Source organism: Sorangiineae bacterium MSr12523, from assembly GCA_037157775.1.
GTDB classification, from domain to species: Bacteria; Myxococcota_A; Polyangia; order Polyangiales; family Polyangiaceae; genus Pendulispora; species Pendulispora brunnea.
On the sequence record CP089982.1, the window covers coordinates 865,073 to 922,743 of the forward strand.

General features: G+C 64.8%; 46 protein-coding genes (2 of these 46 running past the window's edge). 24 read left to right on the forward strand and 22 right to left on the reverse strand.

Annotated elements, in window-relative coordinates:
* Positions 1 to 1,336, forward strand: partial view of a hypothetical protein gene (locus LZC95_03690; protein WXA95939.1) — the 3' portion only. The gene continues 1,049 nt to the left of window position 1, outside the view; the window shows 1,336 of its 2,385 coding nt (coding positions 1,050-2,385); its start codon lies off the left edge, out of view; its stop codon occupies positions 1,334 to 1,336.
* Positions 1,337 to 1,346: 10 nt separating this feature from the next.
* Here the strand turns inward: LZC95_03690 and LZC95_03695 are convergent, their stop codons facing one another.
* Positions 1,347 to 2,072 (reverse strand): hypothetical protein, encoded by a 726-nt coding sequence (locus LZC95_03695; GenBank protein ID WXA95940.1) that lies wholly within the window; start codon positions 2,070 to 2,072, stop codon positions 1,347 to 1,349.
* 99 nt (positions 2,073 to 2,171) lie between these two features.
* Positions 2,172 to 3,635, reverse strand: coding sequence for a PLP-dependent aminotransferase family protein (locus LZC95_03700; protein WXA95941.1), 1,464 nt, complete (start codon positions 3,633 to 3,635; stop codon positions 2,172 to 2,174).
* A 72-nt stretch (positions 3,636 to 3,707) separates the two neighbouring features.
* Between LZC95_03700 and LZC95_03705 the strand changes: the two genes are divergently transcribed.
* A complete protein-coding gene (locus tag LZC95_03705) occupies positions 3,708 to 4,370 on the forward strand; it encodes a pyridoxamine 5'-phosphate oxidase family protein (protein ID WXA95942.1) in 663 nt (220 codons plus the stop codon).
* Here the strand turns inward: LZC95_03705 and LZC95_03710 are convergent.
* Positions 4,367 to 4,738: a hypothetical protein gene (locus LZC95_03710; GenBank protein ID WXA95943.1), complete on the reverse strand. Its 372-nt coding sequence runs from the start codon at positions 4,736 to 4,738 to the stop codon at positions 4,367 to 4,369. The two genes, LZC95_03705 and LZC95_03710, sit on opposite strands and share 4 nt — an antisense overlap.
* Complete coding sequence (locus tag LZC95_03715; protein ID WXA95944.1) at positions 4,735 to 5,139, reverse strand: Bor family protein; 405 nt, start codon at positions 5,137 to 5,139, stop codon at positions 4,735 to 4,737. Before LZC95_03715 ends, LZC95_03710 begins: the two co-directional genes overlap by 4 nt.
* 147 nt (positions 5,140 to 5,286) lie before the next feature.
* Between LZC95_03715 and LZC95_03720 the strand changes: the two genes are divergently transcribed.
* Entirely contained in the window at positions 5,287 to 6,765 is a 1,479-nt protein-coding gene (locus LZC95_03720; GenBank protein WXA95945.1) for a hypothetical protein, read from the forward strand.
* Between the two features lie 100 nt (positions 6,766 to 6,865).
* Here the strand turns inward: LZC95_03720 and LZC95_03725 are convergent, their stop codons facing one another.
* Genes LZC95_03725 through LZC95_03740 form a run of 4 tightly spaced genes read right to left on the reverse strand, consistent with a single transcriptional unit; the run spans position 6,866 to position 10,953 of the window.
* Positions 6,866 to 8,287, reverse strand: a complete 1,422-nt coding sequence (locus LZC95_03725; GenBank protein WXA95946.1) for an anthranilate synthase component I family protein — start codon at positions 8,285 to 8,287, stop codon at positions 6,866 to 6,868.
* A gap of 12 nt (positions 8,288 to 8,299) precedes the next feature.
* A complete protein-coding gene (locus tag LZC95_03730; protein ID WXA95947.1) occupies positions 8,300 to 9,586 on the reverse strand; it encodes a LeuA family protein in 1,287 nt (428 codons plus the stop codon).
* Positions 9,587 to 9,642: 56 nt separating this feature from the next.
* Positions 9,643 to 10,230: a nucleotide exchange factor GrpE gene (locus LZC95_03735; GenBank protein WXA95948.1), complete on the reverse strand. Its 588-nt coding sequence runs from the start codon at positions 10,228 to 10,230 to the stop codon at positions 9,643 to 9,645.
* 12 nt (positions 10,231 to 10,242) lie between these two features.
* On the reverse strand, positions 10,243 to 10,953 hold the full coding sequence (locus LZC95_03740; protein ID WXA95949.1) for an RNA methyltransferase: 711 nt from the start codon (positions 10,951 to 10,953) through the stop codon (positions 10,243 to 10,245).
* A gap of 76 nt (positions 10,954 to 11,029) precedes the next feature.
* On the opposite strand from LZC95_03740, the gene LZC95_03745 reads away from it, so the two are divergent.
* The 7 genes from LZC95_03745 (at position 11,030) to LZC95_03775 (ending at position 23,611) form a co-directional block, all read left to right on the forward strand.
* Complete coding sequence (locus tag LZC95_03745) at positions 11,030 to 15,493, forward strand: translocation/assembly module TamB (GenBank protein WXA95950.1); 4,464 nt, start codon at positions 11,030 to 11,032, stop codon at positions 15,491 to 15,493.
* Positions 15,426 to 18,863: a BamA/TamA family outer membrane protein gene (locus LZC95_03750; GenBank protein ID WXA95951.1), complete on the forward strand. Its 3,438-nt coding sequence runs from the start codon at positions 15,426 to 15,428 to the stop codon at positions 18,861 to 18,863. Before LZC95_03745 ends, LZC95_03750 begins: the two co-directional genes overlap by 68 nt.
* 177 nt (positions 18,864 to 19,040) lie before the next feature.
* The gene (gene rplM / locus LZC95_03755) at positions 19,041 to 19,487 is read left to right on the forward strand and encodes a 50S ribosomal protein L13 (protein WXA95952.1); all 447 of its coding nucleotides are present in this window, start codon (positions 19,041 to 19,043) and stop codon (positions 19,485 to 19,487) included.
* A gap of 22 nt (positions 19,488 to 19,509) precedes the next feature.
* Entirely contained in the window at positions 19,510 to 19,908 is a 399-nt protein-coding gene (rpsI, locus tag LZC95_03760; GenBank protein ID WXA95953.1) for a 30S ribosomal protein S9, read from the forward strand.
* A 22-nt stretch (positions 19,909 to 19,930) separates the two neighbouring features.
* Positions 19,931 to 20,332 carry a hypothetical protein gene (locus LZC95_03765; protein WXA95954.1) on the forward strand — a complete coding sequence of 134 codons (402 nt, stop codon included), beginning with the start codon at positions 19,931 to 19,933 and terminating at the stop codon, positions 20,330 to 20,332.
* Entirely contained in the window at positions 20,308 to 22,584 is a 2,277-nt protein-coding gene (locus LZC95_03770) for a hypothetical protein (protein WXA95955.1), read from the forward strand. The genes LZC95_03765 and LZC95_03770 overlap by 25 nt, the downstream gene beginning before the upstream one ends.
* Positions 22,585 to 22,621: 37 nt before the next feature.
* On the forward strand, positions 22,622 to 23,611 hold the full coding sequence (locus tag LZC95_03775; GenBank protein WXA95956.1) for a SurA N-terminal domain-containing protein: 990 nt from the start codon (positions 22,622 to 22,624) through the stop codon (positions 23,609 to 23,611).
* On the opposite strand, the gene LZC95_03780 is transcribed toward LZC95_03775, so the two are convergent.
* The gene (locus LZC95_03780) at positions 23,576 to 25,042 is read right to left on the reverse strand and encodes a DHA2 family efflux MFS transporter permease subunit (GenBank protein ID WXA95957.1); all 1,467 of its coding nucleotides are present in this window, start codon (positions 25,040 to 25,042) and stop codon (positions 23,576 to 23,578) included. The genes LZC95_03775 and LZC95_03780 overlap by 36 nt on opposite strands.
* Positions 25,043 to 25,116: 74 nt before the next feature.
* On the opposite strand from LZC95_03780, the gene LZC95_03785 reads away from it, so the two are divergent.
* Positions 25,117 to 25,536 carry a MarR family transcriptional regulator gene (locus tag LZC95_03785; GenBank protein WXA95958.1) on the forward strand — a complete coding sequence of 140 codons (420 nt, stop codon included), beginning with the start codon at positions 25,117 to 25,119 and terminating at the stop codon, positions 25,534 to 25,536.
* A gap of 173 nt (positions 25,537 to 25,709) precedes the next feature.
* Here the strand turns inward: LZC95_03785 and LZC95_03790 are convergent, their stop codons facing one another.
* Positions 25,710 to 26,357 (reverse strand): hypothetical protein, encoded by a 648-nt coding sequence (locus LZC95_03790; protein ID WXA95959.1) that lies wholly within the window; start codon positions 26,355 to 26,357, stop codon positions 25,710 to 25,712.
* Between the two features lie 23 nt (positions 26,358 to 26,380).
* Positions 26,381 to 27,226 (reverse strand): SDR family NAD(P)-dependent oxidoreductase, encoded by an 846-nt coding sequence (locus LZC95_03795; protein ID WXA95960.1) that lies wholly within the window; start codon positions 27,224 to 27,226, stop codon positions 26,381 to 26,383.
* A 36-nt stretch (positions 27,227 to 27,262) separates the two neighbouring features.
* On the opposite strand from LZC95_03795, the gene LZC95_03800 reads away from it, so the two are divergent.
* From LZC95_03800 to LZC95_03810, 3 genes are all read left to right on the forward strand, one after another.
* Positions 27,263 to 28,828 carry a glycoside hydrolase family 1 protein gene (locus tag LZC95_03800; protein ID WXA95961.1) on the forward strand — a complete coding sequence of 522 codons (1,566 nt, stop codon included), beginning with the start codon at positions 27,263 to 27,265 and terminating at the stop codon, positions 28,826 to 28,828.
* Positions 28,829 to 28,934: 106 nt separating this feature from the next.
* Positions 28,935 to 29,267 (forward strand): SCP2 sterol-binding domain-containing protein, encoded by a 333-nt coding sequence (locus LZC95_03805; protein ID WXA95962.1) that lies wholly within the window; start codon positions 28,935 to 28,937, stop codon positions 29,265 to 29,267.
* Between the two features lie 15 nt (positions 29,268 to 29,282).
* The gene (locus LZC95_03810; GenBank protein ID WXA95963.1) at positions 29,283 to 30,449 is read left to right on the forward strand and encodes a CoA transferase; all 1,167 of its coding nucleotides are present in this window, start codon (positions 29,283 to 29,285) and stop codon (positions 30,447 to 30,449) included.
* A 5-nt stretch (positions 30,450 to 30,454) separates the two neighbouring features.
* On the opposite strand, the gene LZC95_03815 is transcribed toward LZC95_03810, so the two are convergent.
* A complete protein-coding gene (locus LZC95_03815) occupies positions 30,455 to 31,816 on the reverse strand; it encodes a hypothetical protein (GenBank protein WXA95964.1) in 1,362 nt (453 codons plus the stop codon).
* A 109-nt stretch (positions 31,817 to 31,925) separates the two neighbouring features.
* On the opposite strand from LZC95_03815, the gene LZC95_03820 reads away from it, so the two are divergent.
* The 3 genes from LZC95_03820 to LZC95_03830 all read left to right on the forward strand — a co-directional run bounded on the left by LZC95_03820 (position 31,926) and on the right by LZC95_03830 (position 34,485).
* The gene (locus LZC95_03820) at positions 31,926 to 32,978 is read left to right on the forward strand and encodes a hypothetical protein (protein ID WXA95965.1); all 1,053 of its coding nucleotides are present in this window, start codon (positions 31,926 to 31,928) and stop codon (positions 32,976 to 32,978) included.
* 286 nt (positions 32,979 to 33,264) lie between these two features.
* Positions 33,265 to 33,648, forward strand: coding sequence for an SMI1/KNR4 family protein (locus tag LZC95_03825; protein ID WXA95966.1), 384 nt, complete (start codon positions 33,265 to 33,267; stop codon positions 33,646 to 33,648).
* A gap of 21 nt (positions 33,649 to 33,669) precedes the next feature.
* The gene (locus LZC95_03830; protein ID WXA95967.1) at positions 33,670 to 34,485 is read left to right on the forward strand and encodes a uracil phosphoribosyltransferase; all 816 of its coding nucleotides are present in this window, start codon (positions 33,670 to 33,672) and stop codon (positions 34,483 to 34,485) included.
* A gap of 656 nt (positions 34,486 to 35,141) precedes the next feature.
* Here the strand turns inward: LZC95_03830 and LZC95_03835 are convergent.
* From LZC95_03835 to LZC95_03845, 3 genes are all read right to left on the reverse strand, one after another.
* On the reverse strand, positions 35,142 to 35,978 hold the full coding sequence (locus tag LZC95_03835) for a class I SAM-dependent methyltransferase (protein WXA95968.1): 837 nt from the start codon (positions 35,976 to 35,978) through the stop codon (positions 35,142 to 35,144).
* A 21-nt stretch (positions 35,979 to 35,999) separates the two neighbouring features.
* Positions 36,000 to 36,611, reverse strand: coding sequence for a TetR family transcriptional regulator (locus LZC95_03840; GenBank protein ID WXA95969.1), 612 nt, complete (start codon positions 36,609 to 36,611; stop codon positions 36,000 to 36,002).
* A gap of 77 nt (positions 36,612 to 36,688) precedes the next feature.
* Positions 36,689 to 37,651, reverse strand: a complete 963-nt coding sequence (locus tag LZC95_03845) for a DUF4388 domain-containing protein (GenBank protein ID WXA95970.1) — start codon at positions 37,649 to 37,651, stop codon at positions 36,689 to 36,691.
* Positions 37,652 to 38,093: 442 nt separating this feature from the next.
* Between LZC95_03845 and LZC95_03850 the strand changes: the two genes are divergently transcribed.
* Both LZC95_03850 and LZC95_03855 read left to right on the forward strand, forming a co-directional pair.
* Complete coding sequence (locus LZC95_03850) at positions 38,094 to 38,954, forward strand: L-erythro-3,5-diaminohexanoate dehydrogenase (protein ID WXA95971.1); 861 nt, start codon at positions 38,094 to 38,096, stop codon at positions 38,952 to 38,954.
* A gap of 12 nt (positions 38,955 to 38,966) precedes the next feature.
* Positions 38,967 to 40,649, forward strand: a complete 1,683-nt coding sequence (locus LZC95_03855; protein ID WXA95972.1) for a formate--tetrahydrofolate ligase — start codon at positions 38,967 to 38,969, stop codon at positions 40,647 to 40,649.
* Here the strand turns inward: LZC95_03855 and LZC95_03860 are convergent.
* The 3 genes from LZC95_03860 to LZC95_03870 form a co-directional block, all read right to left on the reverse strand.
* Positions 40,624 to 44,571: a response regulator gene (locus LZC95_03860; GenBank protein WXA95973.1), complete on the reverse strand. Its 3,948-nt coding sequence runs from the start codon at positions 44,569 to 44,571 to the stop codon at positions 40,624 to 40,626. The two genes, LZC95_03855 and LZC95_03860, sit on opposite strands and share 26 nt — an antisense overlap.
* A 128-nt stretch (positions 44,572 to 44,699) precedes the next feature.
* Positions 44,700 to 45,065, reverse strand: coding sequence for a hypothetical protein (locus LZC95_03865; GenBank protein ID WXA95974.1), 366 nt, complete (start codon positions 45,063 to 45,065; stop codon positions 44,700 to 44,702).
* On the reverse strand, positions 45,062 to 46,933 hold the full coding sequence (locus LZC95_03870) for a hypothetical protein (protein WXA95975.1): 1,872 nt from the start codon (positions 46,931 to 46,933) through the stop codon (positions 45,062 to 45,064). The genes LZC95_03865 and LZC95_03870 overlap by 4 nt, the downstream gene beginning before the upstream one ends.
* A gap of 76 nt (positions 46,934 to 47,009) precedes the next feature.
* Between LZC95_03870 and LZC95_03875 the strand changes: the two genes are divergently transcribed.
* The 3 genes from LZC95_03875 to LZC95_03885 are packed head-to-tail and all read left to right on the forward strand — an operon-like array spanning position 47,010 to position 49,024.
* Entirely contained in the window at positions 47,010 to 47,717 is a 708-nt protein-coding gene (locus LZC95_03875) for a methyltransferase domain-containing protein (GenBank protein WXA95976.1), read from the forward strand.
* Positions 47,718 to 47,735: 18 nt separating this feature from the next.
* The gene (locus LZC95_03880) at positions 47,736 to 48,074 is read left to right on the forward strand and encodes a histidine triad nucleotide-binding protein (protein WXA95977.1); all 339 of its coding nucleotides are present in this window, start codon (positions 47,736 to 47,738) and stop codon (positions 48,072 to 48,074) included.
* A gap of 59 nt (positions 48,075 to 48,133) precedes the next feature.
* Entirely contained in the window at positions 48,134 to 49,024 is an 891-nt protein-coding gene (locus tag LZC95_03885; GenBank protein ID WXA95978.1) for a PhzF family phenazine biosynthesis protein, read from the forward strand.
* A 1,184-nt stretch (positions 49,025 to 50,208) separates the two neighbouring features.
* On the opposite strand, the gene LZC95_03890 is transcribed toward LZC95_03885, so the two are convergent.
* Positions 50,209 to 52,458, reverse strand: coding sequence for a PQQ-dependent sugar dehydrogenase (locus LZC95_03890; GenBank protein ID WXA95979.1), 2,250 nt, complete (start codon positions 52,456 to 52,458; stop codon positions 50,209 to 50,211).
* Between the two features lie 190 nt (positions 52,459 to 52,648).
* Here LZC95_03890 and LZC95_03895 point away from each other — a divergent pair, with 190 nt between their 5' ends.
* Complete coding sequence (locus LZC95_03895) at positions 52,649 to 54,742, forward strand: carbon starvation protein A (GenBank protein ID WXA95980.1); 2,094 nt, start codon at positions 52,649 to 52,651, stop codon at positions 54,740 to 54,742.
* A 277-nt stretch (positions 54,743 to 55,019) separates the two neighbouring features.
* A complete protein-coding gene (locus LZC95_03900) occupies positions 55,020 to 55,619 on the forward strand; it encodes a helix-turn-helix domain-containing protein (protein ID WXA95981.1) in 600 nt (199 codons plus the stop codon).
* Positions 55,620 to 55,741: 122 nt separating this feature from the next.
* Here the strand turns inward: LZC95_03900 and LZC95_03905 are convergent, their stop codons facing one another.
* From LZC95_03905 to LZC95_03915, 3 genes are all read right to left on the reverse strand, one after another.
* Positions 55,742 to 55,900, reverse strand: coding sequence for a hypothetical protein (locus LZC95_03905; GenBank protein ID WXA95982.1), 159 nt, complete (start codon positions 55,898 to 55,900; stop codon positions 55,742 to 55,744).
* Between the two features lie 86 nt (positions 55,901 to 55,986).
* Positions 55,987 to 57,315, reverse strand: a complete 1,329-nt coding sequence (locus LZC95_03910) for a hypothetical protein (GenBank protein WXA95983.1) — start codon at positions 57,313 to 57,315, stop codon at positions 55,987 to 55,989.
* Positions 57,312 to 57,671: the 3' portion of a sigma-70 family RNA polymerase sigma factor gene (locus LZC95_03915; GenBank protein ID WXA95984.1), read on the reverse strand. 234 nt of this gene lie beyond the right edge of the window; only the last 360 of its 594 coding nucleotides appear in the window; its start codon lies off the right edge, out of view; the stop codon is at positions 57,312 to 57,314. The genes LZC95_03910 and LZC95_03915 overlap by 4 nt, the downstream gene beginning before the upstream one ends.

Consider the following 57,671-nt stretch of genomic DNA (forward strand, 5'->3'; position numbering starts at 1 on the left):
TATTTGGACGCCGGATCAGGGGCAGTCCGCAGGGCTTTTCGAAACTGCCGCGGAGGACAAGAGCCCGCTGAAGACGCTCGCGAAGATCAAGGAGTTCTTCGAGGCGAACAAGAACAAGAATGGCGTCTACGGCGATTGGAGCCACCTCACACCCGAACAGCGCGAAAGGATCCAGCAGTGGTTCTACGACTTCGGCGCGCGGGCCATCGGCTTTGCGGGCGGCGGGCGAGGGGATAGGCAATCGAGCGATCCATCGAAGCCTTACGGCGGGGAGATCGGCGGGGCGAAGCTGCAGGCGCTTCTCTCCAAGGACACGGCGGCGCTCGCGCCTGCGGCGGCGTTCTCGAAGCAGGCCTTCATCGAGCGTGCGCTCGTCGGGTTGTTCCACTGGATGGGCGTCAAACAATGGCAATTGGCGCACACCTACGGGCTGGAGGGCGACCAAAGCTACTTCCACGGAAAGAAGGACGGCTCGAAGTGGATTGGCGAAGGGGATAAGCGCGGTTGGATCTTCACCTGGCCCAGCGTGTTCTATCTCGCGCCGCACATGCTCTATGCGCCGGAGGATACGGCGAAGGGCAAACGCGAATTCTATTTCTCGTGGGAGCCGCGCCTCGTTTCGTATTTCCGTACGAATCAGTGGTACCAACTGCAGATGACGATCAACCCTGGTTGGTCGGGCGCATCGCAAGGGCCGATGGACTGGCCGTACCACCTCGGGTTCACCACGGGGGTCGTCGACGATTTGGAAACGGCGAAGGCTCCGACCTGGGTGTCGGCCGCGCATCTCGCTCGCTTCTTCCAAGTGCGCGCGAAGATTTCGCAATTGGCCAATACGAACATCTCGTTCAATACGCCCGATCCGCAGGAGCCGGACAATCTGTTCAAGAACACCGGCATCCAGAGCCGGGCCGACTTCGTCTACAAGCTGGCGCCGACGGGCATCCTTCACACGGGGCCCGACGATTGGCAGCGCACGCGTTTCCGTCACATGGACGTGCTCCAGGCGGGGCTGCACAAGATGCTCGTGAATACGTCGATTGGGGTCTACAACGACTACTTCGCGAACACCACGGCCGAGCAATGGCGCCGTTGCGACCCCAATGCGCACTTCGGCGGCGAGCAGGAGACGAAGTCGGGATTCCGTTTTTGCCTGGACAAGGAGCGAACGCCGCTCCCCACGGACAAGAATGGGAAGCCTTACCTCGCCGGCGGCTGGGTCGACTGGACCATCGAGCAGTACATCGCCTGGGGCATTCTCGCGGCGAAGCAAATCGGCGCCGACCCGCAGCGCATCGCCACATGGTCCGACTGGCACGACCGCATGTGGCCGTGAGTCGACGACTTTACAGGTGCCCGTCCACCCTGTACTCGGCGAAGTCGGGGGCACATGAAATGGTGTCCCCGGCGTTCACTTTGCTGACTTGGATGTAGAGCCATGTGTCATCGTGGTAGCTCCCCGCATCGTCCTTGATGCGGCAGTATCCCGTCTTGTCGGTGATGCACTCCCAGCTGTCTTTGTCGCTATCGATGTAGAGCTTGTACCGGTCCAAGTAATTGGAGCCGCGGACGCGAAGTTCGAATTCGATATCGTTTTCGCATTGGCCGCCGTTTGCCCGGATCACGTACCAATCGGGGGCGGAGCCCACGTTGCCGTCGTAGCCATCGATGGTGGGGTTGATGTGCTGGCGCACGTCGGTGACGATGACACCGGAGAAGTGCTCGGCGCTGCTCGAGTCGAGGCAGGAGTCGTCGCCCAGGTCGATGGCGTCGCTCTGACGGTGGTTGTTCCACACCGGGTCCACGACTTCACAGCCGTCGGCGGTGTTTCCGTTCACATCGTACGCCTCGCCTTTGCACTCGAAGGTGCAGCGCGAGTTGGTACACGTGACGTTGGTGTTGGGCCTTCCGGCACCTGGGCAATCGGCCACCGACCGGCACGTGGTGTTCACGTCCACGGCGGTGCTGGCGCAATAGTTGGTAGGGTCGCTCGGTCCCGCGGGGCCGCAGGCCGCCGACAGGGCAAGGGCCGCGACAAGAAGGGCGGCCATGGTGATCCGACGTGTGGTCATTCTAAAGCCCGCACCTCGCAAACAACGAGCCAGCGAATTTGTTGCAAAACGAAGACACCGCGTCGAAGGCGCCATCGGCCCAGCCGCGTTCGCCTCCGGCTACAAGGCCTGAGCCAGTCGCCGCACGGCGGTGAGCAGCTCGCGCTCGTTCAACATCGCATAGCCGAATCTCGCATACGGTGCGCGCGCACCGTCGAGGAAGAATTGTCGTCCCGTTTGGAAATGGACGCCCTTTTCGAGCGCGCGCCGCTGCCATCGATCGACGTCGACATCGCCGGCGGCCCTCGTCCAAAGGGCCATGCCGCCCGGCGGTTTGACGTACGAGATGGCGCCGGCGAGGTGTTTGTCGATGGCCTCGCACAGCGCATCGCGGCGCGCTTGGTAAATGCGCCGCATTCGCCGTACGTGGCGCTGGATCTCGCCCTCTTCGAGCAATTCGGCCACGGCGCATTCGAGCACACCGTCGCCTTGCCGATCGATGAGCTCCCGCTCGTAGGCCATTCGCGCGAGCACCGGCTCCGGCGCGATCACGAAGCCGAGTCGCAGTCCTGGTGCCAGGATTTTCGCCAAGGTGCCGATGTAGATCACTTGGCCGTGCGGATCGGCGCTGGCCATGGGCAAGATGGGGCGGCCGTCGTAGTGGAACTCTTGATCGTAGTCGTCCTCCACGATGGCCATGCCGTGTTGGCGCGCGAGTTCGAGCAGCGCGAGACGGCGGGTAGGCGTTAGGACGACGGTGGTCGGATATTGATGGTGCGGCGTGACGTACACGAGGCGAATGCGCGCGCTCGCCGTTTGGCGTTGGAGCTCGTCGACGTCGATGCCATCGCGATCCACCGGGATGGGCACGACGCGGGCGCCGGCGCGCTGGAAGACGGCGTGCGCGAGTTTGTATCCAGGCGATTCGACGGCCACCACGTCCCCCGGTGCGACGAGTGCGCGTGCGACGAGGTCGATGGCCATCTGGCTTCCGCGCGTGATCATGACGTCGTTCTCGCCTGCGGCGATGCCGCGGGCCGTGGAGACCATCGATGCGACGGCCGCGCGCAGCCGCTTCTGACCGCGGCTCTCGCCGGTGTAGTCGAGCAAGTGCACACCGTGATCGCGCGCCACACGGCGATAGGCGCGCGCGAGGAGCTCGACGGGCACCAAGCGCGAATCGGGGGAGCCTCCCCAGAGTTCGAGCGTGCCCGGTGGAGATGCCTCGTCTTGCAGGCGCTCGCGGACCGCTTCCACGGGGAAGCCCGCGCGGCGTGCAACCCCTGGGCTCGGGCGCGCGCGTGTGAGTCGGCGCGGTTCGGCATCGGGGGAGGCTGTGGCCACGAAGGTGGCCGAGCCTCGCCTGGTGCCCACCCATCCCTGCGCCTCGAGCTCCGCGTACGCAGCCGCCACCGTCGTGCGGTGCACGCCCAATGTGTCCGCCAGGGTGCGCGTTCCCGGAAGGGAGTCGCCTTGCTTCAGACGGCCGCGCGCGATGTCGTCGGAGATGGCCTGCGCAATCTGCGCGAACAGCGGCGTGGGGCTCGCCGCATCCAGGGGCACGGAAAAGGTCCAAGATCGCATGGTGGAACTGGTAGGTCCGAATTGTCAAAACCGGACCTACACGAGATACCAGTGATGGCGCATCCTTGGGATATGGAAAATCGAGGCCCACTGGAACGTACCCCGCGGACGACGTTGCATCGCATACCGGATCGGGGCTCCTATGATCGCGATCTTGCGTATTCCATTCTCGACGAGGGCCTTTACGCTTCCGTGGGCATTGCCGTGGAAGGGCAGCCCTTCGTCATTCCCATGGTCTACGGGCGGATGGGCGATCGCCTCATCCTGCACGGCGCCGCGGCGAGCCGTCTCCTCAAGGCAGGCGCCAAGAGCACGCCGATTTGCGTGACGGTGACCCTGGTCGATGGGTTGGTGTTCGCGCGCTCGGGCTTCCACCACTCGATGAACTATCGCTCGGTGATGGTCCTGGGCGAGGCGACCGAGATCACCGATACGGAGGAAAAGCTGCGCGCGCTCGATGTCATCGTCGACCATGCGGTGCCGGGTCGCTCGAAGGAGACGCGCCCGCCGAACCGCAAGGAGCTCGTCGCCACCCGCGTGTTGGCGCTTTCCATCGTCGAGGCCTCCGTGAAAATGCGGACCGGCGGGCCCAAGGACGACGACGAAGATTTGGAGCTCGAGTACTGGGCGGGGCACGTGCCGCTTCGCTTGGTGGCCAGTGAGCCGATTTCCGATGCGGCGCACCCGCCGCGTGCGCCCATGCCCGAGGCGGTGGCGTCGTACCGGCGCCGCTAGAGGCTCACGGGGGGCGCTTCGGGCGGCGGTGGCGTGGGAGCGGGCGGCGGAGGAGGGGAATTCTCCTTGGTGCAGTGAACGGTGACGCTCTGCGCTTGGTAGACGCCGCCCCCGAGAAGTCCAATGAACCAATCGCGCGCGCTGATTTTGGTCTCGATGGTGGCCCAGCGCCCCTGGGTCGGACAGGCGTATTGCAAGGGGTAGGGCGGGTCGATCACCACGACGTCGCCCACGATGGCGCTGTGCATGCGTTCCTCGTAGCCCTGCGCGGCTTGCGCCTGCGTGGGGTGGCCCGAGCGAATCGTGGTGCGGTAGCAGCCGCCGGTCAGGAGCAAGACGCCCAGGGAGAGGAAAGCGACGCGGTTCATTGAGCCTCTTGCGGGTGGGAAGCGTCCGTTCTCGCTTGCTGCTGCGAGGGCTGTGAAGGCTGCGAAGGCTGTGAAGACTGCGTCGGTTGCGAAGGCGCGGCGCAGGTGACGTACACCTTCCGTGGCGAGTAAATGCCAAGGGTGACCAGGCTAACGAGCCACGTGGCGCCGTTCGTGCCCTCTTCGATTTTCCAGGCTTCGCCCTGATGGCAAATCTCGGCGACGTTCACCTCCGCCTCGCCCGCAAGTCCCCAAAAGAAAAAGGAATTCCACTCTTCGTGCTTTTCCGCCCCCGGGGTTAAATTCTTGTTTACGAGGCTCGTGCTGAAACACCCTTGGCTGAGCCAAGCCAGTGCCAGCACCCCCGCCCGCAGCCGTCGATGCTTGATGGAAAGATTCATCGGTTTCCGCCTCATGATATATCGGCCACGCACGACGCGCTGTTGTGTGTGAGTCGTGTGGGGTCGAAGTGATGCACCTGCGCTGAAAACGCATTTGACGCGCGCTTGGAACGCTCGCGCCACCCGTGGCGGGATATGCTCGCGCGCATGGTCCACCGGATGGCGTCGCGGGTCGCAACGTTGGGGGTCTCGGTTCTCGTCGCGTGCAGCGCGGGGTGTTCGGATGGTTCGGGCGATCCGGGCGAAGCCACCGAGGAGGGCCTCGCCGCGCTGCCCGGAGACAATTTGCCATTTGCCTCCGCGATTTTTCGGGCCACACACAATAGCTATTCCGGCAATGTCGACGGCGAGAAAGGTCCGATTGCCACGCAGCTCGATCGCGGGGTGCGGTTCCTCGAGTTCGATATTCACGACAATGGCTACGAGTCGTTGCGCGATTACGGGATAGGGCACGATTCCGTGGGCAACGCGGTGGATCACGCGGGTGGGAATCCCGCGTCGAACGCACTGCGTGATTGGCTCGTTCCGGTGGCATCGTGGTCGAAGAATCATCCGCAGCATGCTCCGCTTTTGGTGATGCTCGATTTGAAAGACGACCTGACGGACAATCCGTCGTTCGCCGCGGGCAACTTGACCGCGCTGAATGCCGAGTTGAAGTCGGCCCTCGGGTCGCAGCTGCTGCTGGCCAAAGACGTTCCCGGTTCCTTGCCGACCATCGGTGCGCTGCGCGGGCGGATTTTGACGCTTCTTTCCGGGCATGCGGGTACGCGCGCGGAGTACAAGCGCGACGTGGGGTACAACCCTGCGGTGGCGCTGAATGGGCGCGGGCAGGTGGTCGAGGTGCACGACTCCGGCAGCGGGACGCTTTGGTACTGGACGGGGGTGTATGGCTCCGACGGCCGTGTGGAGTGGCGGCGGCACGGCCGATACGACACGGGAAAGACGCCGGCCGTGGCGCTGAACGACAACGGGGGGCTCGTCGAGGTGCATCAATCGCAGAGCGCGAACACCCTTTGGTACCACGTGGGGCATCTCGGCTCCGACGGAGAGATTACCTGGTCGGAGAGCCGCAAATACGACACCGGCGTGCTGCCCACGGTGCGATTCGTCGATGCAGCGGGCACACAGGTTCGGGAGATCCATCGCAGTCCGAGCAGCAGCCAAAATTGGGACTGGGACGGGGCGCTCGATACCACGGGCAACAGCGTGGCCTGGAACGACGCGACCCATGGGAAAACGTCGGACGCACGCTACGACGTGACGGTCTCCACGCGTGGGAGTTCACGCGTTTCGGTGTGGACAGGCGCCGATGGTTCGACGCCGTCGAACACGTTGCGCTACGGGACGGATCGCGTGACCGCCGATCGGGTCCGGTATCCACAGTGGGCTTTCGTGGAGTACCAACCCAACGACGCCACCGAGCTGCGTGAGGCTCTGTTCTATGCCGCGCCGGCGACCAACGCCTCGTTCATCACGTCCGCCCGCAATGCCGGCAAGGTCGCCCGCGGCTGGGACTTCGACGACGCGGGCAAGGCCACGAATCCGCTGGCAAACTACCCCGCGACGAACACGCCTTGGGCTGATTGGTATACGAAATTGGTCACCGACGCCGGCGCAGTGGAATAGCCGAAGAAAATTCACAGGGAGACGGGGAGTTTTTTGGACTTCAATTCGGTCATGGTTGCCAACTTGAAACCTAAAATCTCCCCGCCTCCCCGTTCAATCCTCAGGGAGCCTCTACAAGGGCGCGTAAGAGAGAGCGCGCCTTGTTCAGCGTCTCCTTGAATTCGCGTTGCGGATCGGAGTCGATGACGACACCGCCGCCCACTTGGACGTAGGCGCGCGAGCCCTTGCGCAGGATCGTGCGGATCGCGATGTTCAGATCCATATCGCCGGCGAAGGAAAGATAGCCGATCGACCCCGTGTAGAGCCCGCGGGCGGTGGGTTCGAGCTCGGCGATGATCTCCATGGTCCGCACTTTGGGCACCCCGGTGATTGTCCCACCCGGAAAAAGCGCGCCCACCACGTCGAGAAGATCTTTGCCCTCGCAAAGTTCGCCAACCACCTCCGATTCGATGTGCATCACGTGCGCGTAGCGCGTGATTTCCATGAGCTTCGACACGTGAACGCTGCCGTAACGGCAGACGCGCCCGAGGTCGTTGCGCTCGAGATCCACGAGCATGACGTGCTCGGAGAGCTCCTTTTCGCAGGTGCGTAGCTCGTGAAGGAATCGGGCGTTCTCTTCCTCCGCGCCGGTGCGCCGCGTGCCGGCGATGGGTCGGGTAAAGGCTTTGCCGGCATCGACGCGCACGAGGCGCTCGGGGGAAGCGCTGATGATCTCGAAATCGTCGAATTGGAAATAGCTGGCAAAGTGCACCGGGTCGATGCGCGCCAGCGTTTCGTAGAGATCGAGCCCATCGCCGCGGTATTCCGTTTCGAGCCGCTGCGACAGGTTGACCTGATAGGTATCACCCGTGCGGATGTAATCTTGGACACGCCGCACCGCCGCCAAATAGTCATCGTGTGCAAAATTGGACACGTAGTTTGGCTGCCGGCCAGAGGCCGGCGGACCGCCGGCAAGATGCCGGCGCTCCATTGGGCCGCGTTCCACTGCGCGCAGCAGCCCCTCAACCCGTCCTTTGCAGTCCGAATAACAATCGCCCGTCGCGACCGCGTAAATGACGTCTTCCTGGTGGTCGACGACGAAAAACTCATTCACGAAATGAAACGCGATATCCCAAATACCGAGGTCGTCGTTGCGATGGGCGGGCAGCCGCTGGAAATAGCGATTGGCGTCGTATCCGAAGAAGCCCACCGCCCCGCCCATGAAAAGCGGCATCCCCGGCAGCCGTGGCGCCCGCCATTCACGCAAAAGCGCCCGCAACGCCGCCACCGGATCGCCGGAGAACGCCCGCTCGTCGAGCCAATATCGATCTCCTTTGGCCACGAAACGCAAAAACGGCGCGGCGCCCAAAATGGAATATCGACCTTCCGCCGAAACGCGCGTGCTTTCCAGCAAAAAGCGATGCCGCTCCGGCAAAGCCCGCAACAGCTCCACGGGCGTCCGCCCATTTCGCGGCACCGCGACCATCACTGGAACTTGATTGTACCCTGCGCGGACCCAGCCGCCGAACGTCCGCTCGTCCAATCGATGATCCTTCTACGACGATGCGGGCGCGTCCGCGGCCTGCCCATTCACCCGGGCGACCACGCTCAGCACTTCCTCGTCGGTCATGATGTGATCCTGCGCCTTGGCGGCCTTCAAAATCTCCTGCACGAGGATGTCCGTTGCAGGAATCCCCCGCCGCCGCAGCCAATAATTCACGTTCGAGGCCCCGCTCATGAACCCGATGCAGATCTCCTGCGATCGCCCGAACGTCCCCGCCGGAACCCCGCTGTAGATCCGATCCGCGAGCCACGCATCGCCTTTGGCCATCGCCTTGATGATGGCCGCCGCGTGCACGCCCGTCGCCGTGCGAAACGCATCGCGCCCCACCAAGGGGTAATTGATCGGGATATGCCACCCGACGGCCGCCGCCGCGGCCTCCACGTAATCCAGCAACCGGGTCAAATCTTGTTCGCCCAGGAGCCCGAGAAGCTTCATGTTCATCAACAAAAGCTCCATGGGCACGTTGCCCACGCGCTCGCCGATGCCCAGCGCCGTTCCGTGCACGCGATTGGCCCCGTATTCGAGCGCCCAGATCGCGTTCTCCAAGGCAAAGCCGCGGTCGTTGTGGCCGTGCCAGTCGATTCCTACGTCCTTGACGCCCGTGCCTGCGATCACGTCCTTCGTGAACCGAATCAAATTGCGCACGCCGTCCGGCGTGGCGTGACCCACCGTATCGGCCAGGCAGAGACGCGTTGCGCCATGTTCGATGGCGGCCCGGAACAGTGTCGTCAACGTCTCGGGGCGTGAGCGCGTCGTGTCCTCGGTGACGTAGGCCACCTTCAAGCCAGCCTTCACGGCCACGTCGATGGCCTCGGCGCTGCGCTTGGCAATCAGCGCGACGTCCCACTCCTCCGTGTATTGCCGAATCGGGCTCGAACCAATGAAGGCGTACACCTCGACGGGAACGCCCGCGCGTTGCGAGAGCTCGATCATCGGCGTGATGTCGGCCACCACGGTGCGGCCCGCACAGGCCACCTTGATCTTCAGCCCGTTCTGCTCGACCTCCCTGCACATGCGCAGGCAATCGTCGAAGGCGCGCTTGGAGCTTCCGGGCAACCCGATGTCGGCGGAGTCGATGCCGATGTCGTTCATCAGGTTGAGAAGCTCCAGCTTGTGCCCGACGTCGGGGTCGATGACCGACGGGTTTTGCAGCCCGTCGCGAAGCGTCTCGTCGAAAAACGAGACGCCTCCCTGCACGATGCGTCCCCGTCGGTCGACCTCGTTCCAGTCGTACACGAGGTCAGAGATGTTCGCCCCCTCCGTCCGTGCGTCTCCCATCGCCCCTCTACTGTACATCGGGAAACCGGAACGCGCCCCCATGCTTATCGGGGCGTTTATGACGCGCTGTTGTCGTTCCCGTCGGTCGATGCTTTCGCCTTTGCCACGACGACCATCGCAGCCCGGAGCAGTTTGTCGCCCTGGATGTAGCCCGGTTGCACCTCGAAAATAACGGTGCCGCTGGGGTGTTGGTCGGTCTCGACCTGCTGAATGGCCTCGTGCACCGTCGGGTCGAACGGCGAGCCCACCGCGGGCACCTTCTTGATGTCGAGCTTCCCCAAGGTCTGCTCGAACTGCTTCAGAATCATCTGCATGCCGTCGATGACGGCCTTCACGTCCTGGGCGCGCTGGGCGCTCTGCACGCCGCGCTCGAGGTTGTCGAAGACCGGAAGCAGCTCGCGCAGGATGTCCTCGCGGCCTTGTTTTTTCGCATCGTCGGCCTCGCGGCGCGAGCGTTTGCGGAAATTATCGAACTCGGCGGCGGTGCGCATCCACATGTCCTTCAGCCGGGCCGCCTCGAGCTGTGCTTGCGCGAGCGGATCCTCCGCGGGGGCCTCTTCGGCCTCGAGCAGCGCCTCGGCCTCGGTCTCGAGCTCCGGGGAAACGTTGCCATTTTCCGTGCGACTCACATCCTTCTCCGTCATGATGGGGGGTGACTATACCGAAAAACCCGCGTGCGCCAGGTGCTCGTCCGCATGCGATGCGGACAAGTAGAGACCGCGGGCATAGAGACGCAGCCGCGCAGCAGGATCGAGATCCCCCTTGCGGCCGCTGGTGGCCGCCGCCAGTAGGATGGCGGCGGTGACGCTCACGTTAAGACTCTCTACGAAGCCGCGCATCGGGACCCGCACCCGGTGCGTGCACGCGGCCGTCAAGTCGTCGCTGATTCCGTTTCGCTCGTTGCCCAGCACGAGGCCAAATCGCGGGATGTTCGCCAAGTCCGACGGCAAAAGTTCACCGTCAGGGTGCGTGGCAATGAGCTCCAGCCCTGCCTCCTTCGCCGCCGACGCCGCGTCCTGCACCGTGGGATGTGGGACGATGTCGACCCATTTTTCCGCGCCACGCGCCACCGAGGCGGCCGCGAGGAATTTTTCGCGCGACTCGATGACGTGCAACGTCTGAATTCCGAAGGCCTCGCACGTCCGCACCACCGCCGCCCCATTGTGCGGATCGTGCGGCGATTCGAACAGCACCGTGATGCTGGCGAGCCGGTGCGAAATCACCTCCAGGATCCGCTCGCGGCGCCGCTCCTGGACGAAAGGCTCCAACGCGCGCACGACCCCTGCCGGATCGTGCTGCTCGAAGCGTAGAATGCGCTCCGAAACGAGCTCGTCTTTGTTAAGTACGCCTGGGGTTCGCCGCCGCATCGCACGGCTCTTTAGAACGAACTTGGACCAAAATGGGCACAATACGGGTTACTGACTACAGTTGACCTCCTCGCGCATGGACCAAGACGGCACACCGGAGCGGAGTAGCCGGCTTCCTCGCGCCCCGCGGCCCGCCCGCGGAGGCCGCGATTGGGGCCGCTCGGTCTCGCGCGTCTTCTGCGCGATCCTCGCGGTGTTGGCGCTCGTTCCGCCGGTGCTCGTGCTGGCCGTGCGCTCCTCCTTCTTGCAGCGGTGGGCCACATCGCAGCTCGATCAGCTCATTCGCTCCAAGGGCATCGTGGCCGATTACGAGGTCGTGCCCAAGCTGTGGCCGCTGTCCGTCGAGCTGCGCTCGGTGCGGGTCGAGTCGAACGACGGCGGAGAGCCCATGCTCGTCGCCCAGCGCGTGGCGGTGCGGCCCAAGTTTTTCGGCCTTTTGTCCGGCAAATTCGCCATTGAGCAGGTCGACATCGAGGCTCCCAAGGTTCGCATCGTCCTCAAAGACAACACCCTGGTGAACCTGGGCATCGAGCTTCCCAAGTCCGAGAAGAAGGAGAGCACCGGCCCGCTGCATCTGCCCTCGGGTGTCCTGGCCATCACCGACGGTGAGCTCGACCTGGACATCGAGGGCATCCGCGTGAAAGCGCAGGCGCTCGACCTCGACGTCACCTCGGACGACGACCCGCAGGAGGGCACCAGCCTCGAGGTTGCCCTGCGCATGGGCGAGTCGCGCATCTCGCGCAACCGCGTGCTCTCCACGCAGATGACCGCCTACGACGAGGACACGCTCTGCCTCGTCGACGGGCGCGTGCGCGTCGACCCGCACGTCGTCGCCGTCCATCGCCTTCGCGTCTCCGGCGCAGCCGATCTCGATCCCGCCGCCGGCACCGCACCGCCCTGCAAATTGCCCGACACGGACGTGCGCAAGGTGGAGCTCTCCGTGAGCCACACCACCATCCGCCTCCCGGAAAAAGAGGGCGATCTGCCGCATGGCGACGGCCACATCATGGCCCGCGCGCCGCTCGCCATCGGTGCGAAGGCCGGCCCATTTCCCGAGACGGGCGGCTGGATCTCCGTCGATGCCGACGTTCGCTACCTCGAGGGGATGAACCTGCCGGACGTCAACGGCAAGGTCGAAGCGCGCGATCTGCGCATCGGCAAGTACCAGCTGGCCAGCCACGTCGAGAGCGAGGTCGTCGCCAAGCAAGGCGTCATCACCAGCCCGCACACGGCCATCGGCATCGCCGAGGGCGTCGCCACGTTGAGCGACGTGCGCGTGGAGCCGCTCGTGAAGGGCATCCCCATCCACGCCAAGGTGGACGTGAAGGACGCGAGCTTCACCGCGCTCATGCGCGAGCTCGGCGTGAGCCAGCACCCGCACGTCACCTGGGACCTCAAGGAGGTCAAGGTGGCGCACTTCGCTGGCACCATCGATCCTTTGAAGCTCGACGGCGACATGGTCGCGCACACGCCCAACTTCGCCGTCTTCGACGTGGCCGTGGACGATCCCGCCCGTGCCCGCGTCATCGGTGTAAAGGAGGCGCAGCTTCAGGCCCACGTGTCCGTCCGCGCCGACGCGCTTCAATTCAAGGCCGTCAAAGCCACCTTGCCCAAGAGCACCATCGACAACGGCTTCGTCTCCATTGGCTTCGACGAGGCGTTGCGCGTGGAGGTGCCCTCCGTGGTGGCCGACCTCACCGAAATCGGGCCATTGGGATCGATCCCCATCGCCGGCAAGGCCACGGCCAGCGCCATCGTCAGCGGTGCCTTCAACGATCCCCACCTGGAGGCCGACGCCACCATCGAGGACTTCGTCCTGAGCGAGATCCCCTTCGGCAACGTCACCGCGGGGCATGCCACGCTCAAAGGCTTGACCGTCGAGCTTTCCAACGTGAAGGCGACGAAGAACAAGAGCAATTACGAAATGCCCTCGGGCAAGCTCGACTTCGGCGGTGCGGCCAACATGGTCATGGACGCCGTCGTTACGTCGACCGGCTTCAACGCGCGCGACTTCTTCAACCTATTCCAGATGGACGAAGACCCGCGGTTTACCGAAATCGACGGTACGTTCACCACGAACTCCACCATCCACCTCGCGCTGGGCGGCCCCCAAGATCGCTGCAAAGGCGGGTACTTGAACGTGGGCGGGCACGCGCATCTGCGCGACGTGAAGCTCTTTGGCGAGGCCTTCGACGATGGGGACATCGACCTGGGCTACGAATGGGAAGACCGCCTTGCAGGCCTCGATGGGGCACGCATCGACGTGCACGCGGCCACCTTGCGCAAGGTGCGGCCGAACCCTTCGGGCATCGCCGTGGGAACCGTGTTCGGCTCGGCGAAGGTCGATCGCGGCAAGTTGAACGGCAGCGTCGTGGTGCAGGGCATTCCGCTCTCGCGCCTCCAAAGCATGGGCAGCGTCGCATCGGAAATCGACGGCTCGGCGTCGGGGTTCGCCCAAGTGAGCGGCACCATCGACGCGTACAAGGTCGAAGGGAACCTGGACATCACACCGCTGCTGGTGCGCGGCACGCGCCTCGGGGCCTCGCACGTCGACGTGGCCATGATTCAGAAGGAGCCCGCGCCGAAAAAGCCCATCGGCAGCACCGCGTGCGGGGCTCCCATCTACCCGGCCTTCGACAAGGCGACGTACAACCCCGACGTCCTTCAGGGCGAGTACCGCGTGAGCGGCGAATTGTTCAGCGGTCAGGTCAAGGTCGATGACTTGGTGATGACCCGCGAGAAGAACTCGCTCATCACGGGCAAGATCCTCACCAAAGGGCTGGATCTCGGAGCCGTGCTGCGCATTGCGAAGCCACCGGCGGAGGATCTCGAGGCCATCGCGGCGCCGCAAACGCCCACGGTCGGGGAGCTCACCGGCGAGCTGAACATCGTGCGTTACCGACAGGGCGATGCGGCGCACGCGCAGCTGTCGTTCGTGCCCGGCTCGATGTCGCTCGAGAAAGGCTCGCAGAAGGTGAGCATGCGCTCCACCAGCTCCGTCGTGTACGTCAAAGACGACACGTTGGCGGTGCCGCCACTGACGTTCGATCTGCAGGCGGGCAACTCGGGCAATAATGGCAAGGCCCTGCGCGGGACCATCACCGTGCGCGGGGCCGCGTACCATTTCAGCACCTCGCCCGAGCTCGCGTTCAACGCCGAGCTCGTGCCCATCGACCTCGGCGTCCTCGTGGGTGCCGTTCCCAAACTGGAACGCGCGCAGGGCAAACTCGGAGGGTCGCTCTACGTGACGGGGAAGGCGAGCGCGCCCGAGATGGATGGCTCGCTCACCGTGCGCGGTGGGGAATTCATCGTCGAAGGCCTCCCAAGCCCCATCACCGCGGTCGAAATGGACGTGAAGGCCGACGCCTCCGAGGTGCGCATCACCCGAGGTACTGCGCGCTTTTTGGGCGGAACTTTGGCGGTCACCGGCCACCTCCCCATCTCGGGTTTCACCGTTGGCGCCGGCCAGGTCGACGTGCGGGCGCGCAACATGCGCATGACGCCCGCGCAGGGCATCGCGACGGGCTTCGACGCCGACCTCGCGCTGCACGTGAGCCCGCCGAGCAGCGGCGATGCGAAGACGCCGCTCCCGCAGATCACGGGCGACGTGGTGCTCACGTCGGCCGAATACACGCGGCCCATCAGCCTGACCACGGATCTGAGCGCCTTGGGCATGCGGGCCAAGCGCACCGTCGTCGAGAGCTACGATCCCTCGCTCGATGCCCTCACCCTGGATATCCAGGTGAAAAACCGGTCGCCGCTGCGCATCCACAACAATCTGGCCGAGGTCGAGTTCAACATCGACAACCAGGGCCTGCGCGTGACGGGGACCAACCAACGCATCGGGCTGCGGGGCGAGGTACGCGCGCAGCAAGGCGGACGCTTCCGCTTTCGCTCCACGGAGTTCGAGGTTCGGCAGGCCATCATTCGATTCGATGATCCAACGCGCGTCGCGCCGAACATCGACGTAGTAGCCCAGACCGAGTACCGTCGCTACGGCACCTCGACTTCGACGACGGGCGGCGGGGGGAGAGCTGCAGGAATATGGCGGATCACCCTTCACGCGCACGGCGATACGGACAACTTGCGATTGGACCTGACGAGCGACCCTCCGCTTTCGCAGGACGATATCGTGTTGCTCCTGACCGTGGGGATGACGCGCACGGAGGTCGACCAGCTTCAGAGCAGCGCGGCGTTGGGGGCAGGCGTGGCGCTGGAGGCGCTATCGACCGCGACCGGGGCCGACCGTGCGGTGACCAACGCCATCCCGATCATCGACGATTTCCGTTTCGGCAGCGGCTACTCGTCGCGCAGCGGCCGCACCGAGCCCCAGGTGACCATCGGGAAACGCATCACCGACGACGTTCGCGCCACCGTCACCACGGGCCTGTCGGAGGACCGCGAGCTGCGCTCGAACATCGAGTGGCGATTGAGTCAACGAACCAGCGTTCTAGGCTCCTACGACAACGTCAATGACGTATCCTCCCCGGACATTGGGAACTTGGGGCTCGACTTCCGTTGGCGGCTGGAGTTCCAGTAAAGGGCTCGTAGCCCTTTTTCTCCTTCTCGCGACGCTTCTTTTCTCGGCACGCGCTCATTCGGCACCCGCGCCCGAGGGCAAGGGGAGCGTCCAGGTCCTCACGCCCCCGGAGCTGCCGCCGCCGCCGCCCTCGGTGCCGGTGCTTCCCCCGCGCCCCAACGTCGATGCCTGCGTCGGCCGTCCCATCACCGCCGTCGATACGGAGCTGGAAGGCGAGCGCTGGGGCATGATGCATCTGCCCAAGGTCGTCGGCGTCAAGCCCGGGGAGGTCTTCACCGAGGCCGTCGCGCGCCGCGCCCTCTCCGAGCTGCTCGATCGCGGTCAGTTCGCACGCGGCCACGTCACCCTGCAGAGCGAAGGCGCCGGCTGCCGCATGGTCGTCCAAGTCGCCGTGCGCAAGATCATCGAGAACCTGCGCTTTCACACGGGCGGGGTCAAAGTCGATCGCGACGAGCTTCTGCGCGAGGCCGACCTCACCGAGGGCGGCGAGTTCGTCGGCGCCGACCTCGCCGACAAACAGGAGCGCATGGAGGCCCTGCTCGCGCGCCGGGGCTACCCCAAAGCGACCATCGCCCTCGAGGCCCGCACCACGGACGATCCGCTCCGCATCGACGTCACCTTGTCGGTGCGCGATGGCGAGCCACGCGACATCGGGCGTCGCGTTTTCTACGTGTACGACGCCCGGCCCGAGGAGCTCGAGTCCACCAACGGCACCTACCGCGTCAAGGTCGGCGATCGCGCCGACGAGAGCGCGCTCGAGGCCGCCGACAGCCAACTGGAAACGCGCCTCCGCGCCCGCGGCTACCACCAGGCGGATGTCTGGCACGACATCGTCTCGGCCGACGGCATGATCGTCCTGCGCATCCGCGTCCAGGCCGGTAAACTCTATCAGCCGCGCTTCGAGGGCAACGATCACTACGACCAAGATGCCCTCACGGAGGCCCTCGGCCTGACCACCGAGGTGGACCTAAGTCAGATTCATCTTGCGGAAAAGATTCGGGATTTCTACCAGAAGCGCGGCTACCTCGACGTGGAGGTTGCGCTGGAGGAACGCGGCACCGCGCGCGATCAAATCCATTACCTGGTCTTCAAGATCACCGAGCACCCGCGCGTGCGCGTCGTGGCCCGCGCGTACCCGTGCCTGCGCGAGGCCGACGTGCGCCGGCTCAATCAGGGCGGCCCCACCAACGTCTCCGAGATCGGGCGCGAGATCGACAGCTACCTGGAGGAGGAGCTGCCCGGCGCCGACATCCTCAAGAGCCCCGATCCGCGCGGGGTCGATGCGCTCATCAGCCCGCAGCAGCGCGGGGCCGTCGACGTCCCCATCGACCTCGAGCCGGACGGCGTCTACGTCGCCGATACGTACCAGCGCGCCGTCGAGCACGTGCAGGAGCTCTATCGGCACGAAGGCTTTCTCCACGCCCAAGTCGGCCCGGTGCAGATCGTGCGGCGTCGCTGCGATCCGCGCTCGCCCGCGGGCCAATGCATCCCCATCCCGCTGCCGACGGAGAACGGCAAACCCGTCGAGCCCGAGGCCTGCACCTACGACATCACCAACCTGCCGCTTCCCGTGCCGCCGCTCCCGGCGGCCATGAGCTGCGTGCCGGATCCGCTCCACGGCATCGCGTGCGAGCCCCGCGTCACCTTGCGCATTCCGGTGAAGCTCGGGCCGCGCACCACGCTGTACGATTTGTCTTTCACCGGGACGCACGCCATCTCCGAGCGCACCTTGGCGCTCGCCGCGCAGCTTTCGCTCGGCACCCCGGCGAACACCGTGAAGCTGGAGGAGGCGCGCCGCCGCTTGCTCGACGTGTACCGCGAGGAGGGCTACGCCTTCGTCGACATCAAGTACACGCTCGACGAATCGCTGGACCACACGCGTGCGCGCGCCCGTTTCGAGATCACCGAGGGCGAGCAAGTCATCGTTCGGCAGATCGTCATCCAAGGCAACGATTTGACCCGCGAGGGCGTCATCCGGCGGCGCATCGCGCTCCAGGTCGGTGAGCCTTACCGCACCAGCGACATCCGAAAGACCCAAGAGCGCATCGCTACGCTCAATGTCTTCAGCAGCGTGGAGGTCGGCCTTTCCGATCCCTACGTGCCCGCGAAGAACAAGACCGTCATCATCACCGTCGCGGAGGCCATCCCCAAGTACCTGGAGATCCGCCCGGGCTTCTCCACCGGTGAGGGCTTCCGCATCACCACGGAGATCGGCGATCGGAACTTCCTCGGCTCGGCCATCGCCCTCTCGGCGCGCGCGCAGGTGTCGTATCTGCCCGACGCGTTCATCCTCGATGACCAAGTGAAGAAGAATTTCGGGGAGCTTTCCTTCGGCGACCGCATCGCCGGCCGCGTGACGTTGCGCGGCGAGTTCCCCGAAATCGGGCTCGGGCCCCTCTGGCGCTCGAGCGTAGACGGCATCTTCTCGCGCACGCTCCAGCGCGACTTCGTTCTGACGAAATGGGCAGGCATCCCGAGTATTTCCTACAGACCGTTAAGGCCGGTGCTGTTCACTTTCTCTCCGACGGTCGAGCGAAACACCGCCACCGTCTTCAATGACGAGTCGCTCGATGAGTTGCTTCGGAACCTACAGAACACCGGGGGTGCCGATCTCGCACGCCTGCTTCGCGTTCCGGAGGGCACCAGCATCGCCGTGTCGCAGCGCCTCATCATCTCCTGGGACCGCCGCGACAACTCCTTCAACGCGCACACCGGGACGTATTTCGTCAGCGGCATCGAGCACGTCGATTGGGCCCCGCTGGGCACCGTCGACTCGACGGATCCGGCGGCGCGCGAGCGGGCGAGCCAGGACGGCCACTTCCTCCGCTTTGCCGAGACCTTTGCGGGATACATCCCTTTGGGAAAAAAGCTCACCTTCGCTGCCGAGTTGAGGCTTGGCACCAACGTGCAGCTCACGTCCGGATCGCTGACCTACCCGGACCGCCTCTTCTTCATGGGCGGCATCGAGTCGATGCGCGGCTTCGCGCAAGATTCCATGGTTCCCCAAGATTTGGCCGATCGCATCGAGGCGGACTCGAAAAATCCACCCCCGGCTCCACGCGTACCTTTCACCGTGAACAGCATCGCCATCCGCGGTGGCAACCTCATGTTCAATCCGAAGTTCGAGCTGCGCATCCCCATCCGCGGTGCCCTCGAAACCGCACTCTTCACCGACATCGGCAACCTCTGGGTCGATCCGCTTTACCCCTTCGAACAGAAGGAATTCCCGATGCGGGTCTCGGTCGGGACGGGCCTACGGTTTCAAACCCCTGTCGGTCCGCTCGTTTTCGACTACGGTATCAACCTGACCCGCCGCAGACTGCTCAACGAGGACTTCGGCGCGTTCCACTTTGCGATTGGGCTCTTCTGATCGAACCCGCTCCCGCTCCCGAGCTCCTCACTGAGGCTCGGGATCGGGAGGGGGAAGAGGGGCGAAAGGTCAGAAGGACCGCTTGACAAGCACCCCCCATCCTCGTACGTTCCCGCCCCCTCTGGGGCTTGGGGCACCAGCAGGCTTCAAGTTCGCCTAGGAAAGGCTTTTTCAACGATGTCTCAGACGACATTTTCGGCGACCAAGGAACAGGCTCAGGCCGGTCGTTCGTGGTACGTGGTGGATGCAGCGGGCAAGCCCCTCGGGCGCTTGGCCAGTGAGATTGCGCGTGTTCTCCGTGGGAAGCACAAGCCGACCTTCACGCCGCATCAGGATACGGGCGATTTCGTCATCGTCGTCAACGCGGACAAGATTCGCTTGACGGGAAACAAGCTCGACCAGAAGCACTACTACTCGCACTCGGGTATCCCGGGCGGGTTCAGCGCCGAGAGCTACCGGCACCTTCTGGCCCGCAAGCCCGCCTTCCCCATCGAGAAGGCCGTCAAGGGCATGCTCCCGAAGAACGTGCTCGGTCGCGAAATGCTGACCAAGCTCAAGGTCTACGCGACGCCGGATCATCCGCACGCCGCCCAGAAACCGCAGCCCCTCAAGGTCTCGCTGTAAGCAGCGACAAAAGAATTAGAACATGGCCGCCACAGACAACCGCACGTACTCCACCGGCAAGCGCAAGACCGCCATTGCCCGCGTTTGGGTCAAGCCCGGCACGGGCGTGATCACCGTCAACAACACGCCCGCGGATCAGTACTTCGAGCGTGAGACTTCCCGCATGGTCATGCGCCAGTCGCTCGAGCTCATCGAAGCCATCGATCAGTTCGACGTGATGGCCACGGTCAACGGCGGCGGTCACTCGGCCCAGGCCGAGGCGATGCGCCACGGCATCTCCCGCGCCCTCTGCCTGATGGACCCCGAGCGCCGCTCGGTCCTCAAGCGCGCCGGCTTCCTCACGCGCGACGCGCGCAAGAAGGAGCGCAAGAAGTACGGTCAGCCGGGCGCCCGTAAACGCTTCCAGTACAGCAAGCGCTGAAAGACGTTATCGTCGGGGCGGAATGCGGGTTACCTCGCTTTCTTCACCTGGCATCTCGTCATGGCTCCTGTTTGGGGCCGTCGTGGCCGTTGCTGCCTTCGTGGCGGTAACGGCCAAGCCTTTGTCTGGGCCTTTACCCGCCGATGATGAGCTGCGGCGGCAGGCCTTCGAGACGATGGCCCTCGAAGAGAGGGAGATGCGCCGGAACGCCGCCAAAGATTTCCCTGCCGACCTTTGGTCGCAGGACGATGCGTTCCACAACTCGGAGTTCCGCCGCGCGAAGACCCTCGCAGGGGCGAGGAGCCTCCGCGTGCCGGACGTGCTGCTCGCGGTCGACGAAGGCCTGCACCATCGGTGGCCCGCACCCGAGAACGTGACGCTCCGTCCAACGGTCCCACCGTGCCGACCGCGCCCGATTCATTGATCCCGCGCCTGGATGCGGCACTGCGATGGGCGGGCCAGAAGGCTGCGCGCACGCCGTTCCGGCTCTTTTTCTTCGCCTGCATCGCGCTCGCGTGCACTTGGCCGCTCTTGCGCACGGCGGGCTCGTTCAACGCATTCCGCGATTGGTTGCCCTACGAGGAGACCGCGCGCCGCACCGTTCTGAAGTACGGGCAGCTGCCGCTCTGGGATCCGTACTACTGCGGCGGCTTGGATCTCTTGGGCACCCCGCAGAGCCGGTACGTGTCGCCCACGTTCCTGCTCTCGCTCCTCGTGGGGACCTTGCGCGCCGAGGCGCTCGTCCCCTTCGCGATGATCCTCCTTGGGCTCGAGGGAACGTACCGCTATGCGCGTTCGCGCGGGGCATCGCACTTCGGGGCGACGCTCGCCGCGCCGATCTACGCCGCGAGCGGTCTGTTCGCCTTTTCGCCCGCGCTCACGTGGACCAACTTTTTCGGCTTCGAGCTCGTTCCGTGGGCGGTCCTCGGCGTGCGCCGCGCGATGCGCGGAAGCATGGGAGGCGTCGCCATCACGGCCTTCGCCTTTGCCTGGATGATGGGATTCGGCGGCACGTACTCCGTGCCCTTCGCCGCACTTTTCTGCGCGTTCGAGATCATCGACGGGCTCATTGCCTTGCGCCGTGTGCGCGCGCTCAAGCTGGTGGCGCTGGCCGTCGTCCTTTCCCTCGCGCTTTCCGCCGTGCGCCTCTGGCCTCTTCTGCAAACCATGTCGATGGCCCCGCGCATCGTCGGCGGCGCGCAGGGCCTTGCGACCAAAGATCTCCTGCCTGCGCTGTTCGGACAGATCCATCCCGACAACGGCGACTTCGACATCCGTGGCAATTACCTGGTAGGTGGCATGTGCCTCGCCGCCGTGTTCGCAGGGCTGTTGCGGCGAAGGAGCGCCTCTCTCGTGGTCGCGGGGGCGGCGGCCATCTGGCTCGCCCAGGGATTCAGCGTTCCCGTCTCGCTCTTCGCGCTGCTCAAACGGCTCCCGCTCTATTCGGCGCTGCGTTACCCCGAGCGGTTCCTCGTGCTGCTGGCGCTGGCCACCGCGGTGGTGGCCGCGCTGGGCGTCACGCAGCTTCAAGTGCTCGCGCGCCGGCGGCGATGGGTCGTCGGGCTCGTGGGCGTCACGGCGGGGCTGCTTCTCGTCAACCTGCAGCCGCTGGTGATGAACCATCATGTGGCGGCGAACGGCCGCGTGCTCGCACCACCGCCGGTGCGCATGGAGCAGCCGTTCCGGCAAGCGCGCGGCACGCGATGGGGCGTCGCGTACTACGGCCCGATGGGGCTCGGGTGCCTCTCGTGTTACGACGCGTACCCCGTTCCGCAATCGCCGCTTTTGCGCGGCGATCTCGACGCCGAGGAATACCTGGAGGAACCCAACGCCGGCAAAGTGACCCGCACGCGCTGGACGCCGGGTGCCATCTGGCTCCACACCGAAATGCGCAAACCGGGGCGCGTCTTGGTGAACCAAAACTGGCACCCCGGCTGGCGCACCAACGTGGGCACCGTCCAGAGCGCCCAGGGCCTTCTCGCCATCGACGTTCCCGCGGGCAACAGCGACATCGTGCTGCGTTTTCTCCCGCGCTCGGCCATCGGCGGAGCCGCCATCTCGCTCACTGCGCTGGGGATCCTCATTTGGCTCTTACGACGCCGGCGCGACCTCTCCACCCGGGAGTATGCCGCCGCCCTCGTGCTTCCCGTCGTGCCCTTCGCACTGACGCTCTCCTTGGTGCACGAACCCTCCGCACCGTCCGTGCCCCTCAAGACGGCCACCGGCGAGAGCATCCTCGCCGCCGCCCCGCCCCCGGACGCGCGCCGCATCGACGCGCAATTCGCCGGCGGCATCACGCTCGAGGCCTTCAAAATGACGCCGGCCACCCCCGCGGCCGAGTCGGTCGTCACCATGGAGTTCGACTGGAAAGTCTCCCCCGACGTCGAGTCCAAGATGGGCTTCTTCGTCCACGTCGTCCCCTCCTCGGGCAACGACCTGCGCGCCGATCACGTCATGATCTCGGACGCGCTCGAGATTGAAAAGGCACCGCCCGGCAAAACGCTGCGCGACATCGTGCAGCTGACCGTCCCCTACGACGGCGGCGGAAAGACGTGGCGGGTCTACGCCGGCCTCTGGCGCGTTCGCGGCGATGGCAAGCGCATTCCCATCATCCGTACCGGTACGGCGACCGCCAGCGACAACCGGCTCGACCTGGGCTCATTTACCGTGCCTTGAATTTCGACGAGCTGTGCTAGGAGCAGCTAGAACGCGCATGTTGAAACGCTCTTTCCGATGGCTTGCATTTTCCGCCGCTTTGTCAGCGAGCGCGACGTTCGTCTGCGCGAAGAGCGACGCGGCCATCGTCGAGCGCGTCGTGGCCGTCGTGGGCGAGCGCCCCATCCTGCTGACCGACCTGCGCCGCCGGGCCAAGCCCTTCCTCGCGCAGATCTACGCGCAACAGCAGCAAAATCCCACCCAGCGGGCCGCCGCCGAAACCCAGATGTACCGGGACCTTCTCAACCGCATGATCGACGACCGCCTCGAGGAACAGGCGGCCGACAAATCGCGCATCGCGGTCACCACGGACGAGATCGACCGCGGCATGCGGCAGAAGGCGGAAAGCCTCAACCTGCCGCTGAAGGATCTGCTCATCGAGGCGCGCCGCCAAGGTTTGAGCGAGCAAGATTACCGCGAGGAGGTACGCCGCCAGCTCCTCGAGGGAAAGCTGATTCAGTTGCGCGTGCTGCCCCGCGTGCGCGTCAGCGAAGAAGACGCCCGCGCCACCTACGCGCGCTGGGTCAAGGAAATGGGCGAGGAGCGCGTGATCGAGCTGCGCATCCTCGCGCTCCGCGTGCCCGCCAATGCGACCGACGAGCAGTTCAAAGAGCGCGAGGACTTCGCCAAGGAGATCGTCAGGAAGGCCCGTGCCGGTGAGGACTTCTGCAAGCTCATCGCGCAGCACTCCGAGGACGTCACCACGAAGAACACCTGCGGCTCGCGTGGGTCGCAGCCCACGTCCGCCCTTCTTCCCGCGCTCCAGGAAACCGCGAAGAGCCTGAAAGAAGGGGAGACGTCCGACCCCATCGCGTTCGGCTCGGAAGCCATCGTCATCGCGCAGTTGAACAAGGGCCCGCACATCCCGACGTACGAAGACGTCCGCGCCGTAATGCGCGAGCGCGCGATGGGTGAGATCATCGAGCGCCAGCGCAAAATCTGGCTGCAGGACCTACGCCGCGGCCTTTACATCGACGTCCGGCTGTAGCGGTTTCGGCGTCGCCTGCTTGCGCGCCGGCGCCAAGAGAAACGCCGCCGCGAGCAGCCCGAGAACGACACCGCCCGTCGCGACTTGGTAGGCGAAGTGGTAGCCGCCAAGTACCGCGTCGAGCTGCCCCATGTGCATGGTGCGCAGCGTCGCCGTTCGGTGCGAAGCCGCCGTCGCGAGGATGGCGAGATCGATCGCGCCCGCGAGCTGCAAGGAGAGGGTCACCATGGCCGAGCCAAGCCCCGCATCCTTCGCGGGAACGTCGGACATCGCGATGGTCAGCAGCGGCAAGAACGAAGTGCCCGCGCCGAGACCGAGCAGGGCGAACGACACGAGCCTCCACGGCCAATACGACGCATGCGGATCCATGCGCGCGAACGACGCGATCGCGAGCACCACGAGACTCATGCCGCCGAGAAGCACCGAGCGCGGCCCGAAGCGTGCGACCAGCCGCGCGGCGATGCCGAGCGACATGAGCCCGACCATGCCGGTCATGGGCAGAAACGCGAGCCCGACCCGCATCGGCCCGAACCCCAGCGCGTGCCACAGCTCGAGGGAGCCAAAGAAGAACACGCCGTACATGCCCATCATGAGCAGGCCGCGCACCAAGTTGCCGACCATCAAGCTGCGAATGCGCAGGATCCGAAGCGGCAAAATGGGCTGCGCCACCCGCAACTCCACGACGATGAACACGGCCAGCAGCACGACGGTGGCGAAGGCCGGCACGAGCACTGCGGGCGAGGTCCACGCGTGCGTCGCCCCGGCGACCAGCGCATAAACCAGGCTCATGGCGGAAGCCGTCACCAGCACCGCGCCGGCCACGTCCACGTTGCCCTTGGTGCCAGGAGGGGTCTCGCGCAACACCGCGCGCGCGAGCGGGATGGAAATCAGGCCGATGGGTAGATTGACGAGGAAGATCCAATGCCAATCGAGCATCTGCGTGATGACGCCGCCCACGAGGAGTCCGACGGAGCCGCCGGAAATGCTCACGAACATGTAGCCGCTCATGGCCTTGGTGCGTTCGGCGGGCTCGGGAAACTCGATGGCGACGATGGCCAGCACCACCGAGGAGGCCGCGGCCGCGCCCACGCCCTGGACGAATCGCGCGGCAATGAGTACGAGCTCGTGGTGGGTCATCCCGCACGCCACCGAAGCGAGCGTGAAGAGCGCCAGGCCAGACAGGAACAGACGCCGACGCCCGTACAGGTCGCCAAGGCGCCCGAACAGCAGCAAAAGCCCGCCGTACGCCAGGAGGTACGCGTTCGTGACCCACGTCAGACGCGCCTCGGGCAAGTGCAGGTCGGCTTGAATCACCGGAAGCGCTACATTCACGATGGTTGCGTCGAGCACGAGCATGAATTGCCCGAGCAACACCGCGAAAAGCGCGAGCCAACGTCTTCGGGACGCAGGCTCAGTCGTGTTGGTTGCCATGATAGTCACAGTAGGTGTGATGATATTGGCCGGCAAGACGATCCAAGCGAGGTTATATTTTTATAAAGGAACCGATGGGCTCGCGTACGACGTCTCCTGCCACCCCCGAAATCCCGACCCTCACGCAGCTCGCCCGGCGCGTGCACGCCAAGGCGGATGAGTCGCGCCTTCGAGTGAACTTGAAGCAGCTCTACATTCTGCGTGAGCTGCGCGACACGGGCAGTCTGCCGCAGAACTCGATCTGCATCATGATGCGCACGACGGCGAACACCGTGGTCGCATGGCTGAACGAGCTCGAAGCGGAGGGCTTCGTCGAACGCGTTCGCGACCCCGACGATCGGCGCAAGCACAACGTCGCGCTAACCCGCACGGGCCTGGACGTCCTCGAAAACGCCGAGCGCTATCTCTTCCACGTCGAAGAAGAGGTGCTCTCGCCGCTCACCCCCGAAGAACGCACCCAACTCCGCAAACTCGTCGCCAAAGCCCTCGTCTAAGGGAAACGGCTCGAAGAAGTTCACAGGGAGGCGGGGAGGCGGGGAGGACTTACGGCACAGAGGGCGCGGGGCCCTTTTTTTGGGGTTTCAATGGGCTCACTGGCCCGATTGAAAACCAAAAAAACTCCCCGCCTCCCCGCCTCCCTGTGAATTCTCTTCGGGGCTTAGCGAGGTTACGCGCCGTTGCGGATGGCGTTGATCGCTTGCAGGAGGCCGCGGGGGGTGGCGCGGAGGGCGACGTAGACGTGGTCCGAGTCGGCTTCGACCTTGCGGACGCCGATGAGGGGGGAGACGACGGACAGCGCTTTGCGGAAGGCGCCGTTGGCGGCGAGCTTGGGGACCTTCAGTAGATCGAGGACGATGCGATCGCCTTCGGCTTCGACGATGGCCTCGGGCTTCTTCGGCGCGAAGCTCACCAGGTTGGCCGGCTTGGACAAATCGAGTGCGCCCGATTTGATCAAGGTGGCCACGGGCGAGTCGCTGTCTTGCAGCAACGTGAGCTTCATGTTGCTCAGACGGATGCCGATGCGCACCGCATCGGCGCCGATGGTCACGTCGTCGACCGTGACCGACGTGGTCGCGCGCAGCGGCGTCCCCATCACGTCGATCGTGGCACCGAAGCGCAAGTCCGGCGGGGACGTGCTTAGCTCGATGTCCTTGGGCGCCTTGCGCCCTTTGATCTGCGACGTGAAATAGCGAAGCGCCGCGACGGGCACGCCGAAGCGAAGCCCCGCCGCGTTGCGCGCGGCGCGGACCACCTCGTCAGGGTTGCGTCGCAGATAGTCGAAGGCCGCCTGGGCGAGCTCGCGGGGCTTGAGCATGCGGGGGCCACTCTAGCACGAGCTCAGGCCTTGACGATCGCGTCCCAATGTTCGGCGATTTCCTGAGCCGACCAAACGCCTCCGTCGCCCTCTTTGAAGCGGCCCGCCGTCTCGATCACCTTGAAGGCGTACATGCGAGCACCGGCCACGGCCAGCACGTAACCCGTGCGGTCTGCACACAAATCGCTCGCCAAAAAGAGCGCCGCCGGGGAGATGTGCTCCGGCGTCATCGTCTCCACGCCCTGGAACATGGGCAGGTCCTCGGTCATGCGCGTCTTCGCAATGGGCGCGAGCGCGTTGACCGTGATGCGCTGCTTCTGCAGCTCGATGGACATGGTTCGCGTGAGGCCGTAGATGCCCGCCTTGGCGGCCGCGTAGTTCGCCTGGCCGAAATTGCCCTGCATGCCGCTCACGCTGGTCGTGTTCACGATGCGGCCGCCCTCGCCCTGCGAGACCGCTTGCTTGGCGAAGGCCTGCGACACCAAGAAGGTGCCCTTCAAGTGCACCGCGATGACCGAGTCCCACATCGCCTCGTCCATCTTGAGGAACGTCTTGTCGCGAAGGATGCCCGCGTTGTTCACCAGGACATCGACGCGCCCGAAGGCTTCCACCGCCGTGCGAACCAGGCTTTGCGCGCCCGAGGCCTCGGTCACCGATTCGGTGTGTGCGACGGCCTGGCCGCCTGCCTTCGTGATCTCTTCCGCAACGAGGTTCGCCGCGCCAGCGTCCTCCCCGCTACCATCGCGCGCGCCGCCGACGTCGTTCACCACGACCTTCGCCCCTTCTCGCGCAAAGAGAAGAGCATGCGCCCGCCCGATTCCACCGCCTGCGCCCGTGATGATCGCGACCTTGCCGTCCAGAAGACCCATGAAAGCTAGCTCCTTGTCGAGGTAACCTACATGACCATGAAGCCGAGCCGTCGTCTTCCTCTTTTGCTCTTCTTCACGAGCTCGCTGGGACCGATCGCGGGAGCCTGCGACAAAACGAACCCCGATGACTTCCACCCCCCGGTCCGGGCCGACGCGGGCCCCGACACCGGCATCGACGGGGGAGAGGTCGGTCCGGATGAAGTGACCTTCCCCGAGGGCTTCCGCTGGGGGTCCTCCACGTCGGCCTTCCAGACCGAAACGGGCAACGCGCAGACCGACTGGGGCAAGTGGGTCACCATGCAGGGCAAGATCAAGGACGCCGCTACCCCCGACAAGGGCGGGCCCGACGCCTTGAACCACATCGACGACGACATCCGCGCGCTCAAAGACAGCGGGCAAAATGCCTATCGCTTCTCCATGGAGTGGGCTCGCCTCTACCCGACGTTGGCCGATCTCAACGCCGGCCGAGCCAACGCCGCCGCCGTGACCAAGTACACCGAGCTACTCGACAAACTGCGCGCCGCGAACATCCACCCGCTGGTGACCTTGCAGCACTTCTCGCTGCCGTCGTACGTCTCGGATCCCACCAAGCCCGCGGAGCCGCAAGGCTGGGAGCGACCCGAGACCAAAGACCTCTTCGCGAAGTATTGCGGGCTCGTGGCGGGCCTCTTCAAGAACAAGGTCGACGAGTGGATCACCATCAACGAGCCCGTGGTGGTCGCACTCAACGGCTACGTCGCCGGCGCCGCACCCCCGGGCGGTTTGCTCGAAACGACGCGCGCCTTCGCCGTCGCACGCGCCGAAGCCCGCGCGCATGCCCTGGCCTACGAAGCGATCCACCGCGAAGACAACGCCGACGCCGACGGAGATGGCAAGCCGGCCTTGGTCTCCATCGCGCAAAATATGGAGACCTTCCATCCCAAGGTGGACGGTGACGCCGCCGATATTCAGGGCGCCAAACACATCGAGTACATCTGGAATTGGTGGTTCGTGAACGCCATCGTCAAAGGCGATTGGGACGACGACTTCGACGAGAAGTACGAAGGCCCGAACGACAAGCGTGCCGATCCTTCGCTCCTCAACCACGTCGATTGGCTGGGCATCAATTACTACACCGACATCCTGGTGAGCACGCACGATGGGATTCAAATCCCCGGCGTGGGCGCCTCCATCGTGCCCCAGCCGTTGCCGACGAATCGCCACAAAACCGACTTCGCGTGGGACATCCATCCCGAGGGGCTGCGCGCCGTGCTCGTGCAGGCGAACACCTATGGCTTGCCCATCACGGTGACCGAAAATGGAATTGCCGATGCATCCGACGCCAATCGCGCACGCTTCATCACCGAGCACCTGTATCAAGCGGGCTGGGCGATCCAAAATGGCGTGCAATTGCGCGGCTATTACTACTGGTCGCTGATGGATAATTTCGAATGGGACAGCGGTTATTGTCCCAAATTCGGTCTCTACTCCATCGGCGATGGGGGCGCGCGAACGCAGCGCGGCAGCGTTGCGGCGTACCGATCCATCATCGAGGCGAAGAAGGTGCGACGGGATGCGACCGCTTCGCTACGAGCGTATCAGCCACCCACGATTTGCAATTGAGTCGCGCTTGACGCGATGCACATGCGGGTGGTAGCCAACTGAATCACCATTCACTTTTGGAAAACACCGCCTCATCGCTACGGATGAGGTAACGAGGAGGCCAGCAATGGGCGTGGACGTCAAGAAGCTGTTCAACGAAGAACTCCCCGCGGCGCTTGCGAAGAACGCGGACGACGCGAAGACCATCGGCGCGAAGTACCAGCTCAACGTGACCGGCGAAGGCGCGTGGAACATCGACGTCTCCGCCACCGGCCCGGCATGTAAGGCGGGCGAGGGCGAGGCCGATTGCACGATCACCATCGCGGCCGAGGATTTCCAGAAGCTCATCGAGAATCCGCAAGCCAACGGCATGCAGCTCTTCTTCGCGGGCAAGCTCAAGGTGGCCGGCAATCAAATGCTCGCCATGAAGTTGCAGAAGCTCTTCAGCTACAAGGCCTGAGAAGGTCCGTCGATCATGCGCAAAGCGCCGCTCGAGGGCATCAAAGTTCTCGATTTGAGCCGGCTGCTCCCGGGACCGTTCGCATCGTTGGTGCTGGCGGATCTCGGGGCGCAGGTCGACAAGATCGAAGATCCCGGCGGCGGCGATTATTTGCGCCATATGCCGCCGCCCGTTGCAGGTGCGGAAGGTGAGGGCGGAGCCCAGTCGGGGTTGTTCCTCGCCATCAACCGCAACAAGCGAAGCGCGGTGCTGGACTTGAAGAAGCCGCAAGGGCGAGACGCGCTCCTGCGGCTCGTGGACCATTACGACGTGGTGCTGGAGCAATTCCGGCCCGGCGTGATGGATCGCCTGGGCCTCTCGCACGATACCCTGCGCGCACGCAATCCGCGCCTGGTGGTCTGCGCGCTGACGGGCTACGGGCAGAACGGCCCTCTGAGTTTGCGTGCGGGGCACGACATCAATTATTTGGCGCGCGCCGGGGTCCTCGGTTTTCAGGGACCGCCGGATGGACCGCCCGCCGTCTTCGGCTTTCAGTTGGCCGACATCGGTGGCGCGCTCTGGAGCGTCATCGGCATCATGGCCGCACTTGCCGCCCGTGCGAACACCGGGGAGGGAAGCGTCGTCGACGTGTCGATGCTCGAAGCCTCGATGGGCTTCGCGGCATCGAGCTTCGGGCAGATGCTCGGCAAGGAAATGCCCAAGCGCGGCAACGAGACATTGAGCGGCGCCATTGCGCCGTACAACACGTACGAGACGAAGGACGGCCGCTTCGTCACGCTCGGGGCGCTGGAGCCCAAGTTTTTGCTCGCCTTCGCGGCGGGCGTGAAGCTCGAGTTGGACCTGAGTGCGCTCGTCGTGGGGCCGCACCAGGAGGCGCTGAAGGCGAAGTTCCGCGAGATCTTCAAGCGTCGCACCCTCGCCGAGTGGATCGAGTTTTCGCGCACCACGGATTGCTGTCTCGAGCCGGTGCTCTTGCCGGAGGAGCTCGCGAGCGATCCGCAGCTGGTGGCGCGCCGCGTGTTTTTCGAGCTTCCCTCGCCGTGGGGGAACCTTCTGCAATTCCGCACGCCCGTGACGGATCCCGAAGGGCAGCACCGCGCGCCGCCCCGCCAGGGCGAGCACACGCGTGCGATTCTGCGTGAGGCTGGGTTCTCGGACGCCGAGGTCGACGCGCTCGTTTGAGTCGTCTACTTCTGCGGCGGGATCTTGAACGGCTTGCGCGCGGTGATGCGGCGGAATTCGTCGATGAATTCCCAGTCGGCGATGAGGCCCTTGCGCATCAAGAGTGAAAGCAGCGCCGCGAAAAGCGGCTCCCAGCGGACGTCCTCGCCAAGGACGGCGCGGGCATCGGCGCCCTCGGCGCGGGCGCGCAGGGCGCGAATGAGGTCGCGCGCGGTGAGGCCTTCGGAGACGTCGGCCCCCGGCGGACTGGAGGCGCCACGCCTGCGCGGAACGCGCGCGGGCAGGTGCAACGTCGTGCCGTCGAGCAGCGTGATCTCCACCATCGGCGGACGGCGCCAGGTGCTGCTGACGTAGATCTCGCGGGTCTCGATTTCCGGATCGATGTCCGGGCCATCGAGGGAGGGACGCTCCGGCGCGGAGGGGCGCTCCACACCGGAGGGACGCTCCGTTGCCGAGGGCCGGTCGGCCGCAGAAGGTCGCTCCGTTGCCGAAGGCCGGTCGGCCGCAGAAGGCCGCTCCGTCGCCGAGGGGCGCTCCGTCGCCGAGGGGCGATCGGCGGCGGAAGGACGCTCCGTTGCCGAGGGGCGCTCGGCCGCGGAAGGTCGCTCTGGCGCGGAAGGTCGCTCGGCGGGGCGTGGTGCGGGTGCCGGCTGCGTGGGGGCCGTCGACGACGTCGATGGCGCTGCCGAAGGCCGCTCGGCCCGTGCCGCCTTTTGTCCCGCCGAAGGCCGCGTGGGCTTCGTTGGCGGGGGCGGCGGAATGGCGGCCGAAGGTGGCGGCGGCGGTGCGGCCGGACGGCTCGGTGCAGCCTCCGACCTGCGCGGCGGCGGCATGCGCGATGCGGCGGCCTTGGCCGCGACGCCCTCGGGGTTCGTCGGCGGGGGAGGTGGAATGGGACGCGGCGTCTCCCGCTCGGCCGTTTCTGCGGTGCCGTAGTACACGCGGATGGCGCTGCGAATGTCCGTCGGCGAGCCAATCATGGGCCGCGCCGGAAGCCCCGCCGATCGCGACACTTCTTGAAGTGCCGCCTCGTTCGTCGGGTCGGCCATCGCCACGTAGAGCGTGTCCTGCCGTTTGACCCGCCGCACGAAGATGGGGACGAGGCAATACCGATCCGCGAGCTCGTGGGGCACCAAGTTGAGAAGCTGCCGCGAAAAATCGACGTGATAAAGCGACACCCAAGGGACACTGAGTTGCTGCCCCAGCGTCTGCGTGAGTTGCGTCTCGGTCACCAGCCCGCGGGAGACCAAAAGCTCGCCCAGCCGCTGCCCGGGCAGGCGCGGTAGCTTCAGCGCCTCCTCGAGGCGGTCCTCGCTGAGGATTTTCGAAGCAACGAGGAGCTCTCCAATGCGTAAGCGGGCAGCCACGACCAGCCCATCGTACGCACGATGAGCTGCCTGGGCCGAATTTTCGGGTAACAGTTGCCCGAGACCCTCGCCTGGTGTGCGGGTGTGTTAGAACGGGGCCAGCCAGCTCATGGACGCCTCGCAACGTCACATCGCCCGCTGGGATCTCGACAAGACTTACCTTCGGACCGAGTTCGATACGTTGCGGGATCTCGTGCGGACGGCCCTCGAACGCCCGGACGAAAAGCGCACCAACCCCGGCGCAGCCACGCTTCTGCGGGAAATGGTTCGCGCCGGCATCTCCGTGCACATCTTGTCCGGCTCGCCCGAACAGATGCGCCGCCGCCTCGAGGACAAACTGCGCCTCGATGGCATCACTTGGGACAGCTTCACCTTGAAGCCGAATCTCAAGAACGTGCTCAAGCTTCGCTTCCGCGCCCTGCGCGATCAACTCGGCTACAAGCTGCCCGCGCTGCTTCACGCCCGGGCCCTGCTCGACCACGCCACGAAGCTCACGCCCCCAGGCGATGCGCCGCCCGCTTCGCAGGGCGCCCTCTGCCGCGAGACCCTCTTTGGCGATGACGCCGAAGCCGACGCCTTCGTCTATTCGCTGTACGCGGACATCGTGTCCGGGCACGTCAGCGCCGAGACCTTGCTGGAAATCTGCGAGCGCGGCCGCGTTTACCCCGACGTCATCGATCGGGTCATGCACGATGCCAACCTGATTGCACCGGGCGAGGCTGTCGAACGCATCCTGATCCACCTCGAACGGCAAACTCCGCCCGATGACTTCCACGTCTACGGCGCGCGCGCGGTGCCGTTCTACAATTACTTGCAAGCTGCATTCGTCGTGCACGAAGACCAGCGGCTGCCGGCCGACGCGGTCTTGCGGGTCGGTGTGGAACTGGTGGTGCAGCACCGCTTCGACGGCGACGCCCTGGCCCGGAGTTACCTCGAGCTGGCCCGCCGAGGGCACCTCCGAGGCACTGGAGTGGACGATCTGTCAACCGCCTTCGAGCGCTACGACGACAGATTGCCGGGACACGCAGAGCTCCGCCGCATGGTGGAACGTCTGCCCCAAGCCGCAAATGCGGCCCGCGCAAGCTGGCGAGGCCCGGATCAGCGCCTCCCAGACTACTTGGCGCTGGTGGCGCACCATAACCCACGCCGCCGCGGTCGCTAAAAGGTGCGAGACGTAACGACGCGGGGGTGTTAGCGTGTCCGATGGCGCCCCGACCTATTGGCGGGGATGTTGTCGGCCTAGCGTGGATTGGTGATGAGGGGCCATCGTGGACAGTGATCTAGCGGACGCGGTAGAAGGGCTCAAAGCCATATTTCAGAGACGAAAAATCGAGGCTAGCTTCGGAAAAGCGCCTCCAGAACTCGTCGACTCGTTGAAGAAACAGTTCCGAGTCCCCTCTCGGTATCGGAATTTTCTCCTAGGGGCGAATCCGGTCAAAGTGGAAACGGTGACTCCGGTCGAGCGCATTCGGCTGCTCCCGGCGGAGGAAATCGTGAAGTCGCAGCCCACGGCGAATTGGAAGCCGTCCTGGGTCGTCATCGGCGAAAGCTCGCTGCTGAGCGATCCGTACTTCCTGGACGTCTCCAAGCCCGATCCGGAGGGCGACTGCCCCGTCTACACGGCGATGAGCGGGCAGGAAAAGTGGAACCCGACGTTGGCCGCCTCGAGCTTTGCTCAGTTTTTGCGGATCATCTCGACGGCCATGGAAATCGCCGCCGGCTTCGGTGACGCCATCATGGACGACGAGGACGAGGACAGCTTCCGCGAAGCCCTCGGTCCCAAGGTCAAAGTGATCGACGCCGCCGCGCTGCGCGCCGGTCACTGGACGTGAGCGGGGCCTCGGGTCCGACAAATGGTTGAAACGGCGTATTCGAAGAGCCACTACCGTGCGCCCGAAATCGCGCACCGCTACGGGCCCAACGTCCACCTGCTGGACGACCCGCTCGCGTGGACGCAACTCGCCCGCCTCTGTGCGCGCGAAACCGGGCAGCCGCACGTCGGCCGCCTGGTGCGCACGCTCTACGAGCGTCTGAGCGAGGTGGTGCTGGCCGCGGAGTTCCCGCGCGTGCGCATCGACGTGCCCACGCGCATGGTGGCCTCCTCGCCCTACGCCGTTTACCGGGGCGCAGCCATCGCGCCTTCGACCAAGGCCGTGAGCGTGGGCATCGCCCGCGCCGGCACGATGCCATCGCAGGTCGTCTACGATCTGCTGAACGAGGTGCTCGATCCCGCGGGCGTGCGGCAGGACCACCTGTTCATGTCACGCGTGACCGACACCGAGGGCCGCGTGACGGGCGCCTCGTGGCACGACGCAAAGATCGGCGGCGACGTCGAAGGCCGCATCATCGTGATCCCCGATCCCATGGGCGCGACCGGCAGCTCCGTGGTGAGCGCCATCTCGCACTACAAGTCGAAGATCGGCGGCACCCCGGCGAAGGTCATCACGATGCATCTGATCCTCACGCCGGAGTACTTGAAGCGCGTCCTCGCCGCGCACCCCGAGACGATCATCTACGCCCTTCGCTTGGACCGTGGGTTGTCGGCACCCGAAGTGCTTTCCACGGTTCCGGGGACGCAGTGGGACGACGAAAAGGGGCTCGACGAGCACCAGTACATCGTCCCGGGCGCCGGCGGCGTCGGCGAATTGTTGAACAACGCGTGGGTTTGACCCCGCGGTGAGCGCGCACGCCGCGGCGTGTGCACTCCTACGTCATTCGTCATCGAACGGGACGGGCGGGTCCGTTGTCACGGTCACCAGAATCAGTTCGTCGGCACCGAGCCGGTACCATATCCAAAGGTTTCGATCGGCGACCCGTCGGACCCACGCGCGTCCCACGGGTCGGACCGTCGACTCGAAGTCGGCAGACCCAGGAAGCTCGTCAGCCTCGGCCAGCGCTCGAATGGTTCGTGCTACGGCGAGCCTGCGAAGCGATCCTCGGGGAAGGCTACGTGCCGCTTCGCGCGTGTACCAGGTGGTTATTCTAACTCGGCGCGCCACGATTCATCGTCCGCTCCCTCGAGCCACCGAAGAAACGCCTCACTCGCCTCGGCCGAAAGCAAATCGCCACGGTCCGCAGCCTCCATGGCAGCGCGTACGTCCGCCTCATCGTCTGGGTGCGGAAGCCATAGTGCGTGGGTCTGCGTGTGGGAATTCATAGTTCGAGTTTACTCCTCCGTCGGAATGGCGACCAATCCATGGCGATCCGAGAGCACTTGCGATGCCAGCAAGTTCTCGCGAAAAATCGCGCGGCTTTCGCGCGACAGAGGTGTCTCGGACAGTTTGCAGGTGTCCCGGGACAGTTCGTGGCGTCGGCGTGCTCGTGTTTACACCCGTGCGTGCATCAAATGCGCGCGGTTCGAGACGCTCAATCCATCTTCCCGGTTGCGGAAGTACAGCGCGCGCAGCACTTGGGGCCCGATGGATTCGACGTGGCGGAAGCCCATGGCGCGGAGATCCTGCATCAGGGACTCGGGTAAAAAATGCGAAATCCAGGGTTCGCCGAGCTTTGCCACGCGGGCGGTGAGGGCGGTTACAATTGCGCGATCGCGAGCGTCGAGAGAGGCGGGGTCGATCTGGTAGTCGAACACCACCTCGGTGCCGCGCGCGGCCTGGAGAATCATGCCCAGGGTGTCCATGATGGCGGCGCGCGTGAGGTACATCGTGACGCCCAGCCAGCAGAAGAACGCGGATTCGTCGAAATGGAATCCGTTGGCAATCAACGCGTCGCGCAGCGTGTCTTTCTCGAAGTCGACAGGGACGTACGTCAGCGATGGCGGCACCGCGATTCCCGCGTTGCCGAGCAGCTCGCGTTTGCGGGCCTGGGTCGCGGGATGATCCACTTCGAGCACGCGCACTTCCTCGAGGCGGTGGCGGTAGGCGAAGGTGTCGAACCCAGCGCCGAGGACCACGTATTGACGCACGCCGCGTGAGAAGGCGGCCTCGAAGGCTTCCTCCGTGTAGCGGCTTCGTGCGGCGAGGAAGGCGCGGATGTGCCTTGTCTCGCGTTCGTCGAGCTTCGAGAAGTCCAAGAGCTCGTCGTTGCTTCCCGTGAGGCGGATGGCGAGGGGATCCTCGAAGACCAACGGACGATCGAACAATTGATGCGCGGCTCGTTGCATGGCCACGCCGATGGCAGTCGAACTCGATTGATTGTCACGCATGGTTCCCTCCAGTGCGGCGGCTCACGGGCATCGCGCGCGGAAGATTCGTTTGAGCGCCGCACCCGCGGCATCCAGGTCCACCCCCTGCGGATCGAGCAGCCATTGCGCGCCCGACCCGCGCAACACCCCTTCGACGAGGACCGCCGTCACGTCGGGATCGAGCCGCGCGTCCATCTCTCCGTCGGCGATGCCCTCGGCGAGCCTTCTTGCAATGGCCCGACGGAACGCCTCGTTGTTCTCCGCTGCCAGCTCGCGCATCCGCGGCACCGTGGCCACCGCCTCGGTCCGCATGATGAACAATGCCCGCGCGCCCGCGCTCTGTCCGCGCAGCAGCGCGAAGTACACGTCGACCAGCGCATCCAGCGCCAAGAGCCCACGGCGCCCGCCAATCGCCTCCTCCACCGCGTTCAGCACCGCAGAATGAATCGCGGCCACCACGGCCTCGATGCACGCCTCCTTGGTGCCGAAGTGGTGCGTCACCATGCCCCGACTCAGGCCCGCAACCTGCCCGATCTCCGCCAAGGTGGTGCCCGCATAGCCGCGCGTGGCCAGCAGGTGAATCGCGGCGTCGATCAGCTTCTTCCGCGATTCGATGCTGCGTTCCGCCTGAGTCCGACGTTCCACCCTTCCCATGATGAAACTTGTTAGCCGTATGACAAGTTAAAATCCCATAAAAAAGCCCGATCGTCTTTGCGATCGGGCTGTCCGCGCTATTCGGTCTTCAGGTAGCCGCCCTTGAGCAGCTTCAACACGGCCTGCACCGTCTCGAGATCCGTCGACTGGCTCTTGTTCATCACCGTCTCGAGGTGACCGTAGTTGAGCGCCAGCTGCAGAACGTCGAGCTCCATCGGCTTCAAGTCGCGCAGCGGCGGCACCAACGGGGAGAGCAGCGACAGGCGCGCGTTCAGATCGGGCAGGTCATCGCGGATGCGATTGAACTCGTCGAGCTGGCGCAGACCCTCCATGAGGATCTCTTGGACGCTCACGTCGATCTCGCCGGCGTACTCGCGATCGTCCGGCGGATCGAGGTCGAACAGGCCCTTTTGCCAGGTGAGCATCCGGTAGATGCTCTTGAGCGCGGGCACGTCATCCAGGTCGTTGATGACGGCGTAGTAGATGTTGCCCTTGCGCATGAAGATGCGACCGATGTCGTCGTCCGTCCGGATGACGAGCACGCCGCTCTTCTTCGAGGTGCCGAAAAGTTGAAGAAGGTCGGGCAGCGGAACTTCCTCGATGCTGCCGGACATGGTCCGCGCCTGGCTCGTACGGCGCTGCGCGGCCACGTGCTCCAGCTCGCGCTTCGCGTCCGCCGTGCTGTCGCGCGTGCTCTCGCCCGCAATCAGCTTGAGGATGCTCGTCCCGATGAGAACGCGGTCACCTTCTTTCAGGCGGGCGCGCTTGATCTTCTCGCCGTTGACGAACGTGCCATTCGTCGATCCCAGATCTTCGATCCAGATCTGGTCCGACTGCATGTGAATCTTGGCGTGCTTGCGGCTGACCATGTCCTCGACGAGGACCATGTCGAGATCGCTCGAGCGTCCGACGATGATCTGCTTGTCGGGAACGACGGGGAATTCCCCCCCTTGGTACTTCCCGCTGATGAACCGAAGGACATACGCCCGCCCAGGTCGCAGGGTCGTCGGAGCAGCCGCCTTCGGTGACGGATCTTGCATGCTAGGGGGAGTCGACAGAAGGTTTGCCACGCGCGACTATGCGCCACTGGGTGCAACCGCGGGAATCCGCGGCGCGGGGGATTCCGAGGCGAGGATCGTCTTCGGAAAAAAAAGAGTAACGAGTCCTCGCAAACCTGGTCAAGTCGAGCGCGAAATGACTTCTCGTCCCCCCGTTTTTGTCCAGCCGACTCAGCCTTTCAAACCGGTCCCCGTGTTGCCCGAAGGTGACCGATTTGGCACCCATCGAGCGCTTGAGCCTGCCGGAGCTCTACCGCAGCCAGCGTGGCGAATTGACAACGATTTTTCCCGACTCTTCCGCGGGGAAATCCTTCTTGACGTCGAGACACTCAATATTGATGCCGCGAGCTTTCGGCAAATGGAAGAGGCGGGTACTTCCGGACATTCACCTGCAGATGTAGGTGGCGGGCCCGTGGGGCAAAAGGTGATGGAGACAGTCGCGACGCGAGGCAAGCAGCACAACCCCGTCACCGGTTCGGGCGGGATGCTTCTCGGTCGGGTGGCTCAGATCGCACCCTTGGCGGATGGAAAGGTTGCCCGCGTTCACGAAGGTCTCTCGGTTGGGGATCGCGTAGCGACCCTCGTGTCACTCTCACTCACCCCGTTGCGGCTCGATGGGATCACTGCGGTGCGTGCAGAGAGTGCGCAGTTGGACGTGAGCGGGCAGGCGGTGCTTTTCGAGAGCGGCAGCCTCGTGAAGTTGCCGCACGACATGCCGGAGCGGCTCGCGCTCGCCGTGCTCGATGTCGCCGGCGCCGCACCGCAGGTCGCTCGGTTGGTGAAGCCCGAGATGACCTCGGTGCTCGTGTTGGGTGGCGGCGGAAAGAGCGGCATTCTCTGCGCCGCCGAGGCGCGTCGCAAGCTGGGGCCTTCGACGGGAGCGCGCCGCGTCATTGCCGTGGAAAGCTACCCGCGTTACGCCGACGAGCTGCGCGCGCTCGGCATCTGCGATGCGGTGCTGGGCATCGACGCGCGCGATCCCGTCGCCATGCGGCGCGCAGTGCTCGAGGCGAACGATGGCCGCGAGGTCGACGTCACCTTCTCCTGCGTCAACGTGCCCGACACGGAGATGGCCGCCGTGATGGCCACGCGCGATCGCGGCATCGTCTACTTTTTCGCCATGTCGACGAGCTTCACCAAAGCCGCCCTCGGCGCTGAAGGCGTGAGCAAGGACGTCGACTTGATGATCGGCAACGGCTACGCGGAAGATCACGCGGCGCACACCTTGGCGATGATGCATGAGTTTCCCGCGATTCGTGCCCTCTTCGAGACGCGCTACGGGTAAAGTTCGTCCGCCATGACGAACTTTTCCCCTCGCCCCATCACGGAAGTTGCGGCCGAACTCGGGCTCGAGCCGGACGACATCGAGCCATATGGCAAAACCAAAGCGAAGATCGCGCTCGACGTCATCGCTCGGCCCGCCGCCTCACGCAATGCCGGGCGCTTGATCCTCGTCACGGCGATCAACCCGACGCCGGCCGGGGAGGGGAAAACCACCACGTCGATCGCGCTGGCCATGGGCATGCGTCGCTTGGGCAAGCGCGCCGTGCTCGCCTTGCGCGAACCATCGCTTGGACCCGTGTTCGGCGTCAAAGGCGGCGGCACCGGAGGTGGCAAGGCTTCGCTCACGCCGGCCGACGAGATCAACCTGCACTTCACGGGCGACATCCACGCCATCACCACGGCGCACAACCTGCTCAGCGCCCTCGTCGACAACTCCGTGTACTTCCGCGACACGTTCGAAGGCTCCGGCGAGATCGATCCGCGCACCATCACGTGGGGGCGCGCGCTCGACATGAATGACCGCTTCTTGCGTCGATGCATCATCGGCCTGGGCGGCAAGTCGCACGGCAAGGTGCGCGAGGAGCGGTTCGACATCACCGCTGCCAGCGAAATCATGGCCATTTTGGCCCTGGCGCGCGACTACGCCGATCTCGAGCAACGGCTCTCGCGCATCGTGGTGGGCTCGAGCTACGACGGCCACACCATCACCGCGGGGCAGATCGGCGCAGCGTCGGCGATGTGCGCGGTGCTGCGCGATGCCCTCAAGCCAAACCTCGTGCAGACCCTCGAGGGAGGGCCGGCGTTCGTGCACGCGGGCCCGTTCGGCAACATTGCCCACGGATGCAACAGCGTGCTTGCCACGCAACTGGCCATCAAGACGGGCGACTACGCCATCACCGAGGCCGGCTTCGGGTTCGACCTGGGCGGTGAGAAGTTCCTCAACATCAAGGCACGCACCGCGGGCATCTGGCCGCGCGCGATCGTCTTGGTGGCGACCTTGCGTGCGCTCAAGATGCATGGCGGCGCCCCCGTGAAGAGCTCGGGCGAGCCCAACCCCGAGGCGCTGCAAAAGGGCCTCGCGCACCTCGAGAAGCACATCGAGAACGCGGGCGCGTACGGCCTCACGCCCGTCGTGGCCATCAACGTCTTCCCCAACGACACCGAGGAGGAGCTCGCGCTGGTCGAGCAATCCGCGGGCAAACTCGGCGCGCGCATGGCTCGCAGCGAGGGCTTCGGCCGCGGCGGCGAGGGCTCGCTCGACCTCGCGCGCGTGGTGACCGAGGTCGTCGATGCCACCGATGCGAACCCGCCCAAGCCGAAGTACGTCTACGAGCTGGAGGATGCACCCCACGAGAAGATCCGCAAGATCGCCCGCACCATTTACGGTGCGAAGGACGTCGCCTTCGTCGGCTCGTCGGAGAAAGATCTGAAGCGCATCAAGGAGCTCGGCTACGACAAGCTGCCGGTGTGCATGGCCAAGACGCAAATGTCGCTCACCGATGATCCGACGGTGTACGGCCGCCCGCGCGACTTCGTGATCAGCGTGCGTGAGGTGCGCCTCAGCGCGGGGGCCGGTTTCATCGTGCCGCTCACCGGCGACATGATGACCATGCCCGGCCTGCCCAAGGTGCCTGCAGCACGCCAGGTGAAACTGCTCCCGTCGGGGCAGATCAAGGGGCTGATGCAGAACGACTGATGCCGTCTCGCGCAGTCAAGAGCCGCAACAGTTCCTCCGCGTGGATGGGTTTGACGATGTGCTCGTCGAACCCCGCTTCGATCGCGGCTTTGCGATCGGCGGACTGCCCGTAGCCGGTGAGCGCAACCAAATAGAGCGACTCGAATCTCTTCATCTTGCGAAGCCGGCGCGCGATCTCGAAGCCATCCATGCCGGGAAGGCCCAGATCGATGATGGCGATGTCCGGCTTCACGTTCTCGACGAGGGCCATGCCGCTCGGCCCATCGTGCGCCGTCCGGCAGTCGAACCCCGCGTGTTTCAGCAAGGTGCACAGCATGTCACGGCTGTCGGTGTTGTCCTCGACGACGACCACGCGCGAGCCTCGGGGTGCGCGCACCGTGGGCTTGTGGGGAAGCCGCGCCTTCTCCACCGCGTCGCGCGCGATCGGAAAGCGGACCACGAACTCCGCGCCTTTGCCCTCGCCATCGCTCATGGCGGCGACGGTGCCTCCGTGCATGTCGACCAACGAGCGCACCAAGGTGAGGCCGAGCCCCAGGCCGCCCTCGGAGCGGTCCAACGTGCGCTTCGACTGCACGAACAGCTCGAACACCGTGTCGAGCACGTCCTTGGCGATGCCGACACCGTCGTCGCGCACGCGGATGACCGCGTATTCGCCCTCGGGTTTCGCCTCCAGCACCACGTGTCCACCGCGCGGCGTGTACTTCGCCGCGTTGCTCAACAGGTTCACCTGGATCTGCTGCAGGCGAGTCGGATCGCCGTAGACGTGCATCGCCGCGCGATCGATGTGCACGTCGAAACGCAGCTCGTGCGCGTCCATCATGCTTCGCACGGCATCGGCCGCATCGCGCACGGAGGAGCGCAAGTCGACGATCTGCTTGCGTAGCTCGATTTTGTTCTGCGTCACGCGGCTCGCTTCGAGCAGATCGTCGAGGAGCCGCGCCATCTGCTGCGACTGACGCTCGAGGATCTGCACGAGCTTTTCGCGCGCCTCGCCATCGGGTGGCGTCTCCTTCAGCAGCGCCGTCGAAATGACGATGGCACCCAATGGATTGCGCAGCTCGTGCGAGAGCATGGCGAGGAACTGGTCGCGGCGCTTCACCGCCTCGCGGATCTTTTCCTCGGCGCGCTTTTGCTCGGTGACGTCGCGGAAGATGCCGATGACCCCGACGATGCGCTCCTGCCGGTCGCGCAGCGGAAGCCGGGTTGCGCGGTCCCAAGCTTCGCTGCCGTCTTCGCGCACGCGGCGCTCGAGTTGCTCGTGCTGCGCCTGGCCGCTGCGCAGGACCTCGTCGTCCTGACCCGGCGGCCCGAAGGCGGCGACGGGGCGATTCGCGCGAATGAAGCGCCCGTGCGCGTCTTTGAAGTAGATCGCGTCGGCCACGCTCCCGAGCAGGCTGTTGAGCAGGTAGCGCTCGTGAAACAGCGCATCCTCCGCCATTTTCAGGCCGGTCACGTCGATCAAGGTGAGCACGACGCCGTCGACGGCGCCCTTCGCCCGGTATGGGAGAATGCGCAAGAAGAACGCGTTGTCATGATGGGTCGTGAGATCGCGCTCGATGCGCTCGCCGGTCGCAAGCACGCGTTTCAAGTCCGCAATGAGCTCCGGATGATCGATGGTGTGCTTGAAGGTCTCGATCGAGCGCCCCGCGTCTTGCGGCAACAGATGGAACTTCTCGGCAATCTGCGGGGTGAATTTGCGCACCTTGAGATCGCGATCGAGAAAGATGGCGCCCACGTCGGTGCTGGCGAGGAGGTTATCCATGTCGTTCGTGAGCTCGGTCAGCTCGGCGATCTTGCGCTGATACTCCGCGTTGACCGTGTAGAGCTCCTCGTTCACGCTCTGCAGTTCCTCGTTCGTGCTCTGCAGCTCCTCGTTGGAGGCGAGGAGCTCCTCGTTCGCGGCCTGCAGCTCCTCGTTGCTCGTTTCCAGCTCCTCGATGGCCGACTGCAGGTTCTCCTTCGTCGAGGAAAGCTCCGCCTCCATCGCGGCAAGGTGCGCCTCGTCGACGCGCCCCATGTCGATTTCCGTAGAGAGCGGCGCATTCGCGAGCGGCGCTTCCGCCGTCTCGAACGAGATGAGCACGTTGGGCAGGCTCCCCGTGCGGTTGCGGATCTGGCGCAGGGTAATCTTGTAGAGCCCCTGCACCTCGTCGACGCGCACGCCCTTGAAGACGATGGGCGACGCCTCCTGCAGCACGCGTTTCAGCCCACCGACGAGCACCATTTTCAGCTCGGGGCCCACCATGTCGAGAATGTCGAGCGCCTGCCGGCCGTCGCGACGCTTCAAGAAGCGGCTCGCGCCGGAGAAGGCGTGGATCAACTCCCCGCGCTCGTTCACGAGCAAGCTCGCAGGCATGAACTCGTCGAGCAGCGCATCGTACGTGCCGAGCAAGTGCGAGAACGATTGACGGCCAAACCCGGGCATCGATGCGGTCGATGCGAGGGACGTCTCGGCGAACTTCGGCGGCTTGAGGCGCGGTTCGACGGGGATGCGCACGTCGCTGTACTTTTGAAAGATGCGCCAGTACCGGTCGACGGGCTGAAAGTCGTGCAGCAAGGGCCCTGGCGATTCACTGGGCCCGAGGAAGACGATGCCGCCTCGATTCAAGCCGAAGTGAAAGAGGCTCAGCACCTTTTGCTGCGCGGCCGGTTGCAGGTAAATGAGCAGGTTGCGGCAGCTCACGAAGTCGACGCGGGTGAAGGGGGCATCCTTGATGACGTTGTGCTGCGCGAAGACCAGCATCTGCCGAATCTCCGGCACGACTTGGAAGGCTTTCCCGCGCTGCAGGAAGTAGCGCTGGAGGCGCTGCGGGGCGACGTTCTTGATCGCCTCCTCGTCGTACAGCCCGCGCGCGGCGATCTCGAGGGAGCCTGCGTGCACGTCGGTGGCGAAGATTTTCACCAGCCGGTTGCCCATGCGGCTCGTGAGCTCGTGAAGCACGATGGCCAGCGAGTATGCCTCCTCGCCGGTCGCGCAGCCGGCGACCCACACGCGAAACGGCGCATCTTGTGGCCCGCGGCGCAGTAACTCCGGCAGGACGCGCTTTTCCAGGACCTCGAAGGCTTCCTCGTTGCGGAAGAATCGGGTCACGCCGATGAGGAGATCGCGGTAGAGAACGTCGAGCTCCGAGCGCTCTCGTTTGAGCCGCTCCAGGTAGCCATCGAGGTGCTCGGCGCGCGCGAGCTGCAGCCGCCGCTCGATGCGCCGGGTCACCGTGCTCGGTTTGTAATGCGTGAAGTCGATGGCGAATTCTTGCTCCAGCAGCCGATACATGGCCTGGAGCCCCTTGGGCGACGTGCCCGGTGTCTCTGGCAAGAGCGGATGACCCTTCGGGCGCGCGGCATGCTCGATGAGAACACGCGGCATCTCCCCGGGAGCGAGCACCCAGTGCGCCACGCCGGCATCCCGCGCGGTTCGCGGCATGCCATCGAATTGCGCGCTCTCCTCGTCCTGCACGATGACCAGTCCACCCGATTCGAACACGTCGCGGATGCCCCGCGAGCCATCCGTGCCCCCGCCCGACAGCACGATGGCCACCGCGCGCTCGCGGCAATCTTGGGCGAGCGACCGGAAAAAGACGTCGATGGGCAGGGTTAGCTCCTGCTGGCGATCGCGCTCGCTGAGCAGGAGTTTCCCTCCCGAGATGATCATCTCTTTCTTGGGCGGGATGAGATAGACGTGGTTCGGTTCGATCGTCATCCCATCTTCGACAAGGCAGATGGGCAGCTCGGTGTGCCGTGCCAAGAGCTCGTCCATCAAGCTCTTGAAGTCGGGTGAAAGGTGCTGCACGACGACGAAGGCCATGCTGGTGTCGTTGGGCAGGCTGTCGAAGAAGCGCTCGAGAGCTTCGAGCCCGCCGGCGGACGCGCCGATGCCGACGACGAATGCGGGAGATGGCTGCAACACGCTCGAGGAACTCATGGGGACGTCACCCAGGTGCAGCCCCCGTGCCCATTCCAGCAGCCGATTTCTCGATGAATTCGCGTTCAGTCGCCAGCGCGATGGCTGTGGCAGCTTGCCACGGTGCCGCTCGTGCGCGGCAAATCTCCTCAGCGGCAGTAACCGTGTTTGCAGATGGCGGTCGCCTGCATACACGGTGGGTGGACGAGCGGACAGTGATCCTGCTCATACGTGGCGCACACGGTCTGGTCGACGCGCGCAATGGCCTCGCGAACGGCGGAGACGCCTTGCGTGTTGACGGCCCGGGTGCACGAATCGAAGCAGCGGGTCGCGAACTCCACCTGCGTGCAGTCCGTGTCCGAGGAGCACTGCAGGTGGTACTCCACGGCGTCCTGTACTCGCTTGCGTGCCGTTTCGCGGCGCCCGTCGCAGGAATCGCTCGTGGGCTCGTTCGTGCCGGCTCCCTTGCCGCAAGCGGCGCAGAGAAGGCAGAGTACGAGCGCGCGCTTCATCACCGCAGGTTCTCGCGGACCTTCACCTTCACGCGGTCGTGCCCGTCGATGTATCGGTCCATGGGGATGACGGTGCGCACGTAGCTGTTGAATGGATCGGGGCCCACGCTGGCATGCGTGGGGCGGAGCGCATCGAGGGCGAAGTCGGGCAGGCGTGCGGCGACGTGGCCACGGTAGGTCACGCCCTGCGAGGGCACGCGGTACTGGACCACGATGCTCTTGGGCATCACGCTCTGGCGTGGCTCGTTGGCGATGAGTTGCGTCAGATTCTCCGGCGCCGAGAGCTCGGGCGTCACCTCGTAACCGGGCAGGATCTCCAGCTCGACATCGCGGCCCGCCAGCTCGGGCGCCATGGTCACCTCGATGGTGCGCACCGCGTCCGGCCCGGCGAAGGGGCTCAAATGCAGGGTGATGCGCGCCCGCTGGCCGGCGTCCACCTCGTCGTCGAGAAGCTCGACCCCGCGCAGGCGCCACAAGTCGCGTGTATACTGCACATTCAGCGTCGACTCGACGCGCTCGATGCGGGCGGGCTCCCACGGGTTGTTGAGCACATCGCCCACCGCACGAACCGCGCGGGATGCCGCCCATTCGCCGGCCTCGGGCAAGCCGCCCACGGCCACGCCGAAGTCGTCCAACTCCACGGTGCCGTGGTTCTTGATGCTCACCTTGGAGTGCAGCTGCCAGGTGACGTCGCGCCGCTCGCTGATGGTGGCCTCCACCACCGAGCCAAAGACGGTGGCCATGAGGCCGGGGCTCATGAATTTCTCTTCCACGACGTCGGAGTTCCACACCTTGCGCGGGGCCACCTCGACGCCCTTCACCTCGACGCGAACCGGGAACGTGGGGCCCGACTGCTTTTCGTCGATGACGATGGCGCTCTGCCGGTCTTGCACCAGCGCCCCGAGCGGACGCACCGCCTCGCCCACTTTGAAGCTGTGTTGCTCGCTGGCATAGATCCAGAGCACGCGCCCGATGGCGGTCGGCAGGGCGCTGTCGCCGGCGTTGAACATGGGGTGTCCGAAGGCGACGAGCTTGTTGCCCTGCACGTGCGTGACCGTGCCCAGGCCCATGAGCGAGACGTCGCCCGTGGTGAGCTGCACCCCGATGGCGCCGCCGTCGACGTAGTGCTGGGGCGCATCGGCCTGCGGGCTCTGACCGCCGCCGGCCGCCATCGGCTCGAGCCCGAGCGGCTCGAACAGCTTGCGCGCCAGTTGCGCCGCGCGATCGCCGACGCCGGCCATGAGAAGCGGCGTGCCCGTGGGCACCGGCCCCGATCGATCGCGGGCCACGCGCTTGGCCATCTGCTCCGCGTGCGCGAGCAGGTTGTACCCACCGGGCGCACCCTCGAAGCCGTTCGAATCGAGCGAGGCCCGCCGCGGAGACACCGGCCGCACGGGCGCGGGGAGGGGCGCTCGGCCATCGCTGGGCCAGAAGCCCGGCGGAATGGGGCGCTGCATCTCCGTGAGCATGGGCGCAATCGGCGTGACGCCCGCCACGGGCTCCGCCTGAAAATTGGAAAGGCTGTACGCGTACGCGCCGGCGAGCCGTCCACCATCGAGGTAGATGGGGCTTCCGCTCATGCCCTTCACGTTGCGTGTGATGTTCAAACGCGGGTGGGGCGTCTTGATCAGAATGAGGTCCTGCGACGGCCGAAAGTTGTGCAGGACGCCGACGACTTCCACGTCGAAGCGCTCGGGGACGGTGCCGCGGAAGACGGTGAGGCCGTAGCCTTTCATCCCTTCCTTGATCTCGTTCACGGAGATGGTCGGGTTGCGCGCCTGTCCGCGCGCGAGCGGCAACGACAGACCGAGTCCGGCCACGAGCCCCACGAAGAGGGCCAAGCCAACGAAACCAGAAGGATGCGTACGCACGGGACCTAGCTTAGCGGGCGGGCGCCTTCAGGAGGTCTATTTACATCCATTCGTATCATCGAATATTATGCATGGCATGAGTACGACACCGAGCGCGGCGCCGCGCATTTTATCGACGCGAGACGGGTACGATCTCTGGGCGGAGATTTACGACACCGAACAAAATCCGCTCATTTTGTTGGAGGAACCCGAGGTGAAACGCCACCTTGGCGATGTTCGCGGCTTGGCCGTCGCGGACGTGGGCTGTGGAACGGGCCGCCACGCCGTGCGCTTGGCAGCGGAGAGGGCGCACGTGACCGCCCTCGATTTTTCCGAGGGCATGATCGGGCGCGCCAAGGCGAAAGCGACCGTGGGCGACATCTCCTTCGTGGTGCACGACATTGCGACGCCGCTCCCACTGGCCGATCGCAGCATGGACCGCGTGATCAACTGCCTCGTGCTCGACCACGTGCCGACAGCGCGGCTCGAGGCGTTGTTTCGCGAGCTGGGGCGCATCTGCAAGCGCGATGGCTTCATCGTCGTCTCAGTGATGCACCCGGCGATGATGCTGCGCGGAGTGCAAGCGCGCTTCACGGATCCCAAGACGGGGCAGGAGACCCGGCCGGAAAGCAGCCCGAACGTGATCAGCGACTACGTGATGGGCGCACTCGGGGCGGGGCTGCGCGTGCTGCATCTTTCCGAACACGCCGTCGGCGACGAGCTGGCCTCGAGCGTGCCGCGCGCCGCGAAATACCTGGGCTGGCCCGTGCTCTTCATGATGAAGCTTGCGCCGGGCGATACCTAGGCAGGTATGCTCGCGGCCATGGGCTGCCTATTTTGCAACATCGTTGAAGGTAAAGTGCCGGCGAAGCTCGCCTACGAGAACGAGCACGTCGTGGCGTTCCACGACATTCGGCCGATGGCGCCGACGCACGTGCTGGTGATTCCGCGCAAACACATCGTCGGCATCGGCGAAGCGACGGACGAAGACGTGAACACGCTCGGACAGGTGATGCTCGCCGGCCGTCGCGTCGCCGAGACGTTGAAACTCGAGGAGGGCTACCGTCTCGTGGTGAACAACGGTGAAAACGCGGGCCAGAGCGTCTTTCACCTGCATCTGCACGTGTTGGGTGGACGGCCGCTGGCCTGGCCGCCCGGCTGACGGCGATCCGTGTTTGCGGTATAACTTGATATTACGAAGGCGGGCCCTACGTATCCGTGATGGATAGGAAGTTCTATTGGGTCGATGTCTTCGCCTCCGCGCCGCTGGAGGGAAATCCTCTTTCCATCGTCCTCGACGCCGACGCGCTCGACGAGGCCACGATGAAGCGTATCGCGGGGGAGTTCAATCAGGCCGAAACGACGTTCATCCTCAAACCGACACGCCCCGGGGCAACGTACCGGCTGCGCTCCTTCACGGCGCCCGGTACGGAGGTCTTCGGGGCAGGGCACAACGCACTCGGGGCGTGGTGGCTCCTCACGGCGGGAGGCTTCGTCGAAGGCAAAGGGTCGCGCACGACGTTTCACCAGGAGATCGGCGATGAGGTCTTGCCGGTGGACGTCACCTACGACGCCGGCAAGGTGCAGCGCATCGTGATGAAGCATTCGGTTCCCGTCTTCGGTGCCACCGTCGCCGACGCGCGCGCGCTGGCCGAGGCACTGGGCGTGGAGGAGGGCGACATCGATCTTCGCCGCCTCCCGCCGCAGGTCGTCTCCACCGGCGCCGGGCACCTCCTCGTTCCCCTACGCGATCGCCGCATCGTGGACCGGATCCGTCCCGACTCGGCCAAGCTTTTCTCCGCGCTGCACCAGGCCGGTGGCGAGGGCTGCTATGTGTTCTCGCTGGATCCCGTCGATGCTTCCTCGACGGCCTACGCGCGGTTTTTCAACCCCACCGCGGGCATCGTCGAGGACTCCGCCACGGGAACCGCCGCCGGCCCCCTCGCCGCCCAACTCGTCGCAAGGGGCATCGTCCCGGACGGTTCCACCGTGGTCATCGAACAGGGCTACGCCATGGGCCGCCCCAGCAAGCTCGAAATCTCGGTGAATGGCAGCGACATCCGCCTCGCCGGCCGCGGCGTCATCACGGCCGAAGGCGTCCTGCATCTCTAGAGGAAGAGAATTTCACATGAAGGCGGGAAGGCGGGAAGGTTTAAGAGGTTTCCGTTCTTCACGTTTTCTCAATCAAAAATTCCTTCCCGCCTTCCCGCCTTCATGTGAATTCTCTCTTTTTCTTATCTCAGGGGGTGCAGGTCGTGAGGCTCTGGATCCAGTCGTCGAGGACTTTGGCGCCTTGGTCGTCGACGAGGCTCGTGGCCAACGGAGGCATGCGTTTCGCCGTGGTCATCGAACAGGGCTACGCCATGGGCCGCCCAAGCAAGCTCGAAATCTCGGTGAAGGGCACCGACATCCGCCTCGCCGGCCGCGGCGTGATCACGGCCCAAGGCGTCCTGCATCTCTAGAGGAAGAGAATTTCACATGAAGGCGGGAGGGTGGGAAGGTTTGAGAGGTTTCCGTTCTTCACGTTTTCTCAATCAAAAATTCCTTCCCGCCTTCCCGCCTTCATGTGAATTCTCTCTTCTTCTTATCTCAGGGGGTGCAGGTCGTGAGGCTCTGGATCCAGTCGTCGAGGACTTTGGCGCCTTGGTCGTCGACGAGGCTCGTGGCCAACGGAGGCATGCGTTTCGCCGTGGTCATCGAACAGGGCTACGCCATGGGCCGCCCCAGCAAGCTGGAAATCTCGGTGAAGGGCACCGACATCCGCCTCGCCGGCCGCGGCGTGATCACGGCCGAAGGCGTCCTGCATCTCTAGAGGAAGAGAATTTCACATGAAGGCGGGAAGGCGGGAAGGTTTGAGAGGTTTCCGTTCTTCACGTTTTCTCAATCAAAAATTCCTTCCCGCCTTCCCGCCTTCATGTGAATTCTCTCTTCTTCTTATCTCAGGGGGTGCAGGTCGTGAGGCTCTGGATCCAGTCGTCGAGAACTTTGGCGCCTTGGTCGTCGACGAGGCTCGTGGCCAACGGGGGCATGCGTTTCGCCGTGGTCATCGAACAGGGCTACGCCATGGGCCGCCCAGCAAGCTCGAAATCTCGGTGAACGGCACCGACATCCGCCTCGCGGGCCGCGGCGTGATCACGGCCGAAGGCGTCCTGCATCTCTAGAGGAAGAGAATTTCACATGAAGGCGGGAAGGCGGGAAGGTTTGAGAGGTTTCCGTTCTTCACGTTTTCTCAATCAAAAATTCCTTCCCGCCTTCCCGCCTTCCCGCCTTCATGTGAATTCTCTCTTCTTCTTATCTCAGGGGGTGCAGGTCGTGAGGCCCTGGATCCAGTCGTCGAGGACTTTGGCGCCTTGGTCGTCGACGAGGCTCGTGGCCAACGGAGGCATGCGCTTCGAGGTGTCGAGGGTGTGCACCCGCACCGAGACGAGCGACTTTTTTGGTGCGCCGGGCGCGATGATCTTTGCGTCCGCGATGCCTAGATTGCCGTTTTCCGGATTGGCGTTGCACGCTTTTCGATTGGGCAACGTCGTTGCATAACGGAAATCCGTTCCGCCGCCGCCGATGCCGTTGGGGCGGTGGCAGAACGAGCAATTCGCGTGCAAGTACGACGCGGCGCGATCGCCTAGGTTGCCCTCATCGGTGGGCTTGGGGAACTTCGCAAGTGTCTCGGGTGCGCCTCCGAGCGGCGCGTCGAACAGCCCAATGTGATCGAACGTCGCGAGCTGATTGGAAAGCCGCCGCGTGGAGACGTACACGAAGTCGCCATTGAGCTGCCCCAGCTCCAACCCGAGCGAGCGCCCCGCGGCCGTGGAGTGGCACGACACGCAATCGGAGCGGCTCGGATAATACCAGGTCTGGCTGCCCAGCGGCTTCGACTTGTTCGAGGCGAGCAACGTCGCATCGGTCTGCTCGTCATTCCACTCGTAGGAATAACCGCCCCAGTCGCCGTCGTCGTGGCGCATGAACAAACGCGTCTCGACGCGCTTACCGCCAATGGAGAACGTCTTTACGAGAACGGTGCCCTTGGGAAGATCGAAATCGCCGTCGGCATTGACGTGAATCTTCGCCGCATCCGGAAGCGCGAGGTACCGCTCCTTCTCGGCGCCATCGGACCAGAGCGGACTATTGACGCCGTAGGGAATGAGCCCCGCCGCCGGGTTCTTGGGATTGGCCGGATCGACGCACCCCGTTTGCGAAAGCTTTTCCGGGAAGGTCGACGCCGGCGGCTTCGCATTGGGCACGACCTTGTAGATCTTGTTGCCCAATGCCGTAAGGTAAAGCTCTCCATCGGCGTCTTCGTTCACCGACGTGAACGTGCCGCCGGTACCCGAGTCGTTGATCTTGACGACGACGGGCTTTCCGCTCGTCGCATCGAAGCTCAACGTCCACACTTCACCCGACGACGAATCCGCGAAAACGTATTTCCCCACCAACTCGGGAATGGCCTTGCCGCGGTAGACGCGCCCGCCGGTCACCGCGCGCGCATTGCCATTGGGCTGGGGGTAATCGTACACCGGGTCGATGAGCCCTACGCTGGAGCAATTGGTCGTATTGGGCGGGAAACAATGCGTCCCTTCTTTTTTGGACCACCCGTAGTTTCCACCCTTGCGGACTTTGTCGACCTCCTCCCAATTGTCCTGGCCCACGTCGCCGAGCCAGAGCTCTCCGGTGCCCTCGCGTCCGGGCTTTCCGATATCGAACGAAAATCGGAACGGATTGCGGAAGCCATACGCGTAAATCTCCCCCTTCTTCGTCGGATCGTTCGCGAAGGGATTGTCGCTCGGGATGGCGTACCCGTTGCCTTTGTCGATATCGATGCGCAGTACCTTGGAGAAGAACGTATCCGTGTCCTGGCCGTGCCCGAATTCGTTGTTGGAGCCGCCGCCGTCACCGAACGAGGCGTAAAGGTATCCATCCGGCCCGAATTGGACGCACCCACCCTTGTGATTGCCCCGAGCTTCTTGATTGAACGAAAGTACGTCCGATTGCGCACCGAACGCCGTTCCATTCTTGGCGGCGCTGGTGAATCGCTTGATGGTGGAGACGATGGCGCTGTCCGTGCCCGTCGTGTACGAAAGATAGACGTAACCGTTTTGCGCGAACTTGGGATGAAAGGCCATTCCGAGAAGTCCGCCTTCGCTTCCCAAATCGCTCAGCTGACTCCCAATGTTCAAATCCTCGCGCGGCGTATTCGGAGGATTCTGCACCGGGAAGCTCAGGATCTTGCCGTTTCGTTCGGCGACGTACCATCGCGAGGCATCGCCGGGGAGCTGCGCCATCATCATCGGATTGCCAACGTCCACGTTGGCGAACACCTGCTGCAGCTTGACCGACGCGGTGCTCGGCGGGCGCGCAGGCACTTTGCACGTGGTGTTGGCGGGTCGCGTATCGAGACCGTACGGCGCCGGATCGGCCTGAATGGGGCCTCCGTCGCCACCATCGGTGCCGTCCTTTGCCTCGTCGCTGTTGCTGCAGCCCGCCCCAAGTGCCGCTGCACTCACCACGGCCGTGAGGCCCAACGAAAAGATGGTCGCTCCGAGTCGCATGTACCAGCCCTTTGCCGCCGAGGCGGCTATGTGTGTACTGAGATTTCCCTGCGTTTGAATCTGAGCAGTGCGCGCCTCTCTGAGTATCTTGCGCGCCAACGAGCGTTCAATCTGGCCTGGTGGCGCGATTCAATCGAGCGTGCTTTGACGCACAAGGGCGTTTTCCGACCGTGGTAGAGAATTATCTACCATGCACCATGCTGCCCTTTGGATGCTCGGAGCCCTTGCGGTTCTTGCGATTGCCTATCGCTACTACTCGGCATTTCTCGCGGCAAAGGTCCTGTGCCTCGATGCCGGGTTTCGCACACCCGCACACGAGTTCAACGACGGTCACAATTTTCACCCGACCAACCGTTGGGTGCTCTTCGGGCACCATTTTGCTGCCATTACGGGGGCGGGCCCGCTGATCGGGCCCGTTCTCGCGGCGCAATTCGGCTTTTATCCCGGCTTCCTCTGGATCCTCTTCGGCGTCGTTCTCGCGGGCGCGGTGCACGATTTCGTCGTGCTCGTGGCCAGCACGCGGCGCAAAGGCAAGAGCCTCGCGGAGATTGCGCGCGACGAACTGGGGCCCACCCTGGGCACGGTCACCGCGGTCGCCATCCTCTTCATCATCGTCATCGCCCTCGCGGGTCTCGGCAACGTGGTCGTCGGCGCCCTGGCGGAGAGCGCGTGGGGCGTCTTCACGGTGAGCTCCTCCATCCCGATCGCGCTCGCCATGGGCATTTACATCTACAAGGTTCGCGGCGGCACCACGCGCGGCATTCGCGAGGCGTCCCTCTTCGGCGTCGTGCTTCTCTTCGCGGCGCTCATCCTCGGCAAGACCGTGGGCGATTCGTCCTTTGCCGAGCACCTCAAGTTCTCCAAGACGGCGCTCACCCTCGGCATGGGAGCCTATGGATTCATCGCCAGCGTCCTGCCCGTGTGGCTGCTCCTCTGCCCGCGCGATTATCTTTCGAGCTACCTCAAGATTGGCACCATTCTGCTTTTGGTCTTTGGTGTCATCATCGTCAATCCGCCCATTCAAATGCCGGGCGTGACCCAATGGGCGTCGGGCGGTGGGCCCATTCTCAAAGGGCCGCTCTTTCCCTTCGTGTTCATCACCATTGCGTGTGGCGCGATCAGCGGCTTTCACGCCTTGGTGGGCAGCGGCACCACGCCCAAAATGGTCAACCAGGAGACCGATTGCCGGGCGATCGGCTACGGCGCCATGCTCATGGAGGGCTTGGTCGGAATCACCGCGCTCATTGCGGCGTGTGTCATGCCGCCGGAAGATTACGTAACCATCAATACGGACCCGAAGATTGCCGTGGTGGCCTCCAGCGCGAGCCAGAACGAGGGGCTTGCGCGTTCGCGGGCCGAGCTCGAGGCGGCGGGCGTGCAATTCAACGAGCACGATCGCGGGCTGTTGGGCCTCGCCCCCGGCGCGTCCGTTGGCTCGCTCGATGGCAAAAAGGTGCCCGCCTCCAAGGTGCTGGCGCTCTCCAATCCGGCCTTGGCGGCATTGGGCTACCACGTCGATCCAACTGCCCCGCGCGCGACCACGCTCGACGATACCGATTTCGCGCGACTTGGCCTGCACGTCAAAGAGCTGCCCGGCCTTTCCCAAAGTGCGGGCGAGGTCGTGGCGGCGCGCACGGGCGGTGGCGTGTCGCTCGCCGTGGGCATGGCCCGCGTCTTCAGCGGCCTGCCCGGAATGGCCACTTTGCTCTCCTATTGGTACCACTTTGCCATCATGTTCGAGGCATTGTTCATTCTGACCACCATCGATACGGGCACGCGCATCGGTCGATTCTTGATGCAGGAGTTCCTCGGGCGCCTTCGTCCCGAATTGGGCGTGCGCTCGGAGAGTGGAAAGCAGAACATGGCCGGCGGCATCCTGGCGACGCTCATTATCGTCGGAGGTTGGACGTATTTCATCCTGACCGGCACCATCACCACGCTCTGGCCAATGTTCGGAGTGGCGAATCAGCTTCTCGCTTGTTGCGCCCTCGCCGTTGGCACCACCATTCTACTGCGCGACGCCAAACGCCGCGTCTATGCATTGGTGACTGCCCTGCCGCTCGTCTTCGTAGCCACCACGACCATCACCGCGGGCGTGCAAAGTATTTTCACGCTCTATTTGCCAATGACATCCAATCCCGCCACCGCCACGAACGGATATATCAATGTGTCGGTCACCACATTGCTCCTCGTTTGCGTGGTCATGATCATCGGTGGCAGCGCGCTGCGTTGGCTATCGGTCATCCGGACGCCACGACGGCAAGAGCTCATCGCGGCAGAGTGAGCTCGCATTTCCCAGTGTGCTCTGCGAGCTCCACTTTGCGATCAGGCGGAACCGCGGAGTGTGCACGATTCAGAGTCCACGGGTGGATCGAATGCACGGGATCGACTGGATCACGCTGACTCAGGCCAGATCCCACGTCGGCGTGCCGAACGTTTTTACCTGGACCGTGCCACGCGCGATTTTCTCGGAAGCCCTCGCTTGAGAACCCCGTCGCGCGGTGCGAATTCCGGCGAGGCACGGCTCTAGCAGTTACCACCCCCCACGTAGGGAGGTTCTATTGACGAGCGAGCTTCATAGCCAATTAGTAGAACGAATGGTCGTCACGCTGCGTGCGGCGTTTCCCGATCTAACGTTCGAGATCGACGATGGGACCCGCGAGGGCGATGGCATTGCCATTCGATGGATCCCTGCTGAATCACTTCCGCAAGACTTGGAGGCAGGGGTGCCATCTAGCTTGTCCCCCACCGAGTCATCGGAGGTCGTGCCGCTTTCGACGGAGAGGCCATCGGGCAGTTATCTGCTCGATGAGCCCCTATCGAGCGAAGATTTGCTCAGCCCACTCCGGAGCTATCTTCGCGGTGTCTTCGCCAGCGGTACACCGGAGATGAAACACGCCGCAAGGCGGTTGGGCATGAGCACACGGACCCTGCAGCGCCGGCTGCACCGTGTAGGGACGAGCTTTACGCAGGAGGTCGATGACACCCGCCGCGAGCTCGCATGTCAGCTGGTGCTGGAGGCCGATTGTCCACTGCGCGAGATCGCGATGCGTCTCGGGTTCGTCGACGTGGGCTCGTTCTTCCGCGCCTTCCGTCGCTGGACGCAGACGTCGCCGCGCCAGTATCGCTTGCGCGCAGCCTCGGAAGCCGTCGCCAGCTGAAGGGTTACGACCCACAAAACGAAACCACGCCCGAACGGCTTCTTGTCGAAGCGTTCGGGCGTGGTTTTTTTGTTTCGAGTTTTTCGAGAGCGAAGCTCTACCGGCTGGAAACCGGCGCGCCTTCAGCTCTTCTTCGCGTCGGCGGCGTTCGGGTCGTATCCGGCCGGATGGACCGCGAATTTCGGCGTGCCAAGAGCACGGCGCTCACGCTTGTTGCGCTTGCCGTTGGTGGTAGCCTTGCGCTTGCGAATGCGCTCGAACTGCTGGGTAGACGAAACCATGGAACGATGACCTCTCGTGAAGAAGTGGCCGCGCACTATGGTTTTTCGGCGCGGCTCTGTCAACCCGTCAGAGACGGGGCCCGGGATCAGGGCGGCCGAACCGTCACGATGGCCGAGAATTTCGGCTCCGCGAAGGGCGGCAGCTTCATTTTGCCCAGCGCAGCCTTGATGCAGGCCTCGGCGGGCTTTTTCGCGGCCGGGCCGGCCAAGCTGCTCGACTGAACCTTGCCGCTCGAATCGAAGGTCAAGGTGACGCGTGAGACGCCATCGTCCCCGCGCAGGCATGCCCTTGCCCTGGGCAAAACGCTGCTCAATGCAGACTGAACCGCACCGTTCGATGGCTTCTGCGGTACACCCCCCGTCGAGTCCGTCGGAGTGGCCGCGACCCGCATCATCGGATCGTTGGAGACGGGGGTGAGCTCCTTTTTCGTGCCCTTCGTGCTGGCGACCGGCTTCTTCGAGGCTGCGATGGGCCTTGAGGAGGGCTTCTTCTCCGGATGAGAGGGCGCTTGCTGGGCCACCGGCTCGGCGGCGGGTGCTTCGCTCGGGCTCTCGGCGATTTTGTTCTCCTCCGCGGCAGGAGCCGGCGCTGGCTCGGCGGTCGCGGTGGCGCTGGCGACGTTCGGCGCCGCCGCCACGGGCTGCGGGGCCCGCGTCTTCACCATGGCGAAGACGCACGCAGCGGCGGCCAGCACACCGAGGCCCCCGAAGATCGCGGCGCGCTGCCGGGGGCTTCGCTTCGACGGAGGCGGCAGCGCATCGATGGCCGCCATCGGCGGTGGCGTCACGCTCGCGGCCTGCGTCACCTGCGATATTTGCGACGTGGGCGGCGGTCGCGTCGACGCCCGCAACGTCGACTCGGGCACCTCATCGAGCACCGGTGCCGAGGGGGCGGCCAGCAAGGCCGGCTCCGTCGGGGCAAACTCCACCGACGGCGGCGCATGCTCGGGCTCCGCCGCAATCGATGCGACATCCGTATCCGAGCGACCCGCCATGGGCGGCGAGACACTGCCCGAGCGGCGCTCCGGCAGATCGAGCAGCGGTGCGTGCTCCTCCGGCTCGTCCGTCTCTAGCGGTAGCGGCGCCGCGAAAAGGTCGTCATCGCCCAATCGCGGAGGCCCGAGCTTGGGTCCCGTTTGCACGCTCTCCACGGGCGCGCTTTCATCGGGCTCGCTGTCCCAATCGGCATCGAAGCCATCGGACGACGCGGGCGCTTCCGCCTCGAGGATCGCCGCCGCAGCTTCCTGCCATGCCGGCGCGGTGACGCTCGCCTTCGTCGCCGGATCGTTGATGCGCGCGAGAAGTCGTTGGGCCGCAGCGTCCCAGGAACCGGAAGAGCGTACGGGGCTCGGCCACTCGGCCAGGGCTTCCGAGATCACGGCGTCATCGACGCCGTCGATTTTACCGCCTGTCACGCCACCTCTCCCTCGAGATCGAAGCCCCGCGCGGACATGAACTCGCGCAATTTGCGACGGGCTTCGTGCACGCGCCACGCGATGGTGCCCTCGGGGGCGCCGAGGATCTTCGCCGCGTCTTCGTGCGAACGTCCATCGATGCAAACGAGGATCAACGTCGTGCGGAGCGTATCGCTCAAGGTGTCGATGCCCTCGCACAGCGCAGTGTACAGCTCCTTGCGCGAAGCATCGCCCGGCGGATCGGCCATCGCGCTGGGGCGGCGTTCGGTCATCACGCCCTCGAGGCGCGGATCCATCGAGTCGCCCGACACGCGCGACGTGCGGCGCGAGCGGAGCGCGTTCAGGGAGAGGTTGAC

Bases quoted from the DNA above. Each gene is read 5' to 3' on its own strand.
- LZC95_03695 (WXA95940.1), bottom strand. From the start codon at position 2,072: ATGACCACACGTCGGATCACCATGGCCGCCCTTCTTGTCGCGGCCCTT.
- LZC95_03700 (WXA95941.1), bottom strand. From the start codon at position 3,635: ATGCGATCTTGGACCTTTTCCGTGCCCCTGGATGCGGCGAGCCCCACG.
- LZC95_03705 (WXA95942.1), top strand. From the start codon at position 3,708: ATGGAAAATCGAGGCCCACTGGAACGTACCCCGCGGACGACGTTGCAT.
- LZC95_03710 (WXA95943.1), bottom strand. From the start codon at position 4,738: ATGAACCGCGTCGCTTTCCTCTCCCTGGGCGTCTTGCTCCTGACCGGC.
- LZC95_03715 (WXA95944.1), bottom strand. From the start codon at position 5,139: ATGAATCTTTCCATCAAGCATCGACGGCTGCGGGCGGGGGTGCTGGCA.
- LZC95_03720 (WXA95945.1), top strand. From the start codon at position 5,287: ATGGTCCACCGGATGGCGTCGCGGGTCGCAACGTTGGGGGTCTCGGTT.
- LZC95_03730 (WXA95947.1), bottom strand. From the start codon at position 9,586: ATGGGAGACGCACGGACGGAGGGGGCGAACATCTCTGACCTCGTGTAC.
- LZC95_03735 (WXA95948.1), bottom strand. From the start codon at position 10,230: ATGACGGAGAAGGATGTGAGTCGCACGGAAAATGGCAACGTTTCCCCG.
- LZC95_03740 (WXA95949.1), bottom strand. From the start codon at position 10,953: ATGCGGCGGCGAACCCCAGGCGTACTTAACAAAGACGAGCTCGTTTCG.
- LZC95_03745 (WXA95950.1), top strand. From the start codon at position 11,030: ATGGACCAAGACGGCACACCGGAGCGGAGTAGCCGGCTTCCTCGCGCC.
- LZC95_03750 (WXA95951.1), top strand. From the start codon at position 15,426: ATGACGTATCCTCCCCGGACATTGGGAACTTGGGGCTCGACTTCCGTT.
- rplM (WXA95952.1), top strand. From the start codon at position 19,041: ATGTCTCAGACGACATTTTCGGCGACCAAGGAACAGGCTCAGGCCGGT.
- rpsI (WXA95953.1), top strand. From the start codon at position 19,510: ATGGCCGCCACAGACAACCGCACGTACTCCACCGGCAAGCGCAAGACC.
- LZC95_03765 (WXA95954.1), top strand. From the start codon at position 19,931: ATGCGGGTTACCTCGCTTTCTTCACCTGGCATCTCGTCATGGCTCCTG.
- LZC95_03775 (WXA95956.1), top strand. From the start codon at position 22,622: ATGTTGAAACGCTCTTTCCGATGGCTTGCATTTTCCGCCGCTTTGTCA.
- LZC95_03780 (WXA95957.1), bottom strand. From the start codon at position 25,042: ATGGCAACCAACACGACTGAGCCTGCGTCCCGAAGACGTTGGCTCGCG.
- LZC95_03785 (WXA95958.1), top strand. From the start codon at position 25,117: ATGGGCTCGCGTACGACGTCTCCTGCCACCCCCGAAATCCCGACCCTC.
- LZC95_03790 (WXA95959.1), bottom strand. From the start codon at position 26,357: ATGCTCAAGCCCCGCGAGCTCGCCCAGGCGGCCTTCGACTATCTGCGA.
- LZC95_03795 (WXA95960.1), bottom strand. From the start codon at position 27,226: ATGGGTCTTCTGGACGGCAAGGTCGCGATCATCACGGGCGCAGGCGGT.
- LZC95_03800 (WXA95961.1), top strand. From the start codon at position 27,263: ATGAAGCCGAGCCGTCGTCTTCCTCTTTTGCTCTTCTTCACGAGCTCG.
- LZC95_03805 (WXA95962.1), top strand. From the start codon at position 28,935: ATGGGCGTGGACGTCAAGAAGCTGTTCAACGAAGAACTCCCCGCGGCG.
- LZC95_03810 (WXA95963.1), top strand. From the start codon at position 29,283: ATGCGCAAAGCGCCGCTCGAGGGCATCAAAGTTCTCGATTTGAGCCGG.
- LZC95_03820 (WXA95965.1), top strand. From the start codon at position 31,926: ATGGACGCCTCGCAACGTCACATCGCCCGCTGGGATCTCGACAAGACT.
- LZC95_03830 (WXA95967.1), top strand. From the start codon at position 33,670: ATGGTTGAAACGGCGTATTCGAAGAGCCACTACCGTGCGCCCGAAATC.
- LZC95_03835 (WXA95968.1), bottom strand. From the start codon at position 35,978: ATGCGTGACAATCAATCGAGTTCGACTGCCATCGGCGTGGCCATGCAA.
- LZC95_03840 (WXA95969.1), bottom strand. From the start codon at position 36,611: ATGGGAAGGGTGGAACGTCGGACTCAGGCGGAACGCAGCATCGAATCG.
- LZC95_03845 (WXA95970.1), bottom strand. From the start codon at position 37,651: ATGCAAGATCCGTCACCGAAGGCGGCTGCTCCGACGACCCTGCGACCT.
- LZC95_03855 (WXA95972.1), top strand. From the start codon at position 38,967: ATGACGAACTTTTCCCCTCGCCCCATCACGGAAGTTGCGGCCGAACTC.
- LZC95_03860 (WXA95973.1), bottom strand. From the start codon at position 44,571: ATGAGTTCCTCGAGCGTGTTGCAGCCATCTCCCGCATTCGTCGTCGGC.
- LZC95_03875 (WXA95976.1), top strand. From the start codon at position 47,010: ATGAGTACGACACCGAGCGCGGCGCCGCGCATTTTATCGACGCGAGAC.
- LZC95_03880 (WXA95977.1), top strand. From the start codon at position 47,736: ATGGGCTGCCTATTTTGCAACATCGTTGAAGGTAAAGTGCCGGCGAAG.
- LZC95_03885 (WXA95978.1), top strand. From the start codon at position 48,134: ATGGATAGGAAGTTCTATTGGGTCGATGTCTTCGCCTCCGCGCCGCTG.
- LZC95_03890 (WXA95979.1), bottom strand. From the start codon at position 52,458: ATGCGACTCGGAGCGACCATCTTTTCGTTGGGCCTCACGGCCGTGGTG.
- LZC95_03895 (WXA95980.1), top strand. From the start codon at position 52,649: ATGCACCATGCTGCCCTTTGGATGCTCGGAGCCCTTGCGGTTCTTGCG.
- LZC95_03905 (WXA95982.1), bottom strand. From the start codon at position 55,900: ATGGTTTCGTCTACCCAGCAGTTCGAGCGCATTCGCAAGCGCAAGGCT.